Genomic DNA, 56,780 nt, shown 5'->3' on the forward strand with positions numbered 1-56,780 from the left:
CGTTTTCCGACACGCGCCTGAACGGCTACATGCAGACGGGCCTGGCCCAGAACCTCAGCGTTCTGCAGGCTCTGGAACGCATCAACCAGGCCCAGGCATCCGTCGTCAGCGCCGGCGCCGGCGGTCTTCCTTCGCTCGATATCGATGCGCAGGGCGAACGCAGCGGCACCAAGGACATCGGCGGGCGGCTCGGTCCAACATCGACCGCACCGCAATCATCCGCCGTTGGTGGAGCCAGCGCGTCCTGGTTCCTGGATCTCTTCGGCCTTTACCGCCGCAGCAAGGAATCGGCTCTTGCCAGTCTCGACGCCGCCTATGCAAGCGTCGACGTTGCGCGCCTGAGCCTGCTTTCGCAGGTTGCCGCAGCCTATATCGATGTTCGCTACTATCAGGAGCGTATCGCGATCACCAAAAAGAACCTCGGTTCTCGCCGTGAAACGCTTGATCTCACCAAGCTTCAGCTGGAAGCCGGTGCTGCCTCCAGACTGGATGTTGTTCAGGCCGAAGGTCTTGTGAACTCGACACTGTCAGAGCTGCCAGGTCTCGAGACCCAGTATCGCACCGCGGCGCATCGCATCGCGACGCTTCTGGGCATGCCGGCGTCCACACTGCTTCCTGAACTGCAGCGCGGTGCCCGCCAGCCGGTCGCCCGCTACAGCACCAAGACCGGCATTCCCGCCGACCTGATCCGCAATCGACCTGACATCCGTGCGTCCGAACGGCAGCTTGCCGCAGCCGTTGCGCAGATCGGCGTTGCCGAAGCACAGCTCTATCCCGCGATTACGCTGGGTGGCGCCATTTCGCCATCCTACACCCGCGTTGCCGGAAGCGGCGAAAGTGGCATCCTGTCCTGGTCCTTCGGTCCGGCCTTGTCTCTTCCGATCTTCGACGGCGGCGCCCTGCGTGCCAACGTCAAGTCGTCCGAATCGTCAGCCCGCGAAGCCTATCTGTCCTGGAAGCAGACGGTTCTCGATGCCGTCGAGGAAGTCGAGAACGCGCTTGCCGCCGTTGCCCGCGATGGCCGCACCGTGGCAGCGCTCCGTGCGACCGTGAAATCCTACGAGGAAGCTCTGCAGCTCGCAACCGCCAGCTATCGTGATGGCGCCTCCTCGCTGCTCGACGTTCTCGACGCACAGCGCGAAGTCTCCACCGCCCAGGCAAGTCTGGCCCAGGCCGTACAGCAGATGGCGCAGGACTATGTCTCGCTCAACGTCGCACTCGGTGGCGGTTATGCCTTCGGATCACCGACGGCACAGGTGGCCTCCGCCAAGCTGGTTCTGAAAAACTAAACAGCGAAACAGGATGGACGGGCCGGTTCGCCGGCCCTTTTCTTCTCGCAGGATCGCCAGACAACAAAAAACCTCCGAAGCCTGCGGCTCGGAGGTTTTTTAATGCTCGAATGAAGCCTGATGCTTCGATCAGTTCTTGGCGCGCTCGACGTAGGAATTGTCTTCCGTGGCAATGACGACGCGGGTGCCGGTATCAACATGCGGCGGAACGGCCGTGCGGATGCCGTTCGACAGGATCGCCGGCTTGTAGGAGGACGATGCTGTCTGTCCCTTCGTGACCGGCTCTGTCTCGACGATCTCAAGCGTGACGTGACGCGGCAGCTGCAGCGCGAGCGCGATGCCTTCATGCATAGACAGGACGCAGGTCATGCCTTCCTGCAGATACGCCTTCTGGTCGCCCATCGTATCCACGTCCACGACGATCTGATCGTAGTTTTCCGGGTTCATGAAGTGGAAGCCTTCGCCGTCTTCATAGAGGAACTGGAAGTTGACGTCTTCGACGAAGGCACGCTCGACCTGTTCCGTGGTGCGCCAGCGTTCCGAAACCTTCACGCCGTCAACGATGCGACGCATGTTGACCTGGGTCACCGGAGTGCCCTTGCCGGGATGGAAGTTCTCGGCGGTGAGAACCACATAGAGCTTGCCGTCGACGTCGATGACGTTACCCTTGCGGACGGAAGATGCGATGACCTTGACCATTTGAATTCCTTGTTGGCGTGCCGGCTTGTAACTGCCGGGAATGCGTCGTAGAGGACCGGGCGATAACCGGCCTGAAGGACGGATGATCTGTTTTCCGGGCAACTACCGCAAAAACGCGCAAAGTGGAAGCCTTGCGGGCAAGAACCCGCGAAGAAAGCCGAAATGAGCCTGTTTCGATCCGAAGCCCGATCTGCGCCATGGTGGACACCGGAAAACCACGCTGACCGGCGGCCTTTCCTCATGGGCCGCAACGGGCTTCAGACAGCGCTGCGGGGTTTCTTCGGCAAGGCGGATTTCATCGAGGTCGACACTGCGACCTTGCAGGTATCGCCCGGCAACGAAACCCACCTTCATGCCTTCGCGACGCAAGCGCTGACGATCGACGGCCGCGCAGCGCCGCTTTACCTGCACACCTCGCCGGAATTTGCCGCAAAGAAGCTGCTTGCAGCCGGCGAGAAGCGCATCTTCACCTTCGCGCATGTCTATCGCAACCGGGAGCGCGGCCCCTTGCACCACCCGGAATTCACCATGCTGGAATGGTACCGGGTTGGCGAAAACTACGAGCAACTGATGGCCGATTGCGCCGACATGCTGAAACTCGCCGCCGAGACCACGGGGACGAAGCGGTTCGCGTTTCGCGGCATGGAAACCGACCCCTTTGCCGACCCCGAAATCGTGACGCTGGCGGAAGCCTTCCTTCGATACGCCGGGATCGATCTGCTTTCCTCCGTGCAAACCGATGGCGCGACCGATCGCGACGCTCTCGCGTCCGAACTCACCCGCACCGGCCTCCGGGTTTCAAAGGACGATACCTGGGCGGATCTGTTCAGCAAGGTCTTGGTCGAAAAGATCGAACCGCATCTCGGTCAGGGCCGGGCGACGATCCTCTGCGAGTATCCCATCTCGGAAGCAGCCCTCGCCCGACCCTCGGCCCGCGATCCCCGCGTTGCCGAACGCTTCGAGCTGTACGCATGCGGCGTAGAACTGGCGAATGCTTTCGGCGAACTGACCGATGCGGCCGAACAGCGCCGCCGGTTCGAGCACGACATGGCGGAGAAAGCCCGCATCTACGGCGAGACTTATCCGATCGATGAAGATTTCCTGTCAGCGCTTTCGATCATGCCGCAGGCAAGCGGCGCAGCACTGGGCTTTGATCGCTTGGCGATGCTCGCAACCGGCGCCACCCGCATCGACCAGGTCCTGTGGGCGCCCGTCGCCGAGGTTCTGCCGTGAGCGTCGCGCGTACCTTGAAAACGCCCGAGGAACTGGCCGATGCAGGGCTGATTGCGCAAGACCGTCTCGACGGCATCCGTGCCGTCGCCGGCAGTTACGCGATCGCGCTGACGCCGACGGTCCTCTCGCTGATCGACCCGACCGATGACGCCGATCCGATTGCGCGACAATTCGTGCCCGACGCAGCCGAGCTTGTCGGCACACCGGACGAACGGGCCGATCCGATCGGCGACGCGGCGCATAGTCCGGTCAAAGGCATCGTCCACCGCTACCCGGACCGCGTCCTTCTGAAGGCCGTGCACATCTGTCCTGTTTATTGCCGTTTCTGCTTTCGCCGTGAAATGGTTGGCCCGCAGGGCGATGGAACGCTTTCGCCGGACGAACTAACGGCCGCGCTCGACTACATCCGCACTCATGAGGAAATTTGGGAAGTCATTCTGACCGGCGGCGATCCGCTTGTCCTGTCTCCGCGCCGGCTTTCCGTGATCATGGTTGGATTGGCTGAAATCGAGCATGTCAAAATCGTGCGCTTTCATACGCGCGTGCCGGCGGTCGAGCCCGAGAGGGTGGATGCGCCGATGATTGCGGCGCTGAAGGAAAGCGGCAAGACAATCTATGTGGCGCTCCACGCCAACCATCCCCGCGAAATGACTGAGGACGCGCGGGCTGCCTGCGCAAGGCTGATTGACGCCGGCTTTGCGATGGTCAGCCAGACGGTCCTGCTCAAAGGCATCAACGACGATCCGAAAGTGCTCGGCGACCTGATGAAGGCTTTCGTCGAAACGCGCATCAAACCCTATTACCTGCACCATCCGGACCTGGCGCCAGGCACAGGCCATTTCCGGCTCGATATCGCCGAGGGCCAGCGAATCGTTTCGGCTCTGCGCGGCACCATTTCCGGACTTTGCCAGCCGACTTACGTGCTCGATATTCCAGGCGGCCACGGCAAGGCGGTCATCGGCGAAAGCGCTGCGCGCCCAGAAGGCGGCTGCTACTCCGTCCGCGATTTTCGCGGCAACGAACACACCTATCCACCGACGTGAATTGAGTCCGCGTTCTGTGATTCACGTGAAATGTTGACGGCTTACCGCCCGCAGGAAGCATTTTCCGACATCGCTTTCAAAAGCGTTGCCATCTGCGGCTTGTCGACCGTGCGAACCGGCTGGATGTTAAGGATCTCGTCTTCCGGCCACCAGTCACCGGCTGCCCAATAGGCCCAGCCCAGCCACGCATCCGGGTTGCTCTCGACGACCTTGACCATATCGACCAATGCCGACTGGCATTCCGGCTGGCGCGGAACGGCAAACTCACCCAGCAGGCCACGCCGGTTGTTCTGCTTCAACCAGGTGCCGACGTCGGAGAGCGCCTTGACCGCATCAGCGGCACGCGAGCATTCGTCATTCTTGCCGGAAAAATCCAGATCGAGATACTGATGCACCTCGAAAACGTAGTTGTTCTTGGGGTCGACGATCGCCGACATCGCCGCAGCGTTGGTGGTGCCGTAATCGCCGGCAGTCCAGCTATGCGCCCCGGTCCAGGCCGTGCCGGGAACGAGGATCAGACTGGATGACCCGGCCTGCCTTATAGCGGCAATCGCACTGTTGGCGGCAGACACCCAGTCTTCGGCTGCAATGCCATGCGGTTCGTTCATCAAGCCGAAAGCGATGTCTGCCTCCGTGCCAAACCGCACCGAAAGCCTGCGCCAGAAATCGGCGAAGGCGCTTTGCGGGACGTTGTCCGTGCCGATCAGATCGCCTTTATAGCGGGCATAATTATGCGGATCGAGAATGACGACCATGCCGGCTTTGCGTACAAGCTCGACAGTAGCCGCAAGCCGCTTGGCCTCAGCCCGATCGAACGACGCATAGAGCTTGGGCTGCAGCCTTTCCCATAGAAATGGCAGCCGAACGGCTGTGAAGCCCTTGCTTGCAAAATAGCGGATCGTTTCGGCTGAAGGGTAAGTGTAGCCTTTACCGTAGGCATCGCCAACCTTACCGAATTCGGCACCGGCGAGATTGATGCCCCGCATACAGGTCGTGGCAGCGGAAACCGGCTGCGTCGCGAGACTGGCCGCACCGATCAAGGCGATTCCCCTCAAGGCAATGCTTCTGAGGTTTCTACCCAACCAGGCCTTACCCTGAAACCGCCCCGCATATCTAGCCACCAGCATTCCTCCCGTATCTTACAAAATCCGACGAAATAAATATTCGAAAATATTGAATGACAAATGCGCGGCGGACCAAGCACCGCGACGGTGATCAACGCGTGAAAGGCGCAAAAGGACCGGAATTTTTGACGTCCTTGCCTAAGCTGCCGTTTGTAAGGGTGGAACGTTCCATTGCTTTGAGCCGGAACGGAAAAACGCCTCCGTATTTCTGTTCTTTCCTGCGCCTTCGGATATGGTCCGCCGGCGTGGTTATGTCTACAAGGATTTCCGCCAAGTGCAGACCAAGGGGTTATCGATGAAAAGCTATGTACTGACCGTCACCTGCCGTTCCACGCGCGGCATTGTTGCTGCGCTTTCCGGCTTTCTGGCGGAACAGGGCTGCAACATCATCGACAGCTCGCAGTTCGACGATCTGGATACCGGACGCTTCTTCATGCGGGTATCGTTCATCTCGGAAGAAGGCGTCGGACGCTCCGCACTTTCCGAAGGTCTCAAGCCCGTCGCGGATAAGTTCGAGATGGAATGGGACATCTTCGATACCGAAGAACGCATGAAGGTGCTTCTGATGGTGTCGCGATTCGGGCATTGCCTCAACGACCTTCTCTACCGCTGGAAGATCGGCGCGCTGCCGATCGATATCGTCGGCGTCGTCTCCAACCACTTCGAATACCAGAAGCAGGTGGTCAACAACGATATCCCCTTCCACCACATCAAGGTGACGAAGGAAAACAAGCCGCAGGCAGAGGCGCAGTTGCTTGATGTCGTCGAGGCAAGCGGTGCCGAACTGGTGGTTCTGGCCCGTTACATGCAGGTTCTGTCGGATCAGCTGTGTCAGAAAATGTCGGGCAAGATCATCAACATCCACCATTCCTTCCTGCCCAGCTTCAAGGGTGCCAACCCTTACAAGCAGGCCTACCAGCGCGGCGTGAAGCTGATCGGTGCGACCGCTCACTACGTCACCGCCGATCTCGACGAAGGCCCGATCATCGAGCAGGACACGGTGCGCATTACCCACGCGCAATCGCCTGACGATTATGTCTCGCTTGGCCGTGATGTGGAAAGCCAGGTTCTGGCCCGCGCGATCCATGCGCATATCCACCACCGCACCTTCATCAACGGCAATCGCACGGTGGTCTTCCCGCCGAGCCCCGGCTCCTACGCCTCCGAGCGTATGGGGTAATCCATCCGAGTCATCTAATGCTTTGATCCGACTGTCGGTTTACCGACGGTCGGCGCCGCGCTAAATAACAACGTGTCACAATAACTTTAGCCGGTCTCATCTTGTCGCAGACGAGGCCCGCACCTATTTCCTGGCTTGTCGAAGGACAGGCCATCGCGAATGAAATTTCACATTTCCGCCGCGATACTGTCATCAGACAGAAAAATATTTCCTTTAAAAGGATTTTCGTTGATCGCATTCTGCGAGTCACCTAAAGTCCACTTTCGATCGACGGACGTTATCCGTCGGCATTTTACGCAACGCCATGAGGGAGAGTGACATGATTAAACCTGCTTACGTCGCCGCCTACGGTCGGTTCGCGTATAAGATGCTAGGCACGGAGCGTAGCTCCCTTCCGTGCTGTCGAATGTAGACCTTTCAGTTCTTTCGTTCCTGAAAATCCATTCGCCAGTGCTGCGCTTTAGGCAGCAAACGCGGGAGCATGCCATGCAAAAGCAAGTTATAGAATTCGGCGGCGAGCCCGTCGGTATCGTTATCCCGGATGAAGACCGGTTGAAATTCATTGCCGTGAAGTTTCACGTCATCGATCTCGATGAGCAGCGTTTCAATTCGCCCGACGAAGTGAAACTGGCCATCCGTGACCTGGTGCGTGCACGCGCCCAGGCACCGACGGCGCTTGCCTGATCAAACCTGATCGTCGAGACAGAAAAGCCGCCCTTGAGGCGGCTTTTCTATGTAAGGCATCACGGATCAGAACGCCGTGAACGTCATCGTCGTCAGCGACCGCTCGATACCTGGAATGGAGGCGATCTTCTCGTTGACGAAGCGGCCGATTTCATCGTCGCCGCTGATATAGACTTTCAGAAGCAGGTCCCAGTCACCGCTGGTGGAATAGAGTTCGGAAGCCAGCTCGGTCTTGTAGATCGCATCGGCGACCTCGTAGGTCTTGCCGGGCTTGCAGCGAAGCTGGACGAATATCGGTTTCATCAGGGTCTTCCCGTCGGTCGGTCAAAACAATAACAAGTCTCACGGACTATTGGCCGATAGCGCCCATGATCGCAAGTGACCGGTCGCCATCCGCTTCGATCTCCCGCGAGATCCAGTCGCGAAAGACGGCAAGCGGCGGGTAGGTTGCGCGGTCGGGTGGATAGGCGAGAGAATATTGTCCCGTCCCCATCGATCCCCCGGCAACCGCCTCCACCAGCAGCCCCTGTTGCAGTTCGCGCTCGATCAGAAAGCGCGGCAGCAACGCCGTGCCAAGGCCCGCCACGGCCGCCTCGACCATGGTCGCAAACTGATCAAACAGCATGCCATGCAGTGCGTCGAACTCGGTTGCTGCGTTGCGGAACCACGTCTCCCAGGCATCCGGCCGGCTGTTGAGGTGAAGCAGCGGCGCATGCACCAGATCACCGGGTGCCCGAATGGCGTGCTTCCTTAGGAAATCCGGGCTGCAGGCCGGGATCACATCCTCGTCCATCAGGAATGTCAGGGCAGCACCCGGCCAGCGCGCCGAGCCGAAATGGATCGCCGCATCCAGCGTATCGAACCGGAAGTCGAACGGCTCCAGCCGGGTGGTCAGGTTGACGACGACGCCGGGGTGAAGATCGAGAAACCTGCCGATCCTTGGAGTTAGCCAGCGCGTTCCAAAAAACGGCAGGATGCCGAGATTGAGGGTTCCACCGGACGGATTGGCCCGAAGGTTCAGCGACGCATTGGAAATCCGCCGCAGCGCTTCACGCACCTCGCGCGCATAGGCATCGCCGGCAAGTGTCAGTCGAATCGTCTGCCGCTCGCGCAGGAACAGCGCCACGCCCAGCTGTTTCTCCAGCGCTGATATCTGGCGGCTGACGGCGCTCTGTGTCAGGCCGAGTTCGTTCGCGGCCGCAGTGACGCTGCCACTGCGAGCCGCCGCCTCGAAGGCGGCAAGAAGCGAAAACGATGGAAGAAACCGTCTTGGCGGGAGCATTGTCATTCCTCCCACGAATGACCTGTTGAGATTATGTCGATATTCATCGGGAAAAGGGTTCTGTAAAGTCTGCAAAACATAAAGTGCGGGAACTTTCGATGCTCGACGACCAGCGCTCCCACGGCCTCTGGGAAAGAACTGCTCCTGCGGCTCCTTCCACTCTTCCTCTGAGAGGATCAACGTCGTCGGACGTGGTGATCGTCGGTGGCGGCTATACCGGCCTGTCCGCGGCCTTGCATCTGGCGGAACGCGGCGTCGACGTCGTCCTTTTGGAAGCAGCCGAGATCGGCTTTGGCGGTGCCGGCCGCAATGTCGGGCTGATCAACGCCGGCATGTGGGTCATGCCCGACGATTTTCCGAAGGAACTCGGCGATCACTACGGCGAGCGTGCGCTCGACCTGCTCGGCAACGGCCCTTATCTCGTCCGCGAACTGATCGAGAAACATGCTATCGCCTGCGAGCTTGAAACCAACGGCACGCTCCACTGCGCTGTCGGCGACAAGGGCATGCGGGAACTGGAGGAACGCGCGCGCCAGTGGCAAAAGCGCGGCGCCCCGGTTACCCTGCTGGATGCGGCAGAGACCGAACGCCGGATCGGCACAAGCGCTTATTCAGGCGCGCTTCTCGACATGCGCGCCGGCACGCTTCAGCCGCTCGCCTATGCCCGCGGCCTTGCCCATGCGGCGATCAAGGCCGGCGCGAAAATCCACACCGGCAGCGCCGTCATCGAAACGTCCGAGGCAGATGGCAAGAAAATCGTCAAGACTGCTGAAGGCGAGGTTCACGCCGACTGGATCATCGTATCGACGGACGCCTACAGCACCGGCCCATGGGCGCAGATACGGCGCGAACAGGTGCACCTGCCCTATTTCAACCTGGCGACAAAGCCGCTGTCCGCCAACCTGCGCGGATCCGTGCTGCCGAACTGCGAAGGCTGCTGGGATACGAAGGAAGTCCTGTCCTCCTTCCGGATGGACAAGGCCGGCCGCCTCGTCTTCGGTTCCGTCGGCGCATTGCGCGGAACGGGCATCGACATCCACACGTCCTGGGCGCGGCGGTCGCTGAAGCGGCTTTTCCCGCAGCTTGGCGACGTCGAATTCGAAGCCGAATGGCACGGCAAGATCGGCATGACCGACAACGCACTGCCGCGCTTCCACAAATTCGGCCGCAACGTCATCGGTTTTTCCGGCTATAATGGCCGCGGCATCTCGCCGGGCACCAATTTCGGCAAGGTTCTTGCCCGCCATATCCTCGGAGAAATCACCGAGGAAGACCTGCCGCTGCCGCTGACCAGCGTCACCGAACCAGGCTTTCGCACCGTCAAGGAAGCCTATTACGAGGCCGGCGCCCAGATCGCTCATTTCACGGGCGAACGCTTCTGACCCTGAACGAATATCGGCGAACCTGTTGTCAAACCGGCCCCGATTTGTAGATTGACCCCAAATTTCGATATCCGGAGACCGACATGACGCTCGCCAAACTCGACCTCGTCGCTGAAGTGGACAAGATCTTTGCTGATCTCGGCGTCACAGCCGACCAGTACAAGGGCGGCACACTCACCGTCCGCTCGCCGATCACGGGCACCGAAATCGGCAAGCTGCCGGAGGTGAGCGCGGACGATGCGAGAGCAGCGATCGACGCCGCGCATCAGGCCTTCCTCGAATGGCGCCTTGTGCCAGCGCCCAAGCGCGGCGAACTGATCCGGCTGCTGGGCGAGGAACTGCGTGCCGCCAAATCTTCCCTCGGTCGCCTCGTGTCGATCGAAGTCGGCAAGGTGACATCAGAAGGTCTTGGCGAAGTCCAGGAAATGATCGACATCTGCGACTTCGCAGTCGGCCTGTCACGCCAGCTCTACGGTCTGACGATCGCAACCGAACGTTCCGAGCACCGGATGATGGAAACCTGGCATCCGCTCGGCCCCGTCGGCATCATCTCCGCCTTCAACTTCCCCGTCGCCGTCTGGTCGTGGAATGCAGCGCTTGCCCTCGTCTGCGGCAATTCCACCATCTGGAAGCCATCGGAAAAGACCCCACTGACCGCACTCGCCACCCAGGCGATCTTCGAAAAGGCGCTGTCTCGCTATATCGCCGATGGCGGAAAAGCCCCTCAGAACCTCTCGACCCTGCTGATCGGCGGCCGCGACATCGGCGAAATCCTCGTGGACCACGACAAGGTGCCGCTCGTCTCTGCGACCGGCTCCACCCGCATGGGCCGCGAAGTCGGTCCGCGGCTGGCGCAGCGCTTTGCCCGCTCCATTCTCGAACTCGGCGGCAACAACGCCGCGATCGTCACCCAGACGGCCGATCTCGATCTGACCCTGCGCGGTGTCGCCTTCTCTGCCATGGGCACAGCCGGACAGCGCTGCACGACGCTCCGCCGCCTCTTCGTCCATGACAGCGTCTATGATGCGCTCGTGCCGCGCCTTGCCAAGGCCTACCAGTCGGTCACCATCGGCTCTCCGCTGCAGGACGGCAATCTCGTCGGCCCGCTGATCGATCAGGCAGCTTTCGACAAGATGAAGGCGGCACTTGAGGCAGCCAAGGCCGCCGGCGGCACGGTCGTTGGCGGTGAACGCGTGCTGGATGGCGAAGCGGCTGATGCCTATTACGTGCGCCCGGCCATCGTCGAAATGCCTGATCAGACCGGCCCGGTCAGAGACGAAACCTTCGCACCGATCCTCTACGTCATCCGATATCAGGATTTCGACGAAGCGATTGCGCTACACAACGATGTGCCGCAGGGCCTGTCCTCGTCGATCTTCACCAACGACATAAGGGAAGCCGAAGCCTTCGTTTCCGCACGCGGTTCCGATTGCGGCATTGCCAACGTGAATATCGGCCCGTCGGGCGCTGAAATCGGCGGCGCTTTCGGTGGCGAGAAGGAAACCGGCGGCGGCCGCGAATCGGGCTCCGACGCATGGCGTGCCTATATGCGCCGCGCCACCAACACCGTGAACTATGGTCGCACCCTGCCGCTCGCGCAGGGCGTCAAGTTCGATATCGACTGATACTCGCATGGTGGCGCCATTGAACCTTCTCACCGATATCGAAGGCGTGGCCGTTGGCCACGCGACCGATCTGCAGCTTGGCTCGGGCGTCACCGCGATCATCTTCGATGAGCCGGCGATCGCCTCCGGCTCGGTTCTCGGCGGCGCACCGGGTGGGCGCGAGACCGCCCTTCTCGACCCGTCCATGACGGTGCAGACAGTCGATGCCTTCGTTCTCTCGGGCGGCTCGGCCTTCGGGCTGGATGCAGCCGGCGGGGTGCAGGCGGGCCTGCGCCAGATCGGCCGCGGCTTTCCCGTCGGCTCTGCCAGGGTGCCGATCGTGCCGCAGGCGATCCTGATGGATCTTCTGAACGGCGGCGACAAGGACTGGGGCCTCCATTCGCCCTATCGCGACATGGGCTACGACGCCTTCTGCGCCGCGCAGAAGGGCACATTCGCGCTCGGCACCGTCGGGGCCGGAACCGGCGCCACGACCGCGACCGTCAAGGGCGGCATCGGTTCGGCAAGCGCGAAGACCTCGTCGGGGCACACGATTGCCGTCCTCATGGCCGTCAATGCCATGGGCGCCGCAACGGTCGGTGATACCAAGCACTTCTGGTCGGCGCCGTTCGAGCAGGATGACGAGTTCGGTGGCCTTGGCCTTCCCGCGACATTCACAGCCGACCACATGGCCCTGCGGATGAAGGGCGTGGCGTTGAAGGCAACGACGATCGGCGTGGTCGTCACCGATGCAGTTCTGACCAAGGCGCAGGCGCACAGGCTGTCGATCATGGCGCATGACGGACTGGCACGCGCCGTCTTGCCAGCACATCTGCCGGGAGATGGCGACACGATCTTTTCGGCAGCCACCGGAAAAATCCCGATGGAAGACATGGGGGCCTTCGCCGAACTCTGCCATCTCGCAACCCTGGTCACGGCAAGAGCCGTTGCTAGGGGTGTATTCGAGGCGACCGCGCTGCCAAACGCCAGCGCCCAACCCGCCTGGAGCGACCGGTTCGGCGGCTAGAAGCCTCCGAGTGCCGCTTCCAGCCGAGACCAGTCCTTATCCTCAGGCAGCCCCACCCGTAGATCGTCCGGACGCTCGCTAAAGCGCCGGGTGATGATTCCATGTTCGCCGAGATGCTGGAACAGAGCCTGAGCACGCCTGTCCCGTATGAAACGGAACAGGGACGTGCCACCGAAGACCGGAATACCGGCAGCGGATAGAAGGTCGTCCAGCCTCGCAGCATCTGCTCTGAGCCTGACGCGCATCGCGGCCTGCCACTCGGCATCCGCCAGCGCTTCGCAAGCCACGTGCAAAGCCGGACCGGAGACCGCCCAGGGCCCGAGCCTCTCCTCGATCCTTGCCACGAGATCGGCTTCGCCGATCGCAAAGCCGAGCCGCAGGCCGGCCATGCCGTAGAACTTGCCGAAGGAGCGCAACACGATCAGCCCGCCCTCGCCGACAGCGCCGACAACGCTCTGCGCTTCCGACACATCCATGAAGGCCTCATCGACGACGAGCAGCCCGCCCTTCGCGCGCATGATTTCGGCCAGCGCCAGAATGTCATCCGTCGACACGATCCGCCCGGTCGGATTGTTCGGGTTGACGATGACGGCGAGACTGGCTGTCGCGAGTTGGTCGAGATCATCCGTCTCCAGAACCTCAAAGCCTGCCATCGTCGCGGCACGAGCGTGTTCCGCATAGGTGGGCGACAGAACGGCTGCCTTTCCGTCCCCTCCGACGAGACCGGCGATGATCGGCAGCAGGATCTGCGTTCCCGGCCCGGCCACGATATGAGCGGGTGACGGTGCCCGATATGCCTCAGCCGCTGCGGCCCTCAGCCTCTCGAGCGATGAAGGCTCCGGCAGACGCGCAAAAACATTGCCGGGGATCGGCGTATGCGGATAGGAATGCGGGTTGATGCCGGTCGACAGATCGATCCACGGCTCGGGCGCGTGAGGAAACAGCGCACGCGCCATGGCAAGGTTGCCGCCATGCTGTATCGGACTGCCCAACTCAGAGATCGCCAACGTCATGTTCCTTCTCGCATTCTTCGCCCTGATCACCGAACGCATCGTCGGCTATCCGGACTGGCTGTTCAAACGCGTCGGCCATCCCGTCACCTGGATCGGCCGGCTGATATCGGCACTCGACAGTCGATGGAACCGCGAGGGCGATGATTTCGCCAGCCGCAAACGCATGGGCAACCTCGCCCTGTTCGTCCTGATCGGCTGTACCGTCGCCGCCGCGCTGGCGATTGCCGCCGTTCTGATGCTTCTGCCCTTCGGACCGATCCTTCTCGTTCTTGCCGCAGCCAGCTTGCCGGCCCAGAAAAGCCTCGAGACCCATGTGGAAGCCGTGGCAACCGCCTTGCGCTACAACGGGCTCGACGCCGGACGCAAGGCCGTCTCGATGATTGTCGGCCGCGATCCGGAAAAGCTCGATGATGCCGCGGTCTGCCGCGCGGCGATCGAAAGCCTTGCCGAGAATTTTTCGGACGGCGTCGTCGCCCCTGCCTTCTGGCTCGGCATCGGCGGCCTCGCCGGCGGCGCCGCCTACAAGGCTGCCAATACCGCCGACAGCATGATCGGCCATCGGTCGCCGCGTCATGAAGCGTTCGGCTGGGCCGCGGCCCGGTTCGATGACCTGATCAATCTGCCGGCGTCGCGCCTGACGGCGGCGCTGTTGGTTTTGGCCGCTGTCTTCGTCAAGGACGCCTCGCCCCGCGATGCCATACGTGCAATCCGCCGTGACGCCAAGCATCATCGTTCGCCGAACGCCGGCTGGCCGGAAGCGGCGATGGCGGGTGCGCTTGGCATCGCGCTCGCGGGTCCCCGCAGTTACGGCGGCCAGATGATCGAAGCCCGCTACATGGGAGAGGGCAACCGGACCAACCTGAATTTCGACGATATCACCCGCGCACTTAAGCTTGCCCGCGTGGCGGATGCGCTGTTGATCGGCCTGTTCGGCGTCCTGGCGCTGCTCATCTGGCAATTTTGAGCAATCCATCGATATCGAGATGCTGCTCCATATGCGCGGCAAGGCGATCGAGAATGGCATCGACATTCGCTTCGTAATTGAGGCCCGACACCGTGCCGCCGAGGCGCGACAGCCAGGCCGAACGCTGGCGATCGTCGCAAAACAGTCCGTGCACATAGGTGCCAACCACCCTGCCATCTCTAGACGATGCACCCTCCGGATTGCCGGCAACAGTCGAGAACGGCCGCGAACAGTCGCCGCCAGTAGTACGACCCGTATGCATTTCGTAGCCGGCAAACGAAATGCCGTCGGAGCTGACGCCTGTCACCGCCTCCAGCCGCTTCGACGCCGACAGCACGGTTTCGACATCGAGAAGACCCAGCCCTTCCGCCGAACCGGGAGGGCCCTCCGATCCCTCCGGATCCGATATCCGTCTGCCGAGCATCTGGTACCCGCCGCACAGCCCGAGAACGCGCCCGCCGCGCCTGTAGTGAGCTGCGATATCGGTATCGAAGCCGGCCTCCCTAAGCGCAGCCAGATCCGCGATGGTCGCCTTCGAGCCGACCAGCAGCACGAGATCGCATTCTCCAGGGATAGCCTCGCCGCGCCTGACACGGATGAGCTCGACATCCGGCTCCGCTTCCAGCGGATCGAGATCGTCGAAATTGGAAATATGCGGCAGGATCGGCACCGCGATACGCAACTTCGCGCCGGGCTTGCGCGCAAACGACTGGGTAAGGCCGAGCGCATCTTCTGCCGGCAGAAGCGCAGCATCGGCGAAATGCGGCAAGAGGCCGATCGACTGCCAGCCGGTAAACGCACCGATCATCCGCATGCCCTCGGCAAACAAGGCCGGATCGCCGCGAAAGCGGTTGACGATAAAGCCGTGGATCATTGCCGCGTCATCGGCATTGATGACGAGTTTCGTGCCGGCAAGGCTCGCGATCACGCCGCCCCGGTCGATATCGCCGATGAGAACCACCGGGACATCGGCAGCGCGGGCAAAACCCATATTGGCAATGTCGTTCTGGCGAAGGTTGATCTCCGAAGCGCTACCTGCCCCTTCGACGAGGACGAGGTCTGCCTTGGCTTTCAGGATCTCGAAGCTCTCAAGCACCCGCGAAAGCAGCCTCGGCTTCAGAAGCTGGTATTCGGCAGCCTTGGCATTGCCCTCCACCCTGCCCTGCACCACCACCTGTGCCCCGACTTCGCTCTGGGGCTTCAACAGAACCGGGTTCATATGGACACTGAGCGGCACGCCGGCAGCCCTTGCCTGCAGTGCCTGCGCCCGGCCGATTTCGCCGCCATCGGCGGTGACCGCGGCATTGTTGGACATGTTTTGCGGCTTGAAGGGCAGGACACTCAAGCCCCGCAGCGTGAAGACGCGGGCAAGCCCGGCAACGACCAGCGACTTGCCCACATCCGAGCCTGTCCCCTGAAACATGAGAGCGCGAGCCACCACCCGTCAGAACTCGATGCCGGCCTGGGCTTTGACACCGGCCTTGAAGTGATGCTTGACGAGCGTCATCTCGGTCACCAGATCCGCCGCCTCGATCAGAGCCGGCTTCGCGTTACGGCCGGTGACGACGACGTGCAGATCCGCCCGGCGCGCCTGTAACTGAGCGACGACCTTGTCGAGATCGAGGTAATCGTAACGCAGGGCGATATTGAGTTCGTCGAGAATGACGAGGCCGATCGTCTCGTCCGCCATCAGTTCGAGTGCCATGCCCCAGGCCTTCTCGGCAGCGGCGATGTCACGCTTGAGATCCTGGGTTTCCCAGGTAAAGCCCTCGCCCATCGTGTGCCAGGCGATGCGGTCGCCGAACACCGCAAGCGCCGGCTGTTCGCCGGTCGACCAAGCGCCCTTGATGAACTGCACGATCCCGACGCGGCGGTTGTGCCCGAGCGTGCGCAGCGCCAGCCCGAAGGCCGCCGTCGACTTGCCCTTGCCGGAGCCCGTATGAACCATGAGAAGCCCCTTCTCGACGGTCTTCTCCGCGACTTCGGCATCCTGAACCGCCTTGCGGTTCTCCATCTTGGCGCGGTGACGCTGCTCGGTGGTCTGATCGATTTCCTTCAACGGACTGCAAGCTCCTTGGACGTGGTCGAGATTTCCTCACCGGCACGAAAACGCTCGCGAATGACGCCGGAAAGCGCCCCGAGAACGGCCCAGAACACCAGGTTCGTCGCGTAGACGGCATTGACGAACCGCGCATGCAGGTCGAGCGGCACCGCGGTGTCATGGGTCGGCGGCAGCGGTGCACCGATGATATGCGGAGCAACCAGCAGGACGACCGCCAGAGCCGCAAGAAGGGCGGAACGGGTGTAAGCAAGCAGGCCGAGTGCCAGGGCAGTGCAGACGGCCGTCGCAATCCACCAGATCTGGCGCGGTCCGAGTTCGGCGACGGGCATACCCGGAAGTTCCGGCGGCAGACCGAGGCCGGGTGCGAGGCTGACGGTGAGGAAGCCGGCAATGCCGAACATCAACCCGCCACGCCATCCGCCAAACCCGCCGAGTGCTTCGGCAATGGCGATGGCAACCAGCGCAAAACCGATGGCCGACAGTGCATTGGCGGCAGCCGTGTAGGCAAAGCGCTCGATCCCGTTGGCAGGAGACCATGCCTCTTCGGAGTGATCATGCTCGGCGGCGGCTGTTGCTGCGGTGCCTGCGGCAGGATCCGGAGCCGCAGTATGGCTATGTCCAGCACCGTTGCTGTCGACATGTTCATACGTCTCTGCCGCGATGATAAGCGGCACGACCGAAAAGCTTTGCATCACAGTCATCAGGAGCCCGGACAAAAGCCCTGCGATCACCGCCGTGAGGACGATGTTACGAAACAGCGACATTGGGAAAATTCCTCTTAGTGGCAGGGAAAGGCCAGCGAGTGGCGCGTATCGTGGGCCGCATTGTGCACGGCCTCGATATGCGAGAAGCCGACAAAGCCGACGATGAACAGGCCGAGTATGGCCGTCATGCCGAGAGGAATGATTTTCGATGCGGAAACGCTGGCTGCACGGGCAGCAGAGTTCGTAACCATGGACGTCGTCTTTCTGCCCTCCACCCGAGGACTTTCACTGTGCCTATCGTCTCCGGCAGGTCTCCTGGCTCGCGGATCGAACGCCTCTGACCCGCCTTCCCGGATGTCTCCAGTGGCATATCGGGCAGAGACTTTCCGCTTACAGTTGCGGGGGCAGCCGCGGGTTTGACGCCAAGATGTCGTCGCACCGCATTCCCTTCGATGAGCCCTCTCGGGCACCAAAGACGTGATCACTATAGACGGTTTCCCCAGACGGGCAATCGGCTTTGCAACATTGACACTGCCCTGCGACAAGGCTTAGGTGACTGCGATACGGTCCCTTGCCGGCAACGGTAGGGGCTAAGAGAGAATGCGGTGCGAACCCGGGATCGTCTTTAAGATTCCATGGTTCAATGCCGCGGCTGCCCCCGCAACTGTAAGCGGCGAGCCATCCTGCCACTATGGCCACTGGAGAAATCCGGGAAGGCAGGCGGATGGTGACGACCCGCGAGCCAGGAGACCTGCCGTTCGAAAACGTGCCTTTCCGGGCGGGGTGCTCCGGAAAAGCTTCTTTCACTCTGCAGGATAGGCTTGCCTTCCTGTCGTGCACCCCGATGTTATTGACTTGGGCGGTAGTGCGACACGATGGTGATTGACGAACGAAAAGACGAGCGCGACGCGGCCGCAGACGGCCTTGCCGGCGAGCCGGATGTGACGATTTTCGTCTGCACCAATTGTCGCGAGGCATCCGATAGCCAGGCGCGCCCGGGCATCCCCCTGATGGACGCCCTCCGCAAAGCTGCCGCCGGCAAACCGCTCTCCATCAAACCCGTCACCTGCCTTGCCAACTGCGAAAAAGGCCCAAGTGCTGCCTTCAACCATCGCTCCGGCTGGTCCTATGTCTTTGGTCATCTGTCGCTCGACACAGTCGAGGACATCGTGATCGGCGCGATGATGCTGGCTGACGACGAGCGCGGTCTACTTCCCCTTCGCGGCCGCCCCATGTGCCTTCGCGGCAAGGGCATGACAGCCCGCATTCCACCATTCCAGCACCACGAGGACCTGCCTTCATGAGCGTTTCATTCGACCGCGTTCCCTGCACCGTGATCACCGGGTTTCTCGGTGCCGGCAAGACGACGCTGATCCGTCACCTGATCGAAAACCTCAAGGGCAAGCGCATCGCGATCATCGTCAACGAGTTCGGCGATGTCGGCATCGATGGCGACGTGTTGAAGAGCTGCGGCATCGAAAGCTGCCCAGATGATAACATTATCGAACTTGCCAACGGCTGCATCTGCTGCACCGTCGCCGACGATTTCGTTCCGGCGATCGACCAGATCCTGGCCCGCGAACCGCGCGTCGATCATATCCTGATCGAAACCTCCGGCCTTGCCCTGCCGAAGCCGCTCGTCCAGGCCTTCCAGTGGCCGGATGTGAAGGCCCGCGTCACCGTGGATGCCGTCATTGCGGTGGTGGACGGTCTAGCGCTTGCGCAAGGTCGCGTTGCCGACGATCACGAAGCGCTGGAAGCGCAGCGCAGCCAGGACAGCTCGATCGACCACGACGATCCGGTCGAGGAAGTGTTCGAGGACCAGATCGCCTGCGCCGACATGATCGTGCTGACCAAGACGGACCTTCTCGACCAGGCATCGCTTGCCGCCGCCAAGGGCCGCGTCCAGGCGCATCTGCCGCGCGCGGTCAAGATCGTGCCCGCCGCAAACGGCGCCGTCGATCCGAGCGTGCTGATCGGTCTCGGCCTTGCCGTCGAGGACGATATCGAGAACCGCAAGACCCATCACGATGACGAGCTTGATCACGATCACGACGATTTCGACAGTTTCGTCATCGATATTCCAGCCGTTGCCGATGCGGACGAGCTCGCCGCCCGCATTTCCGCCACGGCGGAAGCGGAAAACGTGCTGCGCATCAAGGGTTTTGTCGACGTCGCGAACAAGCCGATGCGCCTTCAGGTGCAGGCGGTCGGTTCGCGCGTGAACCACTATTTCGACCGCGCCTGGGGTGCCGGCGAGACCCGCCAGAGCCGGCTCGTCGTGATCGGCGAAAAGGGCATGGACCGGGCAGCGATCGAAAAGATGCTGGCGGCATAAGAGGGCTGTAGAAGGAAAAGGATGCATATTCTCGCCACCACCTCGTCGTCGCTCGACGACCTGATCGAGCCGGTCGACCTCAACCAGTCGCCGGCGGATGTGGTGGTGCTGTCTTTTTCCGGCAGCGACCTGAACGGCATTGCAGCGGGTTGGAGCGACGGCAAGGCGAGCCTTTGCCTCACCAATATCTCCGACCTTCGCCATCCGATGTCCGTCGACCTGTGGCTGGAAAAGACCGCTGCCCATGCGCGCTTTATCCTCGTGCGCATTCTTGGCGGCTATGATCGCTGGGCCTATGGCGCCGATCAACTTTCGCGGCTGGCGAAGCGCAAGAAGATCCCGCTAGCGATGCTGCCGGGCGAATGCAGCATCAGCGACGACCGTCTGGCCGCTGCCTCGACAGTGCCCGATGCGACGCTGATGGACGTTCTCGCCTTCTTCCGCGAAGGCGGGCCGGACAATATGCAGCTTCTGGCGCGCCGCCTGGATGCGCTGGCAAGCGGCGACACGCAAAGCTCGCCGACCGCGACGCCGATGCCGAAGCGGGGCTTCTACAAGCCCGGCCACGGCATCGCGACCGCCGATGAGCTTACTGCTGGTTTCCCGCCCGATGCGCAGCGGCTGCCGATTCTGTTCTATCGCTCCACCTTGCTTGCCAATGATGCGGCCCCGATCGACGCGATGTACGAGGCGCTGACCGCCCGCCGGTTCGCACCGATGCCGATGTTCGTCGGCGGCCTGAAGGATGCGGAAACCATCGGCTTTGTCGAACAGGCGATCGCAGAGCTCGATCCGGCCGCCATTCTCACCACGACCGCCTTTGCAAGTGCGACCGACGACAACGGCGACACGATTTTCGACCGCTCAAGGGTTCCTGTCTTCCAGCTGGTCACCGCAACGACACGGCGTGACGGATGGGTGGATGGCCGCCGCGGCCTCAACCCCTCCGATCTCGCCATGCATGTCGTGCTGCCGGAACTGGACGGCCGCATTCTCGCCGGCGCGATCTCGTTCAAGGCGGGCGACAAGACGGCCGATCTCGTCAACCAACCCGAACCGGACCGTATCGAACACGTCGCAGACCGGATCGCCGCCTTCCTGGCCATGAAGACTGTTTCCCGGGCCGAGCGGAAACTGGTCATCCTGATGCCGGATTATCCGAGTGCGCCGGGCCGCACCGGTTATGCCGTCGGCCTCGATGTGCCGCAAAGCGTTCTCACGATCCTCAGCACGCTATCGACAGCCGGCTATTCAATTTCCGATATCCCGCAAACCCCGCGCGCGCTTCTGGATCTCCTTGCCGCCAGGACAGCGCAATATCCGCTTGCCACCTACAGCCCTTCAGCCGGCATCGATTCCGCCTGGGGCGAACCCGCAACGGACGTTGATCTGGAAGACGGCGCCTATCGTTTCCGCGCCGCGCAGTTCGGGAACGTCACGGTGGCGCTTGCCCCGGACCGGGGCCGCGATGCCGACCGGCGCGCCGACTATCACAGCCCCGACCTGCCGCCGCGCCACGCCCTCAATGCGTTCGGTCAATGGATGCGCGATGCCGTAGGTGCCCATGCGATCGTTCATGTCGGCGCCCATGGCACGCTGGAATGGCTGCCGGGAAAGACCGTGGCGCTGTCGAAAGACTGCTTCCCGGAACTCGTGACCGGCGGCCTCCCGGTCATCTATCCGTTCATCGTATCCAATCCCGGCGAGGCCGCAGTTGCCAAACGGCGCATCTCCGCAGTCACCATCGGTCACCTGCCACCGGTTCTGACAGGCGCAGGCCTCTCGGTTGAGCAGACGAAACTCGAGCTGCTGGTCGACGAATACGCGCAGGCGGACGGGCTGGACAGGCGCCGCCGCGACAGGCTGGCGAAACTGATCGTCGAGACCGCGGGCGACTGCGGACTGGCATCCGAGGCCGGGATAACCGGTGATGACGACCCCGACACGGCGCTCAGCCGCATCGATGCGTTTCTCTGCGACCTCAAGGACTTCGCCATCAAGGACGGCCAGCACGTGTTCGGCGAAATCGCAGCCGGCGATGACGACCCGCTGCGGATCGCCAGTGCCGGAACCGAAATGCAGGCGCTGCTCGATGCTCTCGATGGCCGGCATATCCGCCCCGGTCCGTCGGGCGCACCATCACGGGGCCGCCGCGACGTGATGCCGACCGGCCGCAATCTCTACGCCAGCGATCCGCGCACCCTGCCGACGCCGACCGCGTTCGAACTCGGCAAGCGCGCCGCCGACGAGATTTTGCGCCGATACCTGCAGGACCATGGCGACTGGCCGAAAAGCCTCGTCTTCGATCTTTGGGGCAGCGCTTCGCTGCGAAGCGGCGGCGAGGAAGTGGCGCAGGTTCTGGCGCTGATGGGTGCCAGACCCGTCCAGGACGCCGCAACCGGCCGCGTCACCGGTATCGAGGTTCTGACGCCGGCAACGCTTGGACGCCCGCGCATCGATGTAAGCCTTAGAATTTCAGGCCTGTTCCGCGACATGTTTCCGGCACTGATCGCGCTTCTTGATGCCGCCATGCGGGCGATTGCCGCGCGCGAGGAAGCCCCGGGCGACAATCCGCTGGCCGAAGACGCGCAGACGCTCGGCCACGTGCCCCCGCGCATCTTCGGCTCGGCCCCCGGCACCTACGGTTCCGGCATCGAGGAAAAGCTTGCCGACGGCAGCTGGGGCGAACGCGAGGAACTCGGCCGTCTCTATCTCGATGCCACCAGCCACGCGTTCGGCGGTGCCGATGGCGATGGCATTCACGTTCCCGGCGGGTTTGCCGAAAGAATCGGCAGCGCCGATCTTCTCGTCCATACCGGCGACGATCCCGGCCGCGATCTTCTCGACGGGTCCGCCGACGTTGCCTTCATCGGCGGCTTTTCCGCAGCTGTGGCGGCCCTTGGCGGCAAGGCGGATGTGATCGCGCTCGATACGACCGATCCGCAGAAACCGAGAGCCCGTTCCATTTCCGAGGCCCTGACCCGCGTCGTGCGCGCCCGTGCCGTCAACCCACGCTTCATCGCCGGCCAGATGCGCCACGGCCCGCGCGGTGCAGCCGAACTGGTCGAAACCGTCGACCGGCTGATCGGCTTTGCCGAGACCACCCACGCCGTTCCGCAATCGCTGATCGACGCGACCTATGACGCCTATCTGGGTGACGAGACAGTCCGCGACTTCCTGCTGTCCCAGAACCCCGAAGGCGCTCGCTACATGGGCCTGCGGTTCCGCGCCGCGCTCGATCGCGGTCTCTGGCATCCGCGCCGCAACGCGGTGGATGCCGAGTTGGAAATGCTGGCAGACGACTGCGAAAGGCTCGTCGCATGACGGCATTTGCACGAAACCAGGCCGAACCGGACATGAGACGCGGCGCCTGCCCTGCCCTGTCGGCGCCGATGATGACGGGCGACGGCCTGCTTGCGCGCGTGCCGCTGACCGCTGCAATTGCGCCGGAGCAACTGGCCGATCTCTGCAGTCTGGCAATGCGCCACGGCAACGGCATGATCGACATTTCCGCCCGCGGCAACCTGCAGATCCGGGGCCTCAGCGAAGCCTCTGCGCCGCATCTCGAGGCAGAGGTGCGAGCGCTGAACCTGCCGCTGCGCGATGGCCTTGCCGTCGAAGTGCCGCCGCTTGCCGGTGACGAAGCCCCGGAGATTGTAGATCCGCGCCCGCTGGCAGACGCGATCAGAGACCGTGCCCGTGACATCAAAGGCCTTGCGCCAAAGACGTCTGTCATCGTCGATGGTGCGGGTCGCCTGACGCTGTCTGGGTTGATCGCCGATATAAGGCTGGTCGCGGTGGACGCAGATGGCGAAATCCGCTGGAAGATCCTGCTTGGCGGCACCGAAGGTTCCGGGCGCGTTTTCAATGTTTTGACTGAAACACAGGCCGTCGAAGCGACAATCGCACTGCTCGAAAAGCTCGCCTCGCTTGGAAGCGATGCCCGCGGTCGCGACCTCGCTTCAGACTTGCCGGTCAACGATTTCACTGCCGCAACCGTATCGCCCTTCACGCTGCATGGCCTTTCGGACGGCACGTTCGCGACCGGCATCGGCCCGGCTTTCGGCCAAACCCATGCCGGAAACCTGATTGCCCTCTGCAACGAGGCCACCCGCCTGGACCTCCGCACCGTCAAACCGGCACTCGATCACTCGCTCCTGTTTTTCGGCAGCGAGACCGCGTGCCGCACATTGACGGCATTTGCCGCAGACACCGGTTTCGTGACGTCGGCTGCCGATCCGCGCGGTCATATCGCTGCCTGCACCGGACGCCCGGCCTGCCGTTCCGGCACCATTGCCACCCACGAGATCGCCACGCGCGCTGCCACAGAATGCGCCGATCTGCTGGACGGCTCGTTCAAGCTGCATGTGAGCGGCTGCCCTAAGGGCTGCGCCCATCCGCAAGCAACGGCACTGACGCTGTGCGGTATGCCGGATCACGTTTCGCTGCTTGCCTCGGCGAAAGCGAGCGGCCAACCCTTTGCTTCCATCGCGTTTGCCGATACCAACGCCACGCTTCGCCGCCTTGCCGCTCTCGTTCGATCGGAACGGCGCTCGGGGGAAAATTCCGCTGCCTGCCTTGCCCGGATCGGTCCGGACCGGCTTTGCCAGGCGGCCATACCAGGATGACCATGACCAGTTACGACTATATCCACGAAGGCGATGCGATCTATCTGAAGTCCTTTGCGATCATACGCGAGGAAGCCGACCTTTCCGCATTTTCGGAAGAGCAGGCGGATGTCGCGGTCCGGATGATTCACGCCTGCGGCCTGGTCGAGGCGGCCGAACATTTCCGCTTCTCCGACGACTTCGTTTCTGCAGCCCGCAATGCGCTGCTGGCCGGCAAGCCCATCTATTGCGACGCATTCATGGTGGCACAGGGGGTAACCCGGGCAAGGCTTCCGGCCGACAACGAGGTGATCTGCACGTTGCGCGACAGCCGCACGATTGAACTCGCCAAAACGATCGGCAACACGAGATCGGCAGCGGCACTGGATCTGTGGGACGCGATGGAAGGTTCGGTGGTCGCCATCGGCAATGCGCCGACGGCCCTGTTTCACCTGCTGGAACTGCTGGATGCCGGTGCACCACGCCCCGCCGCGATCATCGGCATGCCGGTCGGCTTCGTCGGTGCAGCCGAATCCAAGGAAGCCCTGATGGAATCGACGCATGGCATTCCCTATGCCGTGGTGCGCGGCCGCATGGGCGGCTCGGCCATGACGGCGGCCGCCGTCAACGCGCTGGCGAGGACAGGCCTTTGAACCCCAAAAGTATAAAGGGCAGACTGATCGGCGTCGGCACCGGGCCGGGTGATCCGGAACTGATGACGCTGAAGGCCGTGCGTGCCATCAATGAAGCGGATGTGCTGGCTTTCTTCTGCAAGAAGGGCTCCTCCGGTAACGGCCGCACCATCGTCGACGCGCATATCCGCCCGGGCACGATCGAGCTGCCGCTCGTCTATCCGGTCACGGTCGAGACCCACAAGGACGAAGCCGACTACAAGACGCCGATCAACGATTTCTTCGATCGGTCGGCCGAAGAAGTCGCAGCTTACCTCGATGCCGGAAAGACCGTCGCGGTTCTGAGCGAAGGAGACCCGCTGTTTTACGGGTCCTACATGCATCTGCATGTCCGGCTGAAGGATCGCTACGAGGTGGACGTGATTGCCGGCGTCACCGCAATGTCCGGCTGCTGGTCGATGACGGGCCTGCCACTGGTGCAGGGAGACGATATCCTGAGCGTGCTTCCCGGCACGCTGTCTGAAGAAAAACTAATCGAGCGTCTCTCCGATACCGATGCCGCCGTGATCATGAAGGTCGGGCGCAACCTGCCGAAGATCCGCCGGGCGCTGGCCGCAGTCGGCAAGCTTTCAGGCGCGCTCTATGTCGAACGCGGCACCATGGCCAACGGCGCCTCGGAGCGGCTGGAAACCCGCGACGAAAGCCCGGCGCCCTATTTCTCCCTCGTGCTCGTTCCCGGATGGACCAATCGTCCGGGGCCCGATCATGGAGCGGCAGAATGACGGGATCGCTGACGGTCGTCGGGCTTGGCCCCGGAAGTCCGGACCAGATCACCCCGGAAGCACTGTCGGCGGTTGCGTCGGCAACCGATTTCTTCGGCTACTTTCCCTATATCGACAGGCTGAACCTGCGACCGGACCAGCGCCGCCATGCCTCTGACAATCGCGAGGAGCTGGCACGCGCCAAGGCGGCGATCGACATGGCAGCGAGAGGCGGCAAAGTCTGCGTCGTCTCGGGTGGAGATCCCGGCGTCTTCGCGATGGCGGCGGCCGTCTGTGAGGCCATCGACGAGGGCCCGGCAGAATGGCGCGACATCGATCTTTCCATCGTTCCGGGCGTCACCGCCATGCTGGCGGTTGCGGCAAAGGCTGGAGCACCTCTCGGCCATGATTTCTGCGCGATTTCGTTGTCGAATAACCTGAAACCCTGGGCCATCATCGAAAAACGTCTCGTTGCCGCCGCAACGGCCGACTTCGTCATGGCCTTCTACAATCCGATCAGCAAGGCGCGGCCGCATCAGCTGGATGAAGCTTTCGATATCCTGCGCGCCAACCTGCCGGGAACGGTTCCGGTCATCTTCGGTCGCGCCGCCGGCCGGCCTGACGAGGCGATCCGGATCGTGCCCTTGGCGGAAGCTCAGGGCCACATGGCCGACATGGCGACCTGCGTCATCGTCGGCACAGCAGAGACCAAGTTGATCGAAAGAACCAATAAGCGACCGATCGTCTATTCGCCGCGCTTCCTGCGGGAGAGCGCCCAGTGACGCACCCGGTCGACCAGCGCATCCACGCTTGTGGCAGACGGCACATCCGGCAGCTCTGGCCGGTCGATCAGGATGACGTCTATGCCAAGCCGCCGTGCAGCGCTGATCTTGGCCACACTGGCGCGACCGCCGCTGTTCTTCGAGACGATAAGATCGATGCCGTGCTCCTCGAGCAGCCGGATCTCGACACCCTCGGAAAACGGCCCACGAGCGGTGATATAGGTCACATCCGGCAGGTCCAGCGGCGGATCGACCGGATCGACGCTGCGCACCAGGTATCGATGCTGTTTCCTCACTTCGAACGGCAGCAGTTCCTGTCGGCCAAGCGTCAGGAAAACCTTTCGCGGGGCGATATCGAGCGCGGCGACCGCCGCTTGGATGCTGCCGACCTCCTGCCAGCGATCACCGTCCTGGCGCAACCAGGCGGGACGGCGCAGAGCCAGGATTTCGACGCCCGAGGACGCCGCCGCTTCAGCCGCATTGCGGGAAATCTGCGCCGCGAACGGATGCGTCGCGTCGATCAGCAGATCCACGCCCTTCTCACGGATGAAGGCATCGAGGCCGACAGCACCGCCGAACCCGCCGATCCGCACGGGCACTGGCTGTTCCGCCGGCGCTTTGGTGCGGCCTGCAAGCGAAACAAGGATCTGGTATTCCGGGTCGGTCGCCAACCGGCCGGCCAAGGCCTTGGCTTCGGTCGTGCCGCCCAGAATGAGGATGGAGTAAGTCAAGTTGCCTCCTGAATCAGAGATGAGAGCTTTAAACCAAAGCCGCTGGCTGTCCATCGTCGGCATCGGCGAGGATGGCGTGAAGGGTCTCGGCGACAATGCCCGCGACGCGATCGCCGCCGCCGCATTTGTGTTCGGCGGAAAGCGGCATCTGGAGCTCGCCTCATCCCTCATCACAGGCGAATCACGGCCATGGTCGACGCCCTTCGATCCAGCGATGCGCGATGTCGTCGCTCTGCGTGGAAAGAGGGTCTGCGTACTCGCCTCCGGCGATCCCTTCTGCTTCGGCGTGGGTGCAACCCTGTCACGCCATGTGCCGGCCGACGAATTCGTCTCCTATCCGTCCTCGTCCGCATTTTCGCTCGCAGCGTCCCGTCTCGGCTGGCCGCTGCAGGAGATCGAGACGGTCTCGCTTCATGGTCGTCCGCTGGATCTCATCCGCCCGCTCCTGCATCCAGGCCGGCGCGTGATCGCGCTGACATCGGATGAACGGGGGCCTGCGGAACTGGCGGCGCTCCTGACGGAGAGCGGCTTCGGGAAATCGCAGCTGACCGTGCTCGAAGCGCTTGGCGGCGAAGCGGAGCGCATTCGCAAGGTGCAGGCGGACGAATTTGCATTGCAGGATATCAACGTGCTGAACGTCGTCGCGATCGACGTTGCCGCAAACGGTCCGGCGCGCGTTCTGCCGCTGGGCTTCGGCCTCGATGACGCCCTGTTCGAGCATGACGGTCAGATCACCAAACGCGAGATCCGCGCCTTGACGCTGTCGGCTCTTTCGCCCCGGCGCGACGAGCTCCTCTGGGATATCGGCGCCGGATCCGGCTCGATCGGCATCGAATGGATGCTGGCCGATCCCTCGATGAAGGCGATCGCCATAGAAGCGCATCCCGAGCGGGCCGCGCGTATCAGGCGCAACGCCTCAAGCTTCGGGGTTCCGGGCCTCGTCGTGGTCGAGGGCGAAGCACCGTCGGCGCTCAATGGCCTCCCCCCACCGGATGCGATCTTTATCGGCGGCGGCGGCAGCGAACCTGGTGTCTTCGAGACGGCCGCTGCAGCGCTGAAATCAGGCGGCAGGCTCGTTGCCAACGCCGTGACGCTGGAGATGGAAGCGGTGCTGCTGACCGCAAAAGCCACGCTCGGCGGCAACCTCATCCGCATGGATGTCTCGCGGGCCTCACCCGTCGGGTCGATGCAGGGCTGGAAGCCGGCCATGCCGGTCACGCAGTGGACTTGGACAAAAGGAACAGAACCATGATCGTCGCCGGTTTGGGTTGCCGCAAGGGCACCACACGCGCAGACCTTCTGTCCGCTCTCGATGCGGCCTGCACTGAGGCCGGTATCATCAGGGGATCGATTGGGGCACTTGCCACCGGAGAGATCAAGCGGCAGGAACCCGGCATTCTGCAGCTGGCCGAAACGCTGGGCATTCCTCTTCACATCGTCAGCGACCAGGCGTTGCTCGACGCCGAGCCGAGAACGAAGACCGTTTCCCGCCACAGCCTTGCCCAGACGCCGTCATCCAGCCTGTCCGAAGGTGCGGCGCTTGCGGCTGCGGGAGAATGGTCCGAAATCATCGTGCCGCGGCTGATATCCCAGGGCGCCACCTGCGCCTTGGCGCAAACGAAAGACTATCCATGACCGTCCACTTCATCGGCGCCGGCCCCGGTGCCGCGGATCTCATCACCGTCCGTGGCCGCGATATCCTCAGCCGCTCGCCCGTCTGCCTCTATGCAGGCTCGATCATGCCGAAGGAACTGCTGGACTATTGCCCGGCCGATGCACGGATAATCGATACCGGCTCCCTGTCGCTTGACGATATCGAGGCCGAATATGTTGCCGCTCACCAGGCCGGCAAGGATATAGCCCGCCTGCATTCAGGCGATCTTTCGGTCTGGAGCGCCGTGGCCGAACAGATCCGCCGGCTGGAAAAGCACGGCATCGACTATACCCTGACCCCCGGCGTTCCCTCGTTTGCCGCCGCCGCGGCCGCGTTGCGGCGGGAGCTGACAATTCCCGAGGTCGCGCAAAGTCTGGTCCTCACACGCGTATCCGGCCGCGCGTCAAAAATGCCCGAGGGAGAAACGCTGAAAGCGTTTGGCGCGACAGGTGCAACGCTTGCGATCCATCTCGCCATCCATGCACTCGACAGGATCGTCGAGGAACTGACACCGCTTTACGGCCCCGAATGCCCGGTGGCGATCGTCGTCCGCGCCTCGTGGCCGGAAGAGCGCATCATCACCGGCACGCTTGCCGATATCGTCGCGAAACTGGCCGCAGAACCGGCGGAACGCACGGCTCTGATCTTCGTCGGCAAGGGGCTGGGAGCGAAAGATTTCGTCGAAAGTCAGCTATACAATGCAGACTATGTAAGGCGGTTTCGCCCCGGCTGGGATCAGCTCTCCGGGGCTAAGGATCCGGAATGATCAGACGGCGTGAATTCCTTTCGTCCGGCAAGCTGGCCGTGCCGGTCGAACACCAGGATCTCCAGCGCGATCGCAGGGTCGCCGAGCGACTTTGCGGCGGTCTTCCAGGCAAGCGCGGCAATGCGGTCACCGAGCTTCAGACCACGCGCGTCGGCCATCTCGAACGCCTGCGCGACAGTGTTTGCAGCGATGATCCGCGCAACGAGATCGGCATCGGCGCCGGCGTCTTCAGCCACCTTGGCAAGCGCTTCGAGATCGGCAAGGCCGCGCTTGGAATGCACGTCGAGCATGCCCTGGGCGAGCTTGGTCATCTTGGCGACGCCGCCGGCAACCGTCACCTTCGGCACCGGATGGCTGCGGATATATTTCAGCATGCCGCCGACGAAATCGCCCATGTCGATCAGCGCGACGTCGGAAAGGTCATGATAGGCCTGCGCCGCCTTTTCGGACGTATTGCCGGTGGCGCCGGAAATGTGATCGAGGCCGGCCGCGCGCGCCACATCGATGCCGCGCCAGATGGAATGGATCCAGGCCGAGCACGAATACGGAATGACGATCCCCGTCGTGCCGAGGATCGATATTCCGCCGACAATGCCGAGCCGGCCGTTGAGCGTCTTCTCGGCGATCTTTTCGCCGTCGGGCACAGAAATCTCCACCTCGAAATCGGCGCCCTCGCCGGCAACCTCTGTTATCGCCTGCGCAATCATCTGCCGTGGCACCGGGTTGATCGAGGGTTCGCCGGGTGGCAGCGGCAGACCGGGTCGCGTCACCGTACCGACGCCCGGTCCGGCCTTGAAGGTGATGCCGGTTGCGGGCGCCCCGCGCCATACCGTGCTTATGATCAGCGCGCCATGGGTGACATCTGGGTCGTCGCCGGCATCCTTGATGATGCCAGCCTTGGCGAAACCCTCGCCCAGCTCTTCGATGGCCAGCGTAAAACCCGGCCGTTGACCGCCTGGCAGGGTCACCTCCACCATCGCCGGAAATTCGCCTGTCATCAGCGCCAGACAGGCAGCCTTCGTGGCAGCCGCAGCGCAGGTTCCCGTGGTCCAGCCACGTCGCAGGGTCTTGCTGTCAATATCGATGCCGGCTTCCATGGTCGTTTCTATAGCCCGGCCTTCCCCGGCCGGCAAAAGGTTTGCACTCCATGCCCATGAATGAGTTGATCGAAACCATCGTCGAAGCACCGGAATTCGAGCCCGGCCATGTCTGGCTGGCCGGCTCCGGCCCCGGTCATCCGCGCTATCTGACGCTGGAAGTTGCCGATGCCCTGCAAAAGGCCGACGTGATCGTGCATGACGCGCTGGTCTCCGACGCCGTCCTCGCGTTGGCGCAGACAAGCGACATGATCTTCGTCGGCAAGCGCGGCGGCAAACCTTCGGTGGCGCAGGACGATATCACCGCGAGGCTGATCGAACTCGCAAGATCCGGCAAACGCGTGCTGCGTCTGAAGGGCGGCGACCCGTTTATCTTCGGCCGCGGCGGCGAAGAGGCCGAAGCGCTGGTGAAGGCCGATATCCCCTTCCGGATTCTGCCCGGCATGACCTCTGCCCTTGCCGCACTCGCCTGCGCCAATATTCCGGCCACGATGCGCGGCATCAGCCGCTCGATCACGCTGGCAACCGGACATGCCGCCGGCACGCCTGGCGATCTCGACTGGAAAGCTTTGGCGAAGACGGGCGAGCCCATCGTCGTCTATATGGGTGTGAGCACGATCGGCACGATCGCGCGGCTGCTGATGGAGGGCGGATTGGCAGGCGATACGCCCGTCGCGGTTCTGATGGCGGCAACCACACCCTTGGAGCGCTCGATGATTGCGACGCTTGCGACCGTTGAAGCAGAAGTGCAGCGCCAGGATTTCCAGGCGCCGGCGCTGATCGTGATCGGCCGGATCGTCGATATGCAGGCGGTCCTTTCGGGACCTGCACCATGACGGCCCGCGCCCTGATCATCGGCGCACCGCGCTCCGGCTCCGGCAAGACCAGCGTCACCATCGGCCTGTTGCGTGCCTTCCAGCGGCGGGGCATCAAGGTGCGCGGCATCAAGACCGGGCCTGACTATATCGATCCCGGTTTCCACGAAGCGGCAACCCGCCTGCCCGGGCTCAATCTCGACAGCTGGGCCATGGCCCCCGATCTTCTGCGGCATCTGGCACGCGGCCAGGCAGAGGATGCGGACCTGATCCTGATCGAAAGCGCCATGGGTCTTTTCGACGGCATTCTGGGCGAACCCGGTCGCTCGGGCGCCGCATCCGATCTCGCGCGCCTGTTCGGCCTGCCGGTTCTGCTGGTGCTCGACGTCTCAGGGCAGAGCCAGACGGCGGCCGCCGTCGCCTGCGGCTTCATGCATTATGATCCGACGGTGAAGATGGCGGCCTGCGTGCTCAACCGTGCCGGAAGCGAGCGCCACAGAAAACTCTCGGGCGACGCCATTTCCGCGATCGGGCTGACCGTTGTCGGCACCATTTTGCGCGACCCCACGCTGACCCTGCCCGAACGCCATCTCGGCCTCGTGCAGGCAAGCGAGCATCCGCAGATGGACGCCCATATCGACCGGCTGGCCGATGCGATGGAACAGTCGCTGGATCTCGACGCGATTTTCGAGGCAGCGCGTCCGTTCGATATCGCCTCCGGGACGACCGAAAAGGCATTACCGCCGCCAGGTCAGCGGATAGCACTTGCCGAAGATGCCGCCTTTACCTTTCTCTACCCGCATATCAAGCGGGAATGGCACGCGATGGGGGCCGAGATCGTCCACTTCTCGCCGCTTGCCGATGAAGCGCCTCCGGCCGACTGCGATGTCTGCTGGCTGCCGGGCGGTTATCCCGAACTGCATGCGGGACGGCTTGCGGCGGCTGACACGTTCAAGACAGGGCTGAAGACCTTCTCGGAGACGAAGCCGGTCCACGGCGAATGCGGTGGTTACATGGTGCTTGGCGAAAGGCTGGAGGATGCCGACGGCGTCAGCCACACCATGACCGGCCTGCTTTCCCATTCCACAAGCTTTTCCAAGCGTAAGATGAACCTCGGCTACCGCCAGGCGCGCCTGATGAGAGAAAGTGCCATTGGTAAAATAGGCGACGTGGTGCGGGGCCACGAATTCCATTATGCTCGAGTGATCGAAGCCGGAACCGACCAACCTCTCGCTATGATTGCAGATGGTCGAGGCGACGAAATAGGTCCGTCGGGCGGTTTCCGGGGAAGGGTGACCGGCACGTTTTTCCATGCGATAGCGCGCGATTAGCAGGATTTGCCTCCCTTTCGAAAGGCGCCTAATTTTCGCAACCCATGGGGGGTTGCTAAATGTGTCGCATCGAAGGCACTTAATGTCGTAGCGAAGGCTCACCCACGCGGCAACGCGACCGTAATCTCCATCACGCCTCAACGGGCCTTCGATCGCTAAGCAGACTATTTCCCGAGGCATAGAGCTCGCACGATAAGAGCCGGGGACTGCATCAGAAAGGAAGTTATGTCGGCCGCAACCGAACCATTTCCCACGATCGACGGAATAATGCGCAAACCGCTGTGGAAGAGGAAACCCGGCGAGACAGCGCAGACTACGAACGCAGAAAACTGCATCGAATAAAAGGGAACAGGGAAATGAACGACATTACGAAATATCTCGCCGGCCGGGTCACCACCGGTGGCATGAACCGCCGCGAATTCATGGGCCGCGCCATGGCAGCGGGCGTGACGCTGGCTGCAGCAAGCCAGCTCTACGCAACCAGCGCCTCCGCACAGGCCCCCAAGAAGGGCGGCAACCTGAAGCTCGGCCTCGAGGGTGGTGCCGCGACCGACAGCATCGATCCCGCCAAGGCGACCTCGCAGGTGATGTTCACCGCGGTCCGCACCTGGGGCGATACGCTGGTCGAAACCCATCCGGAAACCCGCGCACCGGTTCCATCGCTTGCCGAATCCTGGTCGCCATCGCCGGACGCCAAGACCTGGACCTTCAAGATCCGCAAGGGTGTACAGTTCCACGACGGCAAGGAGATGACCACCGACGACGTGGTCGCGACCCTGAAGCGCCATAGCGATAGCAAGACCGAATCCGGTGCAGCCGGCGTTCTGAAATCCATCAAGTCGATCGAAAACAAGAGCGGCGATCTGGTCGTGACGCTGGACAGCGGCAACGCCGACCTTCCCGCGATCTTCACCGACTACCATCTCGTCATCCAGCCGAACGGCGGCGTCGACGCGCCGAATGCCGGCATCGGCACCGGTGCCTACAAGGTCAAGAGCTTTGAGCCCGGCGTTCGCATGACCTTCGAGAAGAACACCAGCGACTGGCGTTCCGACCGCGGTTATGTCGAAACGGTCGAAATCATCACCATGAACGACGCAACCGCCCGCATCGCGGCTTTGTCGTCCGGCCAGGTGCAGTTCATCAACCGCGTCGATCCAAAGACCGTGCCGCTTCTGACGCGCGCCCCGACGGTGCAGCTTCTGACCACGTCCGGCGGCGGCCACTACGTTTTCATCATGCATTGCGACAAGGCGCCGTTCGACAACAACGATCTGCGCATGGCCCTGAAACTGTCCATCGACCGCGAGGAAATGGTCAAGCGCATCTTGGGCGGCTACGGCAAGGTCGGCAACGACTTCCCGATCAACGATACCTATGCGCTCTTCCCCGAGGGCATCGAGCAACGCTCCTACGATCCGGACAAGGCGAAGTTCCACTTCAAGAAATCAGGCCATAGCGGCTCGGTGCTTCTGCGCACGTCGGAAGTTGCCTTCCCGGGCGCTGTCGATGCATCGGTTCTCTTCCAGCAGAGCGCGAAGAAGGCCGGTATCGATATCGAGATCAAGCGCGAGCCGGGTGACGGCTACTGGTCGAACGTCTGGAACGTGCAACCGTTCTCGGCCTCCTATTGGGGCAGCCGCGCCACGCAGGACCAGTTCTATTCCGGCGCCTATCTGTCTTCCGCCGACTGGAACGACACCCGCTTCAAGAACGAGAAGTTCGACAAGCTGCTGATCACCGCCCGCGGTGAACTGGATGAAGCCAAACGCCGTGAAATGTACCGCGAGATGGCGGTGCTGGTGCGCGACGAAGGCGGCACGATCCTGCCGATGTTCAACGACTTCGTGAACGCGGCGTCGAAGAAGCTTCAGGGTTACGTCAAGGACATCGGCAACGACATGTCGAACGGCTATGTCGCGACCCGCGTCTGGCTCGACGCCTGATACCCGACAGGGGCTTGTCCAGCCCCGCCGATGAATATGGACCGCAGGACAACCTGCGGTCTGAACCCTTCATTTCGGATACGGGATCGCGCCACATGTCCAATTCCACAGAGGCTGGCGGCTCGCCGGCCCGCAGCTTGAGAGAGCGCTTTCCGCTGCTGAGCATTATCGCCCAGCGCATGGTGCTTTCGCTGATTCTGCTTCTGGCAGTGTCGGCCCTGATTTTCGGCGGCGTCGAAGCGCTGCCCGGCGATTTCGCCTCCACCTATCTCGGCCAGTCCGCGACGCCGGAGGCTGTGGCCAACATCACCGCGGAACTCGGCCTCGACCGGCCCCTTGTCACCCGCTATTTCGACTGGCTGGGCGGCGTCCTGCAGGGCGATTTCGGCACATCCTGGGCAAGCCGCAATTCGGTCTCCGAACAGGTCGGCAACCGGTTGGGCAATTCGCTTTTCCTCGCCGCCTTTGCGGCCGTCATCGCCGTGCCGCTGGCGATCTGTCTCGGCATGCTCTCGGTGCATTTCCGCGATCGCATCCCGGACAAGATCATCAACGTGATCTCGCTTGCGGCCATCTCGCTTCCGGAATTCTTCGTCGGCTACCTGCTGATCCTGTATTTCGCCGTCAATTTCGGCATCGCCACCTTCCCGGCGACAGTCTATCAGGGCATGGGCTTCATGGAGCGCCTCCAGACGATCGCCCTGCCGACCGCGACACTCGTTCTCGTCGTGCTCGCCCACATGATGCGGATGACGCGGGCGGCGATCCTCTCCGTCATGTCCTCGGCCTATATGGAAACCGCCGAGCTCAAGGGCCTGTCCGGCTGGCGCGCGATCGTCAAGCATGCGGCACCCAATGCGCTCGCCCCGATCATCAACGTCGTCGCCTTGAACCTCGCCTATCTCGTCGTTGGCGTCGTCGTGGTCGAGGTCGTGTTCGTCTATCCCGGCATGGGTCAGTACATGGTCGATGCGGTGACCGTGCGCGACATGCCGGTCGTCCAGGCCTGCGGCCTCATCTTTGCAGCCGTCTACATCCTCCTCAACATGGTGGCGGACATTCTCGCGATCATCGCCAACCCCCGTCTGAGGCATCCACGATGAGATTGAGAGAAATCCCCATCACCGCCTGGGTCGGCCTGTTCGGTATCGCGCTCGCACTATTCTGCGCCCTGTTCGCGCCCTGGATTTCCCCTTACGGCGAGACGGAAGTTGTCGGCAATGTCTGGCAGGAGGCCGATGCGCAATTCTTCTTCGGCCTCGACAATCTCGGCCGCGATATCCTGTCGCGCCTGATCTTCGGTGCGCGCACGACGCTGATTGTCGCTTTGGCGGCAACCGTGATTTCCTTTTCGCTCGGGATCATCCTGAGCTTTACCGCCGCCGTTTCAGGTGGCCTCGTCGATGCGGTGTTTTCCCGCTTCAACGACCTGATGATGTCGATCCCGACGCTGATCTTCGCGCTCGTGGTGCTGGCCGTGCTGCCGCAACACCTGATCGTGCTGATCCTGGTGATGGCGATCCTTGATTCCACCCGCGTCTACCGGCTTGGCCGGGCCGTGGCGCTGGATGTCGCCGTGATGGAATTCGTGGAAGCAGCGAAGCTCCGCGGTGAAGGCAAGATCTGGATCATCTTTCGCGAAATTCTGCCCAATACGCTCTCGCCGCTGCTGGCCGAGTTCGGCCTGCGTTTCGCCTTTGCGATCCTGTTTCTCTCCACCCTCTCCTTCCTCGGCCTCGGCATCCAGCCGCCGACCGCCGACTGGGGCGGAATGGTGAAGGACAACAAGGACGGCATCATCTTCGGTATTCCCGCAGCCCTTGTGCCCGGAACGGCGATTGCGGCCCTCGCCGTCTGCGTAAACCTCGTGGTCGACTGGCTCCTGAAGCGAACCTCCAGCCTGAAGGGAGGCCGCGGCGATGCATGAAGCTTCATCCCATCTCCTCTCCGTCCGCAACCTCAAGATCGAGGCGACGAGCTATCCGCCCGGCGAACCACCAAAGCGGATCACCATTGTCGACGACGTCTCCTTCGATCTCGCCAAGGGCAAGGTTCTGGGCCTGATCGGCGAATCCGGTGCCGGCAAGTCGACGATCGGGCTCGTGGCTTTAGGCTACGGCCGCGGCGGCGCCGAAATCACCGGCGGCGAAGTGAAACTTGACGGCACCGACATCCTGCAACTGGGGAAGAGTGGCATCCGCAAGCTGCGCGGCGCCCGCGTCTGCTATGTCGCGCAATCGGCAGCTGCCGCATTCAACCCCGCCCACAAGCTCGGCGACCAGGTCATCGAGGCGACTGTCAAGCATCGCCTGATGAGCAAGGAAGATGCTCGCGAGCGCGCTCTCTACCTGTTCCAGGTTCTCGGCCTGCCGAACCCCGAAACTTTCGGCGATCGCTTTCCGCACCAGGTTTCCGGCGGCCAGTTGCAACGCGCCATGACGGCGATGGCGCTTTGCTCCAAACCCGACCTGATCGTGTTCGACGAACCGACGACCGCGCTCGACGTGACGACCCAGATCGACGTTCTCGCGGCGATCAAGCACGCGATCGAGGAAACCGATACGGCAGCGCTCTACATCACCCACGATCTGGCCGTCGTCGCGCAGATCTCCGACGACATCATGGTGCTGCGCCACGGCAAGATGGTCGAATACGGTCCCGTGCAGCAGATCATCGAGGCACCGAGACAGGATTACACCCGTGCGCTGGTCAATGTGCGCCAGGCAGCCCGCGAGGAGGCAGTTGACCAGACCGAAGCGGTTCTCAGGGTCGATCATGTCAGCGCCCAGTATTCGAACGGGTTCAAGGTGCTGCACGATGTTTCCCTGCATCTGTGCAAGGGCCAGACGCTTGCGGTCGTCGGCGAATCCGGCTCGGGTAAGTCGACGCTGGCGCGCGTCATCACCGGCCTGTTGGCGCCTAGCAGCGGCGCGATCACCTTCGAGGGCCGGCCGCTGACGCCGTTGCTGAAAAGCCGGCCGAGAGACGACCTGCGCCGCATCCAGCTGATCTACCAGATGGCCGATACGGCCATGAACCCGCGCCAGACGGTGCGCGACATCATCGGCCGTCCGCTGACCTTCTATGACGGCCTGCGTGGCTCGGCCAAGACCGCACGCGTCAAGGAACTGCTCGACCAGATCGAGATGGGCACCGGCTTTATCGATCGCTATCCGGCTGAGCTTTCCGGCGGCCAGAAGCAGCGCGTGGCAATTGCCCGCGCCCTTGCCGCAAGGCCCGAGCTCATCCTATGCGACGAACCCACATCGGCGCTCGATCCGCTGGTGGCGGAAGGGATCCTGAAGCTGCTGATGAAGCTGCAGGAAGAACAGCAGCTGTCTTATCTGTTCATCACCCATGACATCGCAATCGTGAAGGCAATCGCCGACTCGGTCGCCGTCATGCATCGCGGCAAGCTCGTCCGCTTCGGGCCGAAATCCCAGGCGCTGTCGCCACCGTTCGACGACTATACCGACCTTCTCCTCAAATCCGTGCCCGAGATGCAGCTCGGCTGGCTGGAGAAGGTCTTGACGACACGGCGGATGGAAAGCGCGGGAAATTGAAGATCGATATTTGAGAGCGCATGACCATGACTGACCGTTCCTTCACCGTCATCGAGAACCAGTGGATCAGGCTAAAGGACGGAACCCGTCTTGCCGCCCGCATCTGGATGCCTGACAATGCAGACGCCGATCCGGTGCCGGCCGTGTTTGAGTTTCTGCCCTATCGCAAACGGGATGGAACCAGCCCGCGCGACGAATCCACCTATCCGGTGTTTGCGGCAGCAGGCATCGCCGGCGTTCGCGTCGATATTCGCGGCTCCGGGGAATCCGACGGCGTCATCGACGGTGAATATACCGAGCTGGAGCTTGCCAATGCCTGCGAGCTGATCGCCTGGATCGCAGAACAGCCCTGGTCGAACGGCAAAGTCGGCATGATGGGCATTTCCTGGGGCGGCTTCAACTGCCTGCAGGTGGCAGCGCTTCGACCACCGGCGCTCAAGGCCGTGAGCTCGATCGCCTCGACCACCGACCGCTACAATGACGACATCCATTACAAGAATGGCTGCCACCTGTCGGCCCAGCTCTCCTGGGCCGCCACCATGCTCGCCTACCAGTCGCGCTCGCCGGATCCCGATATCGTCGGCGACCGCTGGCTCGAAATGTGGATGGAGCGACTGGAAAACGAACCGTTCTTCCTAGAGGAATGGCTTTCCCACCAGCGCCGCGATGGCTTCTGGAAACACGGCTCCATCTGCGAAGATTATGCGGCTATCGAAATTCCGGCGCTCGTGATTGCCGGCTGGGCAGACGGGTATCGCAACACGCCGCTGCTGGCCGTCGAAGGGCTTGGCGACAAGGCGAAGGCCCTGCTCGGCCCTTGGGTGCACAAATATCCCCATTTCGCCTGGCCAAAACCGCGCGCCGATTTCCACGGCGAAGCGATAGCCTTCTGGAACCGCTGGCTGCGGGAGGAGAAGAACGGGATCGAGACCCTTCCCCAGGTTCGCGCCTATATCCTCGACGGCCCGAAGCCGGCAGTCCGGCGCGATGTCGATCCGGGCTTCTGGGTTTCCAAGCAGCGCTGGAGCGCTCCCGAGAGCGAGTGCTTCTATGTCGACCAGTTCGGCACGCTGCTGGAGGGGATGCCGATCCCGCATGCGCCGGCCCACGAGATCTATCTGAAGTCACCGCTCGACACCGGAACCGCAGCCGGCGAGTGGTTTACGTTGAAGCCGGATGCCGAACTCGCCGGCGACCAGCGCATCGACGATGCGGGATCGTTGGCCTTCCAGACAGCGCCGCTTGACGAGGCCAAAATCTTTCTCGGACGTCCGAGCATCACCTTGACGCTGCGCGCCGATGCGGAACTCGCCAATCTCTGCGCCCGGATCGTCGATATCCATCCGGACGGCACCGCGACCCGCGTTTCCTTCGGCGTGATCAACCTTGCCCATCGCGATGGCAATGAGGATCCGCAGCCGCTCATTCCCGGCCAGCCGGTCGAGATCCGTCTCGACCTTGACGCCTGCGGCTACCGGTTCGGTGAAGGCCATCGAATCCGGCTATCGCTCTCGACCGCCTACTGGCCGATGATCCTGCCGCCGCCGGTCGATCCCGGTGTGACGATCGATATCGCTTCGCTCGGCCTTGCCATGCCGCTTCTCGGCGATCACCAGACATTCGAGATGAAGCAGCCGGCAAACCCGGATCCCCTGCCGAAATATATCGAGCACGCGCCATCTTCCACACGCCGCATCGTCACTCGTGATCTCGGTGCAAACCAGACGCGCTACGAGGTTTTGGAAGACACCGGCCTGTTCGAGCACCCCGGCACCGGCCTTTCCACGCGGCAGTTGCGCGAGGAGACCTGGTCGCTCGACCCGACCGATCCGCTATCGATGACGGGCACTTCGGTCTGGACCTGCGACATGAAGCGCGACCGATGGTCGGTCCGTACCGTCTCGTCAGCAAAACTCGCCTGCACGGCGACCGACTGGCTGATCAGCGCTTCCGTCCTCGCCTATGACGGCGAAAAGAAGATCTTTGAAAAGACGTTCGAGAAGGCCATTCCCCGAGATCACATGTAAACGCCGCCAGCCGTGGCCGGTGGTGTACGCCGATGTGATTTGACGCCAGGCCCGGATCCCTGAGACAGTCCATGCGAACAGGAGGAGTTCTCATGGCAGTCTTCGCAAATCGTCTGGCGGCGGCAATGTTTTGCGCCGTCGTGATGGCGTTTCCGGCATCGGCGCTGCGTGCGCAGGAGGCCGCCGTTGCCATTCCTGCACCCACGATCGACGAAGCCGCGAAAGGCAATGTCGAGAAGGCCATCTTTGCCGGCGGCTGCTTCTGGGGCGTTCAGGGCGTTTTCCAGCATGTGAAGGGCGTGAGCAACGCCGTTTCCGGCTATTCCGGCGGCGACCAGAAAGCCGCGACCTATGAGACGGTAAGCTCGGGCAGATCGGGCCATGCGGAGGCCGTCGAGATCACCTTCGATCCGAAGCAGGTAAGCTACGGCAAACTGCTGCAGATCTTCTTTTCCGTCGCCCACAATCCGACCCAGCTGAACTACCAGGGTCCTGACCACGGGACGCAGTACCGCTCCGCGATCTTCACCACCAGCGACGATCAGAAAAAGGTAGCCGAGGCCTATATCGCCCAGCTTGATGCGACGAAACTGTATCCAGCCGCGATCGTCACGAAAGTCTCCAAGCTTTCCGCCTTCTATCCTGCCGAGAAGTACCACCAGGATTTTCTGACGCTGAACCCCAGCTATCCCTATATCGTCTATAACGACATGCCGAAGATCGACAATCTGAAGGCGATCTTCCCGAGCGCATTCCGCGCCGATCCGGTTCTGGTGTCCAAGGCTAAGAGCTAGGTCAGTCGCTAACTGCCATCTGCCGAACGGCATCGCAGACCGCCTCGAACCCGGCGCGTGCGCCAGCACTCATGTGGCGGGCACGCAGCCAGGCATGCACCATCTGCGGCTCCTCCCGGAACGTCGCGTGGACGCCCACCTCTCGTAACCGCTGCGCATAAAGTTCGCCATCGTCCCGCAACGGATCGAAATGCGCAACAGTGATATAGGCCGGCGGCAGGCCGGAGAGGTCGCGGGCCAGAAGCGGATGCGCGACGGGTTCAATCTCGGGCGCCCTGAGGACTGTCCGGTAATAGGCAACATCGGCCGTGCTGAGCCCTGGCGCATGTGCCATCTCACGGTAAGACCCCGACACAAGATCGCCGCCGAGTGCCGGATAGATCAGCACCTGGCCGGCAATCCCCGACAGTCCTTCGTCCCGCGCGCGCAACGCAAGGCCCGCCGCAAGATTGCCGCCGGCGCTGTCGCCGATCAGCACGACCTTTCGACCCTCGCCTAAAAGCTGCTTCATCACACCGAAACAATCGTCCGTCTGGGCCGGCCAGAGATGTTCGGGCGCAAGTCGGTAATCGACCGAGACCAGTTCCGCCTGCGCGAAATCGGCGATCTCCGCACAGATCGCGTGGTGGCTATCCAGCGACCCGACCACGAACCCGCCGCCATGCATATAGAGGAGAACAGTTTCGCTACTGATCATCGCGGGTCGGTAACGCCTGATCGGCACGACCAGCATTTCGTCCTGAAACGTCAGACCCTGCGGCAGAGGCTGGTCGAAGCGGGCGCAGAGCGCATCATACCAGGCCCGCTGCTGTGCAATCGGCGCATCCACAGCGTCGGCAGGATAAAATCGATCGCAGATATCGAGAAATTCGAGGATCCCCGGCTCTTCCGGAAACGGGCCGGACTTCTGGTCGCTCTCTGACATCGGCAAGGCACTCCCAAGGAATGCGGGATACTATGCGCAACCGTCGCCACAGGGCAACAACCGGGAGCCACGAACGCCTACTCGCCGGTGATCTTCGCCTTGACGAACACATCGTAGCGGGTGCTTTTCCCCAATATCTGATGGGACGGTTTGCGCACGCCCGCCATCGGCTCGGCGCGCAACGGCCACTTCAGCACGACCCGGTTTTGGGCCGCCTCAAGCGCGACCTGCATGAGTTGCACTGAGTCCGCATCGGTCCCGACGATATCCCGGATCAGCCGCATCTCTTTCTTCACCAGCGCCGTCTTGTCACGCGGCGGATGCATGGGATCGATCAGGATGACCTGCGGCTTCATCTGCGGCAGGAGAACACAGGAATCCCCGTGCACCAGCGTCATCCGGGAGACCGTCTCCGCATGCCGCCCCCCTTCCGCCCGCGCCCGCTCGAGCCCTTCCAGAAGCAGCGCATGCATCGTTTCGGATCGCTCGATCAGCGTGACGCGCGCGCCTAGCGATGCCAGCAGAAACGCATCCCGGCCGAGGCCTGCCGTCGCATCGACGACATCAGGGATCGTGCCGCTTGAGAACCCGACGGCCTTCGGCAGATCTTGTTTGCGTCCCTCGCCGGAGCGGAAACGGTGCCCAACTGCGCCGCCGACAAAATCGACGATCAGCGGCGTTTTCTCGAGGTTTTGTGCCAATGTCCGATCTCAGAAGGGCGTTGGAGCGGTGAACGTGACGTCCGAACCGTCAGGATGGCGGAAGCTTAGTTCTTCGGCATGGAGAAGCAAACGGTTCGCAGCCAGAAGCGCATCGCCATCCGCGTAGAACGCGTCGCCGAGGATAACGTGGCCGAGCGCTTTCATATGCACGCGCAGCTGATGGGTGCGGCCCGTCAGCGGATACAGCCGCAGCCGCGTCCTTTTCTCGCCATATCCCATCACCTGCCAGCGCGTCTGGGCAGGCTTGCCGTGATCGGTGTCGACGCGGTGGCGCGGCTTGTTGTCTGGATCGATCGCCAACGGCAGATTGACCACGCCTTCCGCCTGCTCAACCCTTCCCCAGACCTCGGCCACATAGGATTTCCGCGTGGTGCGCCCTTCAAACTGCGCTGCCACAAGTGCATGTGCCCGGCGGTTGAGCGACATCACCACGACACCGGATGTATCCTTGTCCAGACGGTGCACGATCAGCGCCTCCGGATACTCTTTCTGCACCCGCGTCAAAAGACTGTCCGACAGCGTCGGATGCCGCCCAGGCACCGACAGCAGACCGCTCGGCTTGTTGAACACAAGCAGATGCGCATCGCGGTGCAGCAGCGAAAGATAGGGATTCTGCGGCGGGTTATAGATCGGATCGGCATCTGAAAGCGCGTTCATGGCGACCCTCTACCAATGATTTCCTCGGCGTGAAAGACCCACAACAGCGCTCGGCAGCAGGCCGGTGGCGAAAACCGGGCTGAAACACTTGCAAATCCCGGTATGGTTCTGAACTGTCTGTCCCGACACCTCACGCAAGACCGCATCGACATCCCCATGGCCACGAAGACGACCCTCAACGCGAAGAACCTGGAAGCGCTCGGCTCGCAACGACTTGCCGAGCTGCTGATCGAGATCAGCATGGGCAGCGCCGCAAACAAGCGCAAGCTTCGCATGGAACTGGCCGGCAGCCACAGCAGTGAAGAAGTGGCGCGCGAAGTTCGCAAGCGGCTCGGCAGCATCGCGCGCGCCCGGACATTCATCAGCTGGCGTCGGGTAAAATCGACGAAGGCCGACCTCGAAACCCAGCGCAAGACGATCGTCGAGACCGTGGCGCCGGACGATCCCAGTGAGGGCTTCGAGCTGATCTGGCAGTTCCTTGCCCTCGGTGAGCCGATCTTCGACAGAACGGACTATGCGAGCGGCGCGCTGCTTGCAAGTTTCCATCAAGCCTGCAGCGATGCCGGCGTCATCGCCAGCGCCTCGGGCATCGACCCCGATATTCTTGCCGACAGGGTCCTGGCGGCGGTTCAGAACAATGGACACGGTCAATTCGACCCGTTCACTCCAGCCATGGCCCCGGCCCTCGGGGCAGAAGGCCTCGACCGCCTGAAATCCCTGCTTGTGCAGTGGTTGAACGAACCCGACGAGAGCGACCGGGAAAGCCTTGGCCTAACCTCACCGATCCAAGACCGGCATCGCGAGACGACGGTGCGGATTGCCCTTCAGGCAATCGCCGATGCCACGGGAGATGTGGATGCCTACATTGCCGAGCAGCCAGAGGAAACCCGCCGGATACCGGCAATCGCTGCCGAAATAGCCCGCCGCCTCCTCTCCGCAGGGCGCGCCGATGAAGCGCTGCAGGCACTCGATGGCGCCGAAATAACCGGTTCGCCCGACCGCGAGATGGAGTGGCAGCTTGCCCGCGCCGAGACACTGGAAACCCTGGGACGCACCGACGAAGCGCAGGCCGATCGGTGGCGATGGTTCGAACAGTCGCTCGCCGACATTCACCTGCGCGCATTCTTGAAACGCCTGCCGGATTTCGACGATATGGAGGCCGAGGAAAGGGCGTTTGCCTATGCCCGGACTTTCCCCGATGTTCACCAGGCGCTCGCCTTCTTCCTGCGCTGGCCCGCACTCGGCCAGGCGGCGAAACTGGTGATCAACAGGCCGGCAGAACTGAATGGCGATCTCTACGAGTTGATGACATCAGCTGCCGAGATGCTCGCACCCCATCATCCGCTCGCCGCAACGCTGATCCTGCGCAGCATGATCGACTTCTCGCTCGATCATGGAAAAGCCAGCCGCTACAAGCACGCAGCCCGGCACCTGGCCACAGCGCAAGCGCTTTCACCCCACATCCTCGATCAAGGCACCCTGAAATCCCACGACGCCTATGTCGCAACCCTGAAGCGCCTGCACGCAAACAAGCGCGGCTTCTGGAAGCATGTGGCGTGAGGACTTGGCAGCGTTGAGGCGGCGAACTGCTTGTCCGGCACCAATACGGCGCCGGACAAGGGTAGCGGGCTGCAACTCGGCCGGCGTGATCACGCGGCTTTCGTCAGGTCTCCATGAGGATCCAGCACGTATTTGACCGCAGCCCCCTGGTCGAAGCTTTCATAGCCTTGCGCCGCTTCATCAAGCGAAATGATCTTGGCGTTGACGATGTCGGCGATCGGCAGTCGGTCGTGAAGGATGGCTTGCATGAGCTGACGATTGTATTTCAGCACCGGCGTCTGGCCCGTGTGGAAGGACTGGGCCTTCGCCCAGCCGAGACCCAGCCGAAGCGACAGGCTGCCCTGTTTGGCGGCGTCATCCACCGCACCGGGATCTTCCGTCACGTAAAGGCCGGGAATACCGATCGAGCCCGCCGCGCGGGTAATCTCCATCATCTGGTTCAAAACGATAGCCGGCTGTTCGCCACCCGAATGTCCGCGCGCTTCGAAACCGACGGCATCGATGGCGCTATCGACCTCGTCGGTGCCAACCACCTCGGCGATCATGTCCCCGAGCCGGTCGCTTTTCGACAGATCGATCGGCTCGAAGCCGACCTTGGCGGCGTGGGCAAGACGATCCTTGTTGAAATCACCGATCATCACGACCGCTGCACCGAGAATGCGCGCCGACGCAGCCGCTGCGAGACCGACAGGACCGGCGCCCGCAACATAGACCGTCGAGCCCACACCGACGCCTGCCTTGACCGCCCCGTGAAAACCCGTCGGCAGGATATCCGACAGCATCGTCAGATCGCGGATCTTCGACATCGCCCGGTCGCGATCCGGGAATTTCAGAAGATTGAAATCCGCATAGGGAACAGTGACGTAACGCGCCTGGCCGCCGATCCAGCCGCCCATGTCGACATAACCATAGGCGCCGCCCGCGCGCGACGGATTGACGGTGAGGCAGACGCCGGTATCCTGCGACTTGCAGCAACGGCAACGGCCACAGGCGACGTTGAAGGGCACGGACACAATATCGCCGATCTCGAGCATCTCGACATCGACGCCCTTTTCGATGACCTCGCCGGTGATTTCGTGGCCAAGCACGAGCCCCGGCAAGGCCGTCGTGCGCCCGCGCACCATATGCTGGTCTGACCCGCAGATATTGGTCGAAATCACTTTCAGGATAACGCCATGCTCGATCCGGCGCCCATTTGGCGCCTCAAGCTTGGCGTCGTCGATATCCCTCACCTCGACCTTGCCCGGCCGCAAATACACGACACCTCTGTTCCTGCTCATGCCCATTCCTCCTCTGGGTTAGACGGAAAGCCAATGCTGCTCGCCGGCAGTTCGCTAGAAGCGGCACTTCCGCCGCATTCCTCGATCTCTTCCTCCTCGAAAAGATCAGGCGAGCAAAACAATGTACCTCAACCCCAGCAGCAGACCACCATCATTCCCATTCGACTGCCGCGACAACGACATGCGGAGATGCAATGGCGACGAGTGGCGATTTGGCGAGGAAGACTTCCGAAATGCGCATAGGTCACAGCGCCCGAGGAACAGACAAGACGTCATTCAGGAACGCCGCTCCGACGTGGAAACGCTGTGACCGCGTCAAGGCAGATGGAGGTGTGTTGGGCGGGCTAGTGACCTAGCGCGAAGTGTCAAAAATCACTATGCATTTTCTATATTCTAGTCCTGCTCCCCGTCTCGAATCCCTATGCGTATCCGATCCATAAAGACGGAGACCCACGCCAACCTGCGCCTGGGCATCGACCCGAAAAAGGTGCGACATGATGTTCGACTACAGATTGTTCGGAGCTTCGACGATCCTTTTCGAGGCTTGTCTTGCCCACATGCAGTGGTGTCAGGAGCGGCTTCAGTGCGTTTCGTGATGTTCGCCCGCTTTGTTCGCAACGCCGTCTTTCCCCGCCGGAACGCAAGGATGGCATGTTGTGGCTCCAACGTTATCTTCGGAATTGTTTGCGCACTTGGCTCGGTCATGTTCGTGGCGAAGGTCATCACCAACATTGCATCCGTCAACTGAAATGTCGGAAACAACAGGGCAAGCCCGTCGTGCTGCGTCATCGTGTTGGGCACGATGACGCAGCACGACTTCCGAACAAGGGCAAACCCCGCAGCTGGTGGTGCAGCTCGTTCAGAGACGAACCAGGCTTCGGAATTTAACGGAGGAGAGAAAATGTTGGTCCACGATTTTCTCCTGGCGGAGAACGTCTTCGTTGGGTTGAGTTCATCGTCAAAACAACACCTCCTGCGGCAGATATCTGAGAAGGCTGGCGAAGCGACCTCGGTTCCTTACCGTATAATCGCCAAAGCACTATCCGACCGCGAGGTCCTGGGCTCTACGGGTATCGGGGGCGGTGTGGCCCTTCCGCATGCTGCAGTCGCTGGACTGGAATCCGTATTTTGCCTTGTGGTTCTTCTGGCGCACCCGATCGACTTCGAGGCCGTGGACGGCGAGCCCGTCGACATCGTCATTCTGCTTCTGACACCCGCTTCCGCACGGACGGAAGCCCTCAATGTCCTGTCATGCGTCGCCAGGCGCTTTAGAGAGGGCGACGCTGTTCGAGGGCTACGGGCGGCCAGGACCGGTGACCAGGTTTATGCAATCCTGACAGCGTGACGCCATCCTTGCACACGGAAAGCTGACGAGTTCGTCCGACCCATCGACATCTGGAAGATCGGCGATCAGTTCGACGTCGGTCTCGTCTCAACGGGAAATCACCATGACGTTCTTTCGGGGGCCAGGGCCTTTTTCTATCACAGCGATGCTGACGCCGTTCTCAGCCACCAGCGTCGATATCGCAGTCTTCGAGGCTGAAGTCCGCCACCAAGTCGCGGCGGGAATCGACGGTATCGTCGTCCACGATGTCATCGGGGAGAGCTGCGCGCTTGAGCAGAGGGAACAGGACCTGCTTTTGAGAACGGCCGTCCGCTGTGCGGATAGCCAACTGACTGTCATCGCCGCGACAGGATCGAACTGTACGGCGAAGACGATTGAACGTTCGCTGAGGGCGCAGGAACTGGGGGCAAAGGCCTTGCTGCTGACGGTGCCCTATTACACGAAGCCAACCCTGAAAGGCGTAGTCGATCATTTCCGACAGATCGACGCTGCGGTCCGGCTTCCCATCCTGATCGACGACGATCCGTCAAGGACGGCGCGAGATTTCGGGGAAGAGATGCTTGTCGAGCTTGCTGACCTCGCTCAGGTCGTCGGTATTTGCCACGGCCCCGCACGTCTTGCCCACTTCGCCAATATCAGGGCCTCGTTGCGCAACCGGTTCAAGCACTTGTCCCGGGACGACCACTCCCTGTCTTCCTTCCTCGCACTTGGTGGATCGGGCGTGATATCTGCGCTGAACAACATCCGCCCAGCACCGGTAACGTCACCGAACTGGTCCGTTGATGCAAGGTCCACACCGCAACTGGATACGTGTGATGTCGCGGGGCTGAAGGTTGCCGTCTCGTTGGATCGCCCCTTTCCCACCGACGTTCGGTTGCCGTTGATGCCGCTCGAGCGGGACGAAGAAATCGTCCTTCGCACCGTATGCGCGGAGTTCTTGAGGAGCGACCGTTGACCACGCCCCAGCCTGAAAACTACGCCGTCTATATTTCTTTGTCGCGAAGCCACATCGATTTCGACATGCCCTCAGACTTATTTTTCTTTTGCCGCTTTTGAATGCGTCTTGAGCAAAAGGAGAAACAAATGATGATCGAAAAACAGTCCGCGAATGAGAAGATTCCCCTCCCGGGCAACACAGCTTTCGCTGGACCAAGATTCCTGATTGGCAGAAATCGTCGGGGTGGTTGGATCGTAAACGACCGCCTCGGGCTGGTCGGTGGCATCTTCGTCAACGAAGCAGCCGCCCGTCATTTTGCGATTGAAGAGTCTGACAGGCACTACGAGCTTATAGCAGTACTGGACGACGCGGCGATCGAGCTTGAGTTCCGCAAAGCAGATTTCTCAAACGCAACAGCATCCCATCAGTCCTCCGAAATCTGCAACCGAAGTGTTGCAAGCGCTCGTTCGGCCTCAACGATATCCTTCAGTAGAAGCCTCTTGTGACGGTGGTCCAGCCCGCCGCCTGCCAACACAGCGTCCACAAACTCAAGGATATCGGCCGCTTCGACAACGACCTTTGTCGCTCCCCTTTGTACCGCTTCGTTAGCAAGGCGTCCCTCGACCGGAGGCATTATACGCTCTGCTGCCACAAAGACGCTTCCGTCCAGAAGATAAGACGCCAGTCTCGGGTCCGGTAACAGTCTGATCAGAGCCTGGATCTCGTCGGCGGAAAAAGGGCTGCGAGCAATCAGTCGCGAGTGAAGCGAGGCGTAGCTCATCCCCAAGGCGGCCGCCGCTTCCTCAACCGACATCTGCTTCTCCACCACGAGAAGCGTGTAGACGATGTGGGCAAAATCTTCGCCGCGGTTCATGAGGTCCCTCCTGAGTGTTGGATCGTCACACAGAGGCCCTGAGGCTGCAAGGCCGTCAAAACGGCGCACGCGTTTTGATCGCGAGAGCCCGTCTGAGATTCTATCTGCGCCGAGGCCGGCGTGACCCCCGTCGGCTGGGATGGTCCTGTGAAGTACCGTGCCGACCACATCATCATGGAATGACTATGCTTTTCTGGATCATCATGTCCATCACAGTCTTTGTGACAACCGTAGCGGCCATTGTCCTCGGCATATCACTTGCCGAAACAGGAAGACTTCACTTCGGTGCCTCCGTAGTTCTCTGGGCCGTCATCGGAGTTTTCATCCCCATGTGGCTGATCATCCGTCACGGACGAAAATGACGTCATGGCACCACCGGTCGCTCTTCTCCGCCAGTTAATCAACCAGGGCCGGGAGCGATGCTCTTGGCGTCGAGAGTGATCACCGCTGCAACGGTAAACGCCGCGATGGTGGCAAACAGGAATGCTCCAACGAAAATAGCGATGGCTTTCAGCGCGCCGACGCCAAGGTCGTGCCTGAACCAGCGGACCTGCGCCTGCGCGTACCAGATGGTGGCAACCGCCATTGCGACGACGCCGGCAAGGTTTCCTTGCTCCTGCGGCATGCTGAAGAAATCGAGGCCCAGCACGAGAAAGAAGGCGAAGGGTGCTGCGACATAGCACTGGCTGAAGAAGGGCGGGCGGAGAGAATTTCGGGTGATCCTGACCCTTTTCGATCGCAGCAGCGTCACCGCCATGCAGAGCGGAAAGATACCGAAGATCACCCCTCTTGCGATCAGAAGATTGGAGCCCGATCCGAGCTCGCGGGCAGCTTCCGTCGGATCGTAGACCGATGGCAGTGCTCCGGACAGCGCCTGTGAGAGAAGCAGCGTAATGAGCAGGAACAGGGGCGGGCTAAGCGTGTCCTGATACTGTTCTTCCGGCTCGTCGGCGAGTTCGATGTCTGCGTAGCGCATCATGCTGAGTGGCCTGACGACGGCACGCCACATAGTAACGGGATAAAAGACCAGCCACGACACGAGCTCGTAGAGGAGCTCTTCGAGCGACTTCAGCAGTTTCATGAAGTCCACGTGCCAGTCCTTCCCGTTGATGCCTGCGTGGGGTTGCACCCTCTTACCAGCGTCGGCACCAGACGTCACTGTGCAGTGCCCTGTCTCTGCGCGCAGGCGGGCAGCTGCCACCGTGTAGGATTTGGCCGAACAGGCTTCCCATGCCATTTCAGCTAATGTAGGTTTTTGAAATACACACCGGGAGGTCGTCGCATGAACCCGAGCAACTTCGTCAAGGCGCTAAGCCGTGCCAGAGACTTTGCTCGTAGATCGAACGGGAGGAGCCAGTCGATGAAGATTATGAAAAGCCTGATATTCGGGGTCGCCATGATGGCAGCCGTGCCCTCCGTCGCCGACGAGATGCGGCGCGAGACGGTTCGTTTTGCTACGGGATCCTCGAGCTCAACCATCAAATCGTCGGTCAAAGGCTACCAGACGGTTCAGTACGCGCTGTCGGTTACGGCGGGCCAGAAGATGAGCGTCCAGCTCGATTCCCGCAATACAAGCCTCTACTTCAATGTGACCGCTCCGGGCGCCGATGCGGCGATGTACAACAGCTCGATCGATGGAAACGGCACCAGCATCACGATCCCGTCGAGCGGCAAGTACCTCATCGACGTCTATCTGATGCGCAATGCCGCAAGGCGCAATGAGACCGCGAGTTACGATCTCACGCTCTACGTCGAGTAGTCATCCGAACCGCGTGCGACACGGTCGTCCGGAAATGTCGAGGTTCGAAGGGTGATTTCAACCGATCGCGATTTCCCGTTCTACAACGGCAAGCCCGTCGAAATTGATGGACCGGGCTGGCTCCTTGTCATTGTATCGTTGGCGAGCGCTCTGCTTGTGCTCACCCTCGTTCCCCTTCGCACCTTCCCCTACAATCTCATTCCGGCGCTGCTGTTCGTCGCAGTCCCCGTGTTGGCGCTTCGCAAGGTAGCCGGGCCACACTGGAACTGCCTGTTCCGTCCTGTCGGATTTCGATCCGTGGGGCTGATGGTGCTCTTCGGGTTTGCTACGCTGCTGGGATCCATGGCGATGGGCTTGGTCCTGCAACAGTTTTTCGAACTTTACTCCAATCCCGTCGCGGATGCGATCGCCGTGATGTCGGCAACCGAGGTGAGCGCCACGCTTCTGGTGACCGGCATCCAGTTGGTAGGGGAAGAGCTTTTCGGAATACTGCCTTTCCTCGCTGTTTTGTGGCTGTGCGTGCAGCGTTTGCACCTGTCACGAAGGTTGGGGATCGTTATCGCCGTTGTCGTTTCGTCTCTGCTCTTCGGCGCGGCGCATCTGCCGACCTATGACTGGCACTTTGCACAGTCTCTCATCGGCATCGGTTTTGCCCGCCTGATACTCACGCTCGCCTATATCGTCACGAGAAATCTCTGGGTCTCCGCGGGCGCCCATATCATCAACGACTGGACTGGGTTTGTCTTCGTTTTGGAGTTCGGCCATGTGCCCATCAATGCAGTGGAGTGAACCCCGAAGACCGGTCGCCATCGAAAAATCCAACTCATGGCCTTCGCGCCGCAACGTTCGAACGAAAGGACTTGGAATGCGTCTCGTAGCGAAATCTCTCATTGGAATAGTCCTGCTGTCGGCCCTCCCCGCGTCCGCAAACGACGTTCATCAGACGAAGTGCAAGGGCAACAGCGGAGCATGCATTCAGGAAGCCCAGCGCGTCTGCGGTGGTGAATACCACGTTCTTTTCAGTGAAAGCCACGCCGGAGGGCTCCTCGGCGACAGCGTTCCAGGACCGGTGACCTGGTACTCCATGAGCTACGAATGTCCGAACTCCCGTGGCGACAAGCCGGACTTCCCGTTCCGCGGCAACACGTATTCACCGCCGCCGGAACGCGACATCGAAACGAAGTCGCGGCAGAGGGTCTCCATCGGAAGCATGGGTAAATTCTGCCAGGGAGAAGCATCAGCCACGTTCGGCCGCAGGCCTCTGGAAATCCTTACTCTCCCGGTGGAGCGCACGGGGGGCGGGTTTACTGTCTACGGCCAGTTCCCACCGGAGGGATCGCGGGTCACCACGTTCGAGTGCCGCTTCGACTCGTCCGGTGCATTCAGGCGCGTTGTTCGGGACTAATTACGGTTTCGCAACGACGCGCAACCTTCCTCGCGGTCGCGAGGTGCGGGTCTCCCACGAGAGCGGTCGCTGATCGTCGCCCGTCACCGACACGTAGTCATCTCAATGTGAAGATGCTGCTCTCCGGTGATCGAGGCGCCGGCTCCAGAAATCTCGCTGAAATTAAGCAGCGTGGTCCACTCCACTCGCGTGAGTGTCGCATGTTGATGGTCCCTGCGCGAGCTGGAACATGCCGACGAGACCGCGTAGGCGTTGCGCCTCGTTCATGAGCAGTGCGCTTGCCGCATTGTTTTCCTCGATCATCGCGGCATTTTGCTGTGTTCCGTGATCGAGCATGTTGACGGCCGTGTTGATCTCGTTGAGGCCGACGGATTGTTCGCGAGCCGAAAGGGCAATCGCTTCGACTTGCGTGGTGATCGCTTCCACGCGGCCGGTGATTTCGGTCAGTCCTTCGCCGGTCTCACGGACGCAGCGAACGCCGTCTAGAACCTCGCGGTCAGACGTCTGGATCAGTTGCTTAATTTCTCGTGCGGCTTCCGCCGACCGTCCTGCCAGAGCGCGGACCTCTTGGGCAACCACCGCAAATCCTCGTCCTGCCTCCCCCGCTCTTGCCGCCTCGACCCCGGCGTTGAGAGCCAGAAGATTGGTCTGGAAGGCGATCTCGTCGATCACGCTGATGATTCCGCCGATTTTGGTCGACGAGATCTCGATGCGTGCCATGGCTTTCAACGCATTTGAAACGAGCACTGCTGTGCTTTCACTCGCGGCATTGGTTTCGCTGGCAATACGATGGGCGTCTTGCGATCGGCGCGACGCGTTGCCGACATTGGCAGTGATCTGTTCGAGCGCTGCCGCGGTCTCTTCGAGCGATGCGGCCTGGTGCTCGGTGCGGCGGGACAGATCGTCGGCGCTCGAGGCGATCTCGCGGCTTCCCCCCTCGATGGAAATGCTTGCATGGGCGATCGAGCTCATGACATCGGCCAACTGGGCGACTGTTGCATTGAGATCGCGGCGCAGATTTTCGAAGTCCGGCGCAAATGGCTCGGTCAGTTCGAAAGCGAGATCGCCGCTTGCCAAACGCCGCAGCCCTTCGGCGAGACCTCCGGTTGCATGGCTCAAGCGTGCCCTTGCCTCGGTCTCTGCTTCCCGTTGCAGGCGGACGCGTTCACCTTCCGCGTTGGCCCGTGCGGTCGCTGCTTCTTCTTCCAAACGACGGTTGGCGATCGCCGCCTCCCGAAACGTGTCCAGCGCGCCAGCCATGGCACCGAATTCGCTGCGAGATCCAAACGACGGGATCGCAAGATCCGTCTGTCCCTCTGCGAGCTTACCCATGGCACCGGTCATCGCCGCGACTGGCCGCGTAATGGACCGGCCGATAATCCAGACGCCGCCACCAAGCCCGACGATCGCCAGCAGAACCAGGCCGGCGACGACGGTAAGGTTGCGAGACGCGACTCTTTCATTTTCCACGAGGATAGTCTCGCGCTCCGTTTCGTAAGCTGCGCTGACAGCCTGCACCTGCGGCTCTAACGCAAGGTAGGCAGCTGCAACATCCTTGCGGGTCTCTGCTTCCCCAATGCTGGCTTCGGCGTAAAAGCGAAATGCCGATCGGTAAATTTCCAGGCCATCGAGCACCCGGCTGCGCTGCGCACCCGGGCGGAAGGCGTTTTTCACAAGCGTCGCGAACGTCTCAGCCTCCTCTGTGTGTTTTTGCAGATATGAGGCATCGCCACGCAGTATGAAGTCTTTCTCATGACGCCGCAGCATCAACATGCTGGCGCGAATAGCGGTATCGTCGACGGAGTCCAGACGTCCCTCGATCGAATGAACCGCCGAGCGCATGGCGCCCTGCAAGCCATTGTCCTGATCGAGACCAAGGTCCTGATTGTTCTTCACAAGCGTATCAAACGCTGCTTCGTAGGCGGTCAGGCCAATGCTCAGTTGGTCGAGTTGGGCTGCGAGATCAGGAGTGGCGGAACGACGAAGGCTCGCCAGCACGCTACGACCTTGAGAAACGGCTGCCTTGAACTTTTCCGTGCTGGCCATCTCTTTTTCGAGCAGGAATGCCTGCTGGAACATGTAGCTGGCGCTCACGCTGGCCGACAGGCTTGCAACGTCGGCTTTGCTCTCGGCAAGCGCATCTGCAGCGGCACGATATCCGTGCTCGACGTGGCGCTGACCGATAAAGATGGCGCAGATCGTGATGATACCGACGAGCGCCATCGCCGCCAGGAGCATGACGCGCTGCGAGATTCGAAGATGGGCGAAGAGCAAAGGCTTAGACCTCAAAGGCAAGAAAACAGCGGCATCAATGCCCTTCGGCTCTTAAGCAAATGTCTACGGAGTGTGAATTTACTGTGACACAGCCGCGTGCGTGCCGGTGCGGCGCAGCTCACTTGCCCCCTCGGCTAGATTGCGGAAGAGGGCTTCAGCACACTGAAGCTGTGATCATTGTGGAGTGCGATAACACCCTCGTATTCAAGGGCATAGAGAGCGTTGAGTAGCTCGTGCCTGGAAAACTTCACTGTCGTCGGCGTGTTTGCGATCGTGCGAAACCGGATCTGCGACGGCGGCCTCAGCCGCAATCGTCGCAATAGATCCGATAGAGCATGCACAACTTCGAGATGGGTTCTCAACGACCGGGTCTCCAGGTAACACTTTCGATCAACGCAACACGCGCCAAAGCGACAATGCGGTCTCCAGCTATCCCTGGTCTATTTCAGTTTTGTGACGCGGCTTGAGGAATAAGATGGCCTTGGCCAAGCAGTCGTCTGCGTAATCCTGCGTGGGCGTTACCTGATGGGCTTAAGAGTCCTGATGGCTGCATTGAGTGCGATCCTGACACGAGGTCTGTCCGATCCAGTTTGACACCAGGCCGGGCAGTCGTCAGGATCAATTTGCCCTGAACGACATTCGCACACCGTCGTCATCGGAACTGCTTTCATCCGAAAAAGGAATCGTCCTCATGGGCAAGAAACTGAACAAGGTCTACGAGGCGCTCGTCAGTGGCGCAGCCGACGGTCTAACCGGCAAAGAACTCTATGCTCATGTCGTAGACGAATGCCCGAAGACATCGAGCAAACGCATTGTCAAAGCCTCCCTGTTTGCGTTGTCCGACCCGGACATCAAGGAGAGGGGTCTGCTGGAAGCAATCTACGCGCTTGCTATCGACTATCGCCTGTCCTCGCTGGGGGTCGATGAAGAAACTCAAGAGACAGATGACGAAAACAGTCCGGCTCCACTTGTTTCACAGGAACTGAGAAACAGGCTCGAAAGCACGGTCTCGATTATTCCGGCCATTCGAGAGGACGCGACATTACCGGAACCGTCTAAAGGCATCCATTGAGTGCAGATAGGCACCGCTCAATCCGACGCACTCAGCGTCCATCGGGCACGTCCGTCACAGCAATTTCCAAGGGCTTGATGGCCTTCAGTACGAATTCGATAGCGAGAATATCGACCTCGTTCTACTGCCCTACCCAGTCGGAACTGGCTATGCCTCGCACCTGACCGTCATCCACACGTCACATATTCGTGGAATCTGATCTTGACGATCGGAGGGCGATTACGTGCCGCATCTATGCCTCAACGCGATATCGAAGCACTTCGACAAGTTCACAGCGCTGGATAGCGTCTCGCTCGCGATTCCCGACGGAGCGTTTCTCGCGTTGCTTGGACCTTCAGGCTGCGGCAAGACCACTCTTTTGCGCCTGATCGCCGGGCTTGAGCATCCCGATCAAGGAGAGATCCGTTTCGACGATCAGTTAGTCGCCGGTGATGCCGTCTTTGTCCCACCGGAAAAGCGTCGCGTTGGCATGGTCTTTCAGTCGTATGCGCTCTGGCCGACGATGACCGTACGAAAAAATATCGAGTTCGGCTTGAAAGTCGCCGGGCTCACGGTTCAGGAGCGAAACCAACGCATCGATGAGGTTCTGGACGTCGTCGGGCTTCGGGGGCTGGATGGCCGCCGGCCGCACGAACTGTCGGGTGGACAGCGGCAAAGGGTAGCGCTTGCTCGCTCGCTCGCAACCAGACCGCAACTCATCCTGCTCGATGAACCGCTTGCCAATCTCGATGCCCATTTGCGTGAGGCCATGCTCGCGGAATTCCGCCGTATCCATAGTCTGACCGGCGCCACATTCGTATTCGTCACCCATGATCAGGACGAGGCGATGGCGGTTG

At 61.7% G+C, this 56,780-nt stretch carries 54 protein-coding genes and 2 riboswitches (1 of these 56 running past the window's edge); of the genes, 35 read left to right on the top strand and 19 right to left on the bottom strand.

Annotation, left to right across the window (positions count from 1 at the left end; translation table 11 throughout):
• Positions 1-1,289: efflux transporter outer membrane subunit (locus BLW69_RS21745; protein WP_139283920.1), on the top strand; the 1,289-nt coding region annotated here is incomplete at its 5' end.
• A gap of 129 nt (positions 1,290-1,418) precedes the next feature.
• On the opposite strand, the gene efp is transcribed toward BLW69_RS21745, so the two are convergent.
• Positions 1,419-1,988, bottom strand: coding sequence for an elongation factor P (efp, locus tag BLW69_RS21750; protein ID WP_062463637.1), 570 nt, complete (start codon positions 1,986-1,988; stop codon positions 1,419-1,421).
• 162 nt (positions 1,989-2,150) lie between these two features.
• On the opposite strand from efp, the gene epmA reads away from it, so the two are divergent.
• Entirely contained in the window at positions 2,151-3,221 is a 1,071-nt protein-coding gene (gene epmA, locus BLW69_RS21755) for an EF-P lysine aminoacylase EpmA (protein ID WP_092665301.1), read from the top strand.
• Complete coding sequence (locus BLW69_RS21760; protein ID WP_092665304.1) at positions 3,218-4,264, top strand: lysine-2,3-aminomutase-like protein; 1,047 nt, start codon at positions 3,218-3,220, stop codon at positions 4,262-4,264. The genes epmA and BLW69_RS21760 overlap by 4 nt, the downstream gene beginning before the upstream one ends.
• A 41-nt stretch (positions 4,265-4,305) precedes the next feature.
• Here BLW69_RS21760 and BLW69_RS21765 read toward each other — a convergent pair whose 3' ends face one another.
• Positions 4,306-5,319: a glycoside hydrolase family 5 protein gene (locus tag BLW69_RS21765; RefSeq protein ID WP_244508930.1), complete on the bottom strand. Its 1,014-nt coding sequence runs from the start codon at positions 5,317-5,319 to the stop codon at positions 4,306-4,308.
• Between the two features lie 364 nt (positions 5,320-5,683).
• Between BLW69_RS21765 and purU the strand changes: the two genes are divergently transcribed.
• The gene (gene purU / locus BLW69_RS21770) at positions 5,684-6,568 is read left to right on the top strand and encodes a formyltetrahydrofolate deformylase (protein WP_092665310.1); all 885 of its coding nucleotides are present in this window, start codon (positions 5,684-5,686) and stop codon (positions 6,566-6,568) included.
• A 486-nt stretch (positions 6,569-7,054) separates the two neighbouring features.
• On the top strand, positions 7,055-7,252 hold the full coding sequence (locus BLW69_RS21775; RefSeq protein ID WP_062576904.1) for a hypothetical protein: 198 nt from the start codon (positions 7,055-7,057) through the stop codon (positions 7,250-7,252).
• A gap of 66 nt (positions 7,253-7,318) precedes the next feature.
• Here BLW69_RS21775 and BLW69_RS21780 read toward each other — a convergent pair whose 3' ends face one another.
• Both BLW69_RS21780 and BLW69_RS21785 read right to left on the bottom strand, forming a co-directional pair.
• The gene (locus tag BLW69_RS21780) at positions 7,319-7,555 is read right to left on the bottom strand and encodes an Lrp/AsnC ligand binding domain-containing protein (protein ID WP_062463623.1); all 237 of its coding nucleotides are present in this window, start codon (positions 7,553-7,555) and stop codon (positions 7,319-7,321) included.
• A 46-nt stretch (positions 7,556-7,601) separates the two neighbouring features.
• Positions 7,602-8,540, bottom strand: coding sequence for a LysR family transcriptional regulator (locus BLW69_RS21785; protein WP_092665313.1), 939 nt, complete (start codon positions 8,538-8,540; stop codon positions 7,602-7,604).
• 92 nt (positions 8,541-8,632) lie between these two features.
• Between BLW69_RS21785 and BLW69_RS21790 the strand changes: the two genes are divergently transcribed.
• From BLW69_RS21790 to BLW69_RS21800, 3 genes are all read left to right on the top strand, one after another.
• Entirely contained in the window at positions 8,633-9,916 is a 1,284-nt protein-coding gene (locus tag BLW69_RS21790) for an NAD(P)/FAD-dependent oxidoreductase (RefSeq protein WP_092665397.1), read from the top strand.
• Between the two features lie 83 nt (positions 9,917-9,999).
• Positions 10,000-11,541, top strand: a complete 1,542-nt coding sequence (locus BLW69_RS21795) for an L-piperidine-6-carboxylate dehydrogenase (protein ID WP_092665315.1) — start codon at positions 10,000-10,002, stop codon at positions 11,539-11,541.
• Positions 11,542-11,548: 7 nt separating this feature from the next.
• Positions 11,549-12,547 carry a P1 family peptidase gene (locus BLW69_RS21800; RefSeq protein WP_092665318.1) on the top strand — a complete coding sequence of 333 codons (999 nt, stop codon included), beginning with the start codon at positions 11,549-11,551 and terminating at the stop codon, positions 12,545-12,547.
• Here BLW69_RS21800 and cobD read toward each other — a convergent pair.
• Complete coding sequence (gene cobD, locus BLW69_RS21805; RefSeq protein WP_092665320.1) at positions 12,544-13,560, bottom strand: threonine-phosphate decarboxylase CobD; 1,017 nt, start codon at positions 13,558-13,560, stop codon at positions 12,544-12,546. The genes BLW69_RS21800 and cobD overlap by 4 nt on opposite strands.
• Here cobD and cbiB point away from each other — a divergent pair.
• Positions 13,559-14,524, top strand: a complete 966-nt coding sequence (gene cbiB / locus BLW69_RS21810; protein ID WP_092665323.1) for an adenosylcobinamide-phosphate synthase CbiB — start codon at positions 13,559-13,561, stop codon at positions 14,522-14,524. The two genes, cobD and cbiB, sit on opposite strands and share 2 nt — an antisense overlap.
• On the opposite strand, the gene BLW69_RS21815 is transcribed toward cbiB, so the two are convergent.
• From BLW69_RS21815 to BLW69_RS21830, 4 genes are read right to left on the bottom strand one after another with little or no spacing between them, the layout of a single operon-like run.
• Entirely contained in the window at positions 14,508-15,965 is a 1,458-nt protein-coding gene (locus BLW69_RS21815; RefSeq protein ID WP_092665326.1) for a cobyric acid synthase, read from the bottom strand. The two genes, cbiB and BLW69_RS21815, sit on opposite strands and share 17 nt — an antisense overlap.
• Positions 15,966-15,968: 3 nt before the next feature.
• The gene (gene cobO, locus BLW69_RS21820; protein ID WP_062463600.1) at positions 15,969-16,583 is read right to left on the bottom strand and encodes a cob(I)yrinic acid a,c-diamide adenosyltransferase; all 615 of its coding nucleotides are present in this window, start codon (positions 16,581-16,583) and stop codon (positions 15,969-15,971) included.
• Positions 16,580-17,350 (bottom strand): CbtA family protein, encoded by a 771-nt coding sequence (locus BLW69_RS21825; RefSeq protein WP_092665328.1) that lies wholly within the window; start codon positions 17,348-17,350, stop codon positions 16,580-16,582. Before BLW69_RS21825 ends, cobO begins: the two co-directional genes overlap by 4 nt.
• A 14-nt stretch (positions 17,351-17,364) precedes the next feature.
• Positions 17,365-17,541: a CbtB domain-containing protein gene (locus BLW69_RS21830; protein ID WP_062463594.1), complete on the bottom strand. Its 177-nt coding sequence runs from the start codon at positions 17,539-17,541 to the stop codon at positions 17,365-17,367.
• Positions 17,542-17,577: 36 nt separating this feature from the next.
• Positions 17,578-17,779, bottom strand: a riboswitch (cobalamin riboswitch).
• 58 nt (positions 17,780-17,837) lie between these two features.
• Positions 17,838-18,064: riboswitch (cobalamin riboswitch) on the top strand.
• 104 nt (positions 18,065-18,168) lie between these two features.
• Between BLW69_RS21830 and BLW69_RS21835 the strand changes: the two genes are divergently transcribed.
• Genes BLW69_RS21835 through BLW69_RS21865 form a run of 7 tightly spaced genes read left to right on the top strand, consistent with a single transcriptional unit; the run spans position 18,169 to position 26,410 of the window.
• A complete protein-coding gene (locus BLW69_RS21835; protein WP_244508933.1) occupies positions 18,169-18,594 on the top strand; it encodes a DUF1636 family protein in 426 nt (141 codons plus the stop codon).
• On the top strand, positions 18,591-19,628 hold the full coding sequence (gene cobW / locus BLW69_RS21840; RefSeq protein ID WP_092665333.1) for a cobalamin biosynthesis protein CobW: 1,038 nt from the start codon (positions 18,591-18,593) through the stop codon (positions 19,626-19,628). Before BLW69_RS21835 ends, cobW begins: the two co-directional genes overlap by 4 nt.
• 21 nt (positions 19,629-19,649) lie before the next feature.
• Positions 19,650-22,952: a cobaltochelatase subunit CobN gene (gene cobN, locus BLW69_RS21845; RefSeq protein ID WP_092665336.1), complete on the top strand. Its 3,303-nt coding sequence runs from the start codon at positions 19,650-19,652 to the stop codon at positions 22,950-22,952.
• Complete coding sequence (gene cobG, locus BLW69_RS21850) at positions 22,949-24,256, top strand: precorrin-3B synthase (RefSeq protein ID WP_092665338.1); 1,308 nt, start codon at positions 22,949-22,951, stop codon at positions 24,254-24,256. Before cobN ends, cobG begins: the two co-directional genes overlap by 4 nt.
• Positions 24,257-24,258: 2 nt before the next feature.
• Positions 24,259-24,888, top strand: a complete 630-nt coding sequence (locus tag BLW69_RS21855; protein ID WP_062576932.1) for a precorrin-8X methylmutase — start codon at positions 24,259-24,261, stop codon at positions 24,886-24,888.
• Entirely contained in the window at positions 24,885-25,649 is a 765-nt protein-coding gene (locus tag BLW69_RS21860) for a precorrin-2 C(20)-methyltransferase (protein ID WP_092665341.1), read from the top strand. Before BLW69_RS21855 ends, BLW69_RS21860 begins: the two co-directional genes overlap by 4 nt.
• Entirely contained in the window at positions 25,646-26,410 is a 765-nt protein-coding gene (locus BLW69_RS21865; protein ID WP_092665344.1) for a precorrin-3B C(17)-methyltransferase, read from the top strand. Before BLW69_RS21860 ends, BLW69_RS21865 begins: the two co-directional genes overlap by 4 nt.
• Here BLW69_RS21865 and BLW69_RS21870 read toward each other — a convergent pair.
• Positions 26,374-27,141, bottom strand: coding sequence for a cobalt-precorrin-6A reductase (locus tag BLW69_RS21870; protein WP_092665347.1), 768 nt, complete (start codon positions 27,139-27,141; stop codon positions 26,374-26,376). The genes BLW69_RS21865 and BLW69_RS21870 overlap by 37 nt on opposite strands.
• A 19-nt stretch (positions 27,142-27,160) precedes the next feature.
• On the opposite strand from BLW69_RS21870, the gene cbiE reads away from it, so the two are divergent.
• From cbiE to cobM, 3 genes are read left to right on the top strand one after another with little or no spacing between them, the layout of a single operon-like run.
• Complete coding sequence (gene cbiE / locus BLW69_RS21875; protein ID WP_092665350.1) at positions 27,161-28,393, top strand: precorrin-6y C5,15-methyltransferase (decarboxylating) subunit CbiE; 1,233 nt, start codon at positions 27,161-27,163, stop codon at positions 28,391-28,393.
• Complete coding sequence (locus tag BLW69_RS21880) at positions 28,390-28,776, top strand: cobalamin biosynthesis protein (RefSeq protein WP_062463559.1); 387 nt, start codon at positions 28,390-28,392, stop codon at positions 28,774-28,776. Before cbiE ends, BLW69_RS21880 begins: the two co-directional genes overlap by 4 nt.
• Complete coding sequence (gene cobM, locus BLW69_RS21885) at positions 28,773-29,561, top strand: precorrin-4 C(11)-methyltransferase (RefSeq protein ID WP_092665353.1); 789 nt, start codon at positions 28,773-28,775, stop codon at positions 29,559-29,561. Before BLW69_RS21880 ends, cobM begins: the two co-directional genes overlap by 4 nt.
• On the opposite strand, the gene BLW69_RS21890 is transcribed toward cobM, so the two are convergent.
• The gene (locus BLW69_RS21890) at positions 29,531-30,646 is read right to left on the bottom strand and encodes a cobalt-precorrin-5B (C(1))-methyltransferase (protein ID WP_162759555.1); all 1,116 of its coding nucleotides are present in this window, start codon (positions 30,644-30,646) and stop codon (positions 29,531-29,533) included. The two genes, cobM and BLW69_RS21890, sit on opposite strands and share 31 nt — an antisense overlap.
• Before the next feature lie 62 nt (positions 30,647-30,708).
• On the opposite strand from BLW69_RS21890, the gene cobA reads away from it, so the two are divergent.
• From cobA to msrA, 8 genes are all read left to right on the top strand, one after another.
• Entirely contained in the window at positions 30,709-31,494 is a 786-nt protein-coding gene (gene cobA, locus BLW69_RS21895) for a uroporphyrinogen-III C-methyltransferase (protein ID WP_092665359.1), read from the top strand.
• On the top strand, positions 31,491-32,804 hold the full coding sequence (locus tag BLW69_RS21900) for a cobyrinic acid a,c-diamide synthase CobB (protein ID WP_092665361.1): 1,314 nt from the start codon (positions 31,491-31,493) through the stop codon (positions 32,802-32,804). The genes cobA and BLW69_RS21900 overlap by 4 nt, the downstream gene beginning before the upstream one ends.
• 356 nt (positions 32,805-33,160) lie before the next feature.
• Positions 33,161-34,750, top strand: coding sequence for an ABC transporter substrate-binding protein (locus tag BLW69_RS21905; RefSeq protein WP_062463547.1), 1,590 nt, complete (start codon positions 33,161-33,163; stop codon positions 34,748-34,750).
• Positions 34,751-34,845: 95 nt separating this feature from the next.
• The gene (locus tag BLW69_RS21910; protein WP_092665399.1) at positions 34,846-35,853 is read left to right on the top strand and encodes an ABC transporter permease; all 1,008 of its coding nucleotides are present in this window, start codon (positions 34,846-34,848) and stop codon (positions 35,851-35,853) included.
• Positions 35,850-36,677: an ABC transporter permease gene (locus tag BLW69_RS21915; protein ID WP_092665364.1), complete on the top strand. Its 828-nt coding sequence runs from the start codon at positions 35,850-35,852 to the stop codon at positions 36,675-36,677. Before BLW69_RS21910 ends, BLW69_RS21915 begins: the two co-directional genes overlap by 4 nt.
• Positions 36,670-38,313: an ABC transporter ATP-binding protein gene (locus BLW69_RS21920; protein ID WP_092665367.1), complete on the top strand. Its 1,644-nt coding sequence runs from the start codon at positions 36,670-36,672 to the stop codon at positions 38,311-38,313. The genes BLW69_RS21915 and BLW69_RS21920 overlap by 8 nt, the downstream gene beginning before the upstream one ends.
• Positions 38,314-38,333: 20 nt before the next feature.
• Positions 38,334-40,340, top strand: a complete 2,007-nt coding sequence (locus tag BLW69_RS21925; RefSeq protein ID WP_175487306.1) for a CocE/NonD family hydrolase — start codon at positions 38,334-38,336, stop codon at positions 40,338-40,340.
• Positions 40,341-40,432: 92 nt separating this feature from the next.
• Positions 40,433-41,134, top strand: coding sequence for a peptide-methionine (S)-S-oxide reductase MsrA (gene msrA / locus BLW69_RS21930; RefSeq protein ID WP_092665369.1), 702 nt, complete (start codon positions 40,433-40,435; stop codon positions 41,132-41,134).
• Between the two features lies 1 nt (position 41,135).
• Here msrA and BLW69_RS21935 read toward each other — a convergent pair whose 3' ends face one another.
• From BLW69_RS21935 to BLW69_RS21945, 3 genes are all read right to left on the bottom strand, one after another.
• Complete coding sequence (locus BLW69_RS21935; protein ID WP_092665371.1) at positions 41,136-42,059, bottom strand: alpha/beta hydrolase; 924 nt, start codon at positions 42,057-42,059, stop codon at positions 41,136-41,138.
• Between the two features lie 77 nt (positions 42,060-42,136).
• Positions 42,137-42,760: a class I SAM-dependent methyltransferase gene (locus BLW69_RS21940; protein WP_092665373.1), complete on the bottom strand. Its 624-nt coding sequence runs from the start codon at positions 42,758-42,760 to the stop codon at positions 42,137-42,139.
• A 9-nt stretch (positions 42,761-42,769) separates the two neighbouring features.
• Complete coding sequence (locus BLW69_RS21945; RefSeq protein WP_092665375.1) at positions 42,770-43,438, bottom strand: pseudouridine synthase; 669 nt, start codon at positions 43,436-43,438, stop codon at positions 42,770-42,772.
• A 156-nt stretch (positions 43,439-43,594) separates the two neighbouring features.
• Here BLW69_RS21945 and BLW69_RS21950 point away from each other — a divergent pair, with 156 nt between their 5' ends.
• Positions 43,595-44,998 (top strand): DUF6880 family protein, encoded by a 1,404-nt coding sequence (locus BLW69_RS21950; RefSeq protein ID WP_092665403.1) that lies wholly within the window; start codon positions 43,595-43,597, stop codon positions 44,996-44,998.
• 89 nt (positions 44,999-45,087) lie between these two features.
• Here BLW69_RS21950 and fdhA read toward each other — a convergent pair whose 3' ends face one another.
• The gene (gene fdhA, locus BLW69_RS21955; RefSeq protein WP_162734782.1) at positions 45,088-46,278 is read right to left on the bottom strand and encodes a formaldehyde dehydrogenase, glutathione-independent; all 1,191 of its coding nucleotides are present in this window, start codon (positions 46,276-46,278) and stop codon (positions 45,088-45,090) included.
• Positions 46,279-47,179: 901 nt separating this feature from the next.
• On the opposite strand from fdhA, the gene BLW69_RS21965 reads away from it, so the two are divergent.
• Together BLW69_RS21965 and BLW69_RS21970 are read left to right on the top strand one after the other, a co-directional pair.
• Positions 47,180-47,623 (top strand): PTS sugar transporter subunit IIA, encoded by a 444-nt coding sequence (locus tag BLW69_RS21965; RefSeq protein WP_062576960.1) that lies wholly within the window; start codon positions 47,180-47,182, stop codon positions 47,621-47,623.
• 103 nt (positions 47,624-47,726) lie between these two features.
• Complete coding sequence (locus BLW69_RS21970) at positions 47,727-48,578, top strand: dihydrodipicolinate synthase family protein (protein WP_062576962.1); 852 nt, start codon at positions 47,727-47,729, stop codon at positions 48,576-48,578.
• Between the two features lie 77 nt (positions 48,579-48,655).
• On the opposite strand, the gene BLW69_RS22900 is transcribed toward BLW69_RS21970, so the two are convergent.
• The 3 genes from BLW69_RS22900 to BLW69_RS21985 form a co-directional block, all read right to left on the bottom strand.
• Positions 48,656-48,901 (bottom strand): hypothetical protein, encoded by a 246-nt coding sequence (locus BLW69_RS22900; protein WP_156461718.1) that lies wholly within the window; start codon positions 48,899-48,901, stop codon positions 48,656-48,658.
• Positions 48,902-48,984: 83 nt separating this feature from the next.
• Positions 48,985-49,434 (bottom strand): phage regulatory CII family protein, encoded by a 450-nt coding sequence (locus BLW69_RS21980; RefSeq protein WP_062576966.1) that lies wholly within the window; start codon positions 49,432-49,434, stop codon positions 48,985-48,987.
• 400 nt (positions 49,435-49,834) lie between these two features.
• Positions 49,835-50,524 carry a permease gene (locus tag BLW69_RS21985; RefSeq protein WP_092665381.1) on the bottom strand — a complete coding sequence of 230 codons (690 nt, stop codon included), beginning with the start codon at positions 50,522-50,524 and terminating at the stop codon, positions 49,835-49,837.
• 270 nt (positions 50,525-50,794) lie between these two features.
• Between BLW69_RS21985 and BLW69_RS21990 the strand changes: the two genes are divergently transcribed.
• From BLW69_RS21990 to BLW69_RS22000, 3 genes are all read left to right on the top strand, one after another.
• Complete coding sequence (locus tag BLW69_RS21990; RefSeq protein ID WP_092665383.1) at positions 50,795-51,193, top strand: DNA breaking-rejoining protein; 399 nt, start codon at positions 50,795-50,797, stop codon at positions 51,191-51,193.
• 51 nt (positions 51,194-51,244) lie between these two features.
• Positions 51,245-51,982 carry a CPBP family intramembrane glutamic endopeptidase gene (locus BLW69_RS21995; protein ID WP_210184939.1) on the top strand — a complete coding sequence of 246 codons (738 nt, stop codon included), beginning with the start codon at positions 51,245-51,247 and terminating at the stop codon, positions 51,980-51,982.
• Between the two features lie 76 nt (positions 51,983-52,058).
• Positions 52,059-52,598, top strand: coding sequence for a hypothetical protein (locus BLW69_RS22000; RefSeq protein WP_092665385.1), 540 nt, complete (start codon positions 52,059-52,061; stop codon positions 52,596-52,598).
• Between the two features lie 162 nt (positions 52,599-52,760).
• On the opposite strand, the gene BLW69_RS22005 is transcribed toward BLW69_RS22000, so the two are convergent.
• Positions 52,761-54,836: a methyl-accepting chemotaxis protein gene (locus BLW69_RS22005; protein WP_092665407.1), complete on the bottom strand. Its 2,076-nt coding sequence runs from the start codon at positions 54,834-54,836 to the stop codon at positions 52,761-52,763.
• 727 nt (positions 54,837-55,563) lie between these two features.
• Here BLW69_RS22005 and BLW69_RS22010 point away from each other — a divergent pair.
• Positions 55,564-55,944 (top strand): hypothetical protein, encoded by a 381-nt coding sequence (locus tag BLW69_RS22010; RefSeq protein WP_174197535.1) that lies wholly within the window; start codon positions 55,564-55,566, stop codon positions 55,942-55,944.
• A gap of 223 nt (positions 55,945-56,167) precedes the next feature.
• Positions 56,168-56,780, top strand: the 5' portion of a protein-coding gene (locus BLW69_RS22015) for an ABC transporter ATP-binding protein (protein ID WP_092665387.1). 512 nt of this gene lie beyond the right edge of the window; only the first 613 of its 1,125 coding nucleotides appear in the window; the start codon lies at positions 56,168-56,170; the stop codon falls past the right edge of the window.

Source organism: Rhizobium sp. NFR12, from assembly GCF_900108545.1.
In the GTDB taxonomy this organism is placed as follows: Bacteria; Pseudomonadota; Alphaproteobacteria; order Rhizobiales; family Rhizobiaceae; genus Neorhizobium; species Neorhizobium soli.

Bases quoted from the DNA above. Each gene is read 5' to 3' on its own strand.
- efp (WP_062463637.1), bottom strand. From the start codon at position 1,988: ATGGTCAAGGTCATCGCATCTTCCGTCCGCAAGGGTAACGTCATCGAC.
- epmA (WP_092665301.1), top strand. From the start codon at position 2,151: ATGAGCCTGTTTCGATCCGAAGCCCGATCTGCGCCATGGTGGACACCG.
- purU (WP_092665310.1), top strand. From the start codon at position 5,684: ATGAAAAGCTATGTACTGACCGTCACCTGCCGTTCCACGCGCGGCATT.
- BLW69_RS21775 (WP_062576904.1), top strand. From the start codon at position 7,055: ATGCAAAAGCAAGTTATAGAATTCGGCGGCGAGCCCGTCGGTATCGTT.
- BLW69_RS21780 (WP_062463623.1), bottom strand. From the start codon at position 7,555: ATGAAACCGATATTCGTCCAGCTTCGCTGCAAGCCCGGCAAGACCTAC.
- BLW69_RS21785 (WP_092665313.1), bottom strand. From the start codon at position 8,540: ATGACAATGCTCCCGCCAAGACGGTTTCTTCCATCGTTTTCGCTTCTT.
- BLW69_RS21790 (WP_092665397.1), top strand. From the start codon at position 8,633: ATGCTCGACGACCAGCGCTCCCACGGCCTCTGGGAAAGAACTGCTCCT.
- BLW69_RS21795 (WP_092665315.1), top strand. From the start codon at position 10,000: ATGACGCTCGCCAAACTCGACCTCGTCGCTGAAGTGGACAAGATCTTT.
- BLW69_RS21800 (WP_092665318.1), top strand. From the start codon at position 11,549: ATGGTGGCGCCATTGAACCTTCTCACCGATATCGAAGGCGTGGCCGTT.
- cbiB (WP_092665323.1), top strand. From the start codon at position 13,559: ATGTTCCTTCTCGCATTCTTCGCCCTGATCACCGAACGCATCGTCGGC.
- cobD (WP_092665320.1), bottom strand. From the start codon at position 13,560: ATGACGTTGGCGATCTCTGAGTTGGGCAGTCCGATACAGCATGGCGGC.
- BLW69_RS21825 (WP_092665328.1), bottom strand. From the start codon at position 17,350: ATGTCGCTGTTTCGTAACATCGTCCTCACGGCGGTGATCGCAGGGCTT.
- BLW69_RS21830 (WP_062463594.1), bottom strand. From the start codon at position 17,541: ATGGTTACGAACTCTGCTGCCCGTGCAGCCAGCGTTTCCGCATCGAAA.
- cobW (WP_092665333.1), top strand. From the start codon at position 18,591: ATGAGCGTTTCATTCGACCGCGTTCCCTGCACCGTGATCACCGGGTTT.
- cobN (WP_092665336.1), top strand. From the start codon at position 19,650: ATGCATATTCTCGCCACCACCTCGTCGTCGCTCGACGACCTGATCGAG.
- cobG (WP_092665338.1), top strand. From the start codon at position 22,949: ATGACGGCATTTGCACGAAACCAGGCCGAACCGGACATGAGACGCGGC.
- BLW69_RS21855 (WP_062576932.1), top strand. From the start codon at position 24,259: ATGACCAGTTACGACTATATCCACGAAGGCGATGCGATCTATCTGAAG.
- BLW69_RS21865 (WP_092665344.1), top strand. From the start codon at position 25,646: ATGACGGGATCGCTGACGGTCGTCGGGCTTGGCCCCGGAAGTCCGGAC.
- cbiE (WP_092665350.1), top strand. From the start codon at position 27,161: ATGAGAGCTTTAAACCAAAGCCGCTGGCTGTCCATCGTCGGCATCGGC.
- BLW69_RS21880 (WP_062463559.1), top strand. From the start codon at position 28,390: ATGATCGTCGCCGGTTTGGGTTGCCGCAAGGGCACCACACGCGCAGAC.
- cobM (WP_092665353.1), top strand. From the start codon at position 28,773: ATGACCGTCCACTTCATCGGCGCCGGCCCCGGTGCCGCGGATCTCATC.
- cobA (WP_092665359.1), top strand. From the start codon at position 30,709: ATGCCCATGAATGAGTTGATCGAAACCATCGTCGAAGCACCGGAATTC.
- BLW69_RS21900 (WP_092665361.1), top strand. From the start codon at position 31,491: ATGACGGCCCGCGCCCTGATCATCGGCGCACCGCGCTCCGGCTCCGGC.
- BLW69_RS21905 (WP_062463547.1), top strand. From the start codon at position 33,161: ATGAACGACATTACGAAATATCTCGCCGGCCGGGTCACCACCGGTGGC.
- BLW69_RS21910 (WP_092665399.1), top strand. From the start codon at position 34,846: ATGTCCAATTCCACAGAGGCTGGCGGCTCGCCGGCCCGCAGCTTGAGA.
- BLW69_RS21915 (WP_092665364.1), top strand. From the start codon at position 35,850: ATGAGATTGAGAGAAATCCCCATCACCGCCTGGGTCGGCCTGTTCGGT.
- BLW69_RS21920 (WP_092665367.1), top strand. From the start codon at position 36,670: ATGCATGAAGCTTCATCCCATCTCCTCTCCGTCCGCAACCTCAAGATC.
- BLW69_RS21925 (WP_175487306.1), top strand. From the start codon at position 38,334: ATGACCATGACTGACCGTTCCTTCACCGTCATCGAGAACCAGTGGATC.
- msrA (WP_092665369.1), top strand. From the start codon at position 40,433: ATGGCAGTCTTCGCAAATCGTCTGGCGGCGGCAATGTTTTGCGCCGTC.
- BLW69_RS21935 (WP_092665371.1), bottom strand. From the start codon at position 42,059: ATGTCAGAGAGCGACCAGAAGTCCGGCCCGTTTCCGGAAGAGCCGGGG.
- BLW69_RS21945 (WP_092665375.1), bottom strand. From the start codon at position 43,438: ATGAACGCGCTTTCAGATGCCGATCCGATCTATAACCCGCCGCAGAAT.
- BLW69_RS21950 (WP_092665403.1), top strand. From the start codon at position 43,595: ATGGCCACGAAGACGACCCTCAACGCGAAGAACCTGGAAGCGCTCGGC.
- fdhA (WP_162734782.1), bottom strand. From the start codon at position 46,278: ATGAGCAGGAACAGAGGTGTCGTGTATTTGCGGCCGGGCAAGGTCGAG.
- BLW69_RS21965 (WP_062576960.1), top strand. From the start codon at position 47,180: ATGTTGGTCCACGATTTTCTCCTGGCGGAGAACGTCTTCGTTGGGTTG.
- BLW69_RS21970 (WP_062576962.1), top strand. From the start codon at position 47,727: ATGACGTTCTTTCGGGGGCCAGGGCCTTTTTCTATCACAGCGATGCTG.
- BLW69_RS21980 (WP_062576966.1), bottom strand. From the start codon at position 49,434: ATGAACCGCGGCGAAGATTTTGCCCACATCGTCTACACGCTTCTCGTG.
- BLW69_RS21990 (WP_092665383.1), top strand. From the start codon at position 50,795: ATGAAGATTATGAAAAGCCTGATATTCGGGGTCGCCATGATGGCAGCC.
- BLW69_RS22000 (WP_092665385.1), top strand. From the start codon at position 52,059: ATGCGTCTCGTAGCGAAATCTCTCATTGGAATAGTCCTGCTGTCGGCC.
- BLW69_RS22005 (WP_092665407.1), bottom strand. From the start codon at position 54,836: ATGCTCCTGGCGGCGATGGCGCTCGTCGGTATCATCACGATCTGCGCC.
- BLW69_RS22010 (WP_174197535.1), top strand. From the start codon at position 55,564: ATGGGCAAGAAACTGAACAAGGTCTACGAGGCGCTCGTCAGTGGCGCA.